A 44109-nucleotide genomic window follows, 5' to 3' on the forward strand; every position below is an offset into this window, starting at 1 on the left:
TGCCGGTGTCCGCCGGCGCGGGACGCAGGGTCAACGTGACCTTGCGTCCCGAGTGCAGGCCGATGCCAACGGTCTTTACCAGGGATTTGATGGTGCGCTGTTTGAGCATGACAGCCTCAACTATTATAAAAATCTATCGAGCAGCTTTTCTGATTAAGGGATTTTACCACCACCTCAGGGGCGCTGCAGCCGGGTTTTGTTTCCGGCTGTTAACATCCCCTTAACAAGTTGCGTATTATCCACGTTTACCCGGATGACTGTGTCAGCCACGCAACGCCGCCAGCACTGCTTCGGCGCTGCTGACGCGGAATTCGCCCGGTGCCTCGACGTCGAGCCGGGTGACGACGCCGTCGTCGATCACCATCGCGTAGCGCTTGGAGCGCACGCCCATGCCGCGCGCGCCCAGGTCCTGGTCCAGGCCCAGCGCGCGGGTCCACTCGGCGCTGCCGTCGGCCATCATGCGCACCGTGCCGCCAGTCTGCTGTTCACGGCCCCAGGCGCCCATCACGAAGGCGTCGTTGACCGACACGCACCAGACCTCGTCGACGCCGGCCTCGCGCAGCGCCGCGGCGTGCTGCACAAAGCCCGGCACATGCTTGGCCGAGCAGGTCGGCGTAAAAGCGCCGGGCAGGCCGAACACCACGATCTTGCGGCCGCGGACCAGGTCCGCCACCTTGAAGGCATTGGGGCCGAGCGCACAGCCGTTGCCTTCGGTCTCGAAGAATTCCTGCAGCGTGGCGTCGGGGACGCGGGAACCGACAGTGATCATGAGTCGTGGTCCTTCTGGGTTTTCTGAAGAATAGTCCGGATGCCGGGGCGCAGACGCCCGCACTCAGTCAGACGGGCAATCTCAAGATCATAGGCGCCTTGCCCGCATCGCCAAAGCCGGGTCACATCCGGTGACATCCGGCGCGGATCCGATACACCTTGCTACAAAGACGTCCGCGCGGCGCACCTCTTGGGTGCGCCGCGCGGACGCTGATACATCCCGACCGGGAAGGCGGGAAACCAGTCCGGGGAGGCGGCCAGCGGCACGCCAGTCCCGGCGGGATGCGGGTGAAGCTCAGTCCGGCGCAGGCGCGGCGCCGCCAGCAGCCCGGCGGTTCACGTCAGTCCATGCAAGGCACGCGCGGATGGGGAGCGCACGTGCATCGCGACAAGGCGACGCGTTCCGTCAGGCGGCCGGTGGAGGCACCGATGCCGCGCCAGGCAGGGCTCAGTCTGCCTGCTTGCGCAGGAAGGCCGGGATGTCGTACGTATCCACACCCTTTTCCTGCAGCGCCGCCACGTGAGCCGACGCCGACTCACGCGAGCTGCGCCACACTGCCGGCGTATCCAGGTTGCTGTAGTCCGGCGAGCTGTGCGTGGCCGCGGCGGCGGTCATGTTGGCCATCATCTGCACCGGCATGTTGTCCGTGCCGGTCTTGAGCAGGGTCATCGGCTGTTGCTTCTTGGCCGAGCGGCCCAGGCCCGTGGCCACCACCGTCACGCGCAGCGCATCGCTCATCGAGTCATCGTACACCGTACCGAAGATCACGGTCGCATCTTCCGCCGCGTAGCTGCGGATGGTGTTCATGACTTCCTTGGTTTCCGACAGCTTCAGCGAACGGCTGGCGGTGATGTTGACCAGCACGCCGCGCGCGCCGGACAGGTCAACGCCTTCCAGCAGCGGGCTGGCAACGGCCTGCTCGGCTGCCAGGCGGGCGCGGTCCACGCCCGACACGGTGGCCGTCCCCATCATGGCCTTGCCCTGCTCGCCCATCACCGTCTTCACGTCTTCGAAGTCGACGTTCACCAGGCCGTCAACGTTGATGATCTCGGCAATGCCGGCCACCGCGTTGTGCAGCACGTCGTCGGCGCACTGGAAGCACTTGTCCATCTCGGCGTCGTCGCCCATCACTTCGAACAGCTTCTCGTTGAGTACCACGATCAGCGAGTCGACGCTTGATTCCAGCTCGCTGGAACCGTGTTCGGCCACCTTGGCGCGGCGCGCGCCTTCGAAGTCGAACGGCTTGCTGACCACGCCCACGGTCAGGATGCCCATCTCCTTGGCCACTTGCGCGACGATCGGCGCGGCGCCCGTGCCGGTGCCGCCGCCCATGCCGGCAGTGATGAAGACCATGTGCGCGCCGCGCAGGGAGTCGGCGATCTGATCACGGGCCGATTCGGCGCAGTTGCGGCCGACTTCCGGCTTGGCGCCAGCGCCCAGGCCCGTATTGCCAAGTTGCAGCACGCGCGAAGCGCTCGAACGCTTGAGCGCCTGGGCATCGGTGTTCATGCAGATGAATTCGACGCCTTGCACGCCGCGGCTGATCATGTGCTGCACGGCGTTACCGCCCGCACCGCCCACGCCGACCACCTTGATGATGGTGCCGTCCTGCACTTCCGTTTCGATCATGTCAAAGTCCATCACTGCCTCCGAGAAAAATCAGTCCCCAGACGATGCAGCCTCCCCGCCGCAACCCCTGGTTTCTGAACAAGAAACCAATAAAAAGAAAACCAGAAAACTTCCACTCGGCACACAGGCCTGTCCGGTAGACCGCCCTGCCTGCGCGCCGTTGCATCGTCAGCGCGTCAATTTCCGCATTGATCAGAAATTGCCGACAAACCATTCCTTCATGCGGGTCCACACCTGCTTGACCGACCCGCTCTGCACCGCCACCTTGCGTCCGCGCATGCGTTGCACACGGCCTTCCAGCAGCAGGCCCATCACGGTCGCGTAGCGCGGGCTCTTCACCACCTCGTGCAGGTTGCCGCGGTACTCCGGCACACCCACGCGCACGGGCTTGAGGAAGATGTCCTCGCCCAGCTCGACCATGCCCGGCATCATCGCGGTACCACCGGTGATGACCACGCCGGACGACAACAGTTCTTCATAGCCCGACTCGCGCACCACCTGGTGCACCAGCGAGTACAGCTCTTCGATGCGCGGCTCGATCACCGCGGCCAGCGCCTGGCGGCTGAGCGTGCGCGTGCCACGGTCGCCCACGCCCGGCACTTCGATCATGTCGTCCGGGTCGGCGATCGCCTGCTTGGCGATGCCGTACTGGATCTTGATGTCCTCGGCATCTGGCGTCGGCGTGCGCAGCGCCATCGCGATGTCGTTGGTGATCTGGTCGCCGGCGATAGGGATCACGGCCGTATGGCGGATCGCGCCTTCGCTGAAGATGGCGATGTCGGTGGTGCCGCCGCCGATGTCGACCAGCACCACGCCCAGTTCCTTCTCGTCCTCGGTCAGCACCGCCAGGCTCGAAGCCAGCGGCTGCAGGATCAGGTCGTGCACTTCCAGGCCGCAGCGGCGCACGCACTTGACGATGTTCTGCGCGGCGCTGACCGCGCCGGTGACGATATGCACCTTCACTTCCAGGCGGATGCCGCTCATGCCGATGGGCTCGCGCACGTCCTCCTGGCCGTCGATGATGAATTCCTGCGTCAGGATGTGCAGGATCTGCTGGTCGGTCGGGATATTGACCGCCTTGGCGGTCTCGATCACGCGCGCCACATCGGTCTGCGTGACCTCCTTGTCCTTGATCGCCACCATGCCGCTGGAGTTGAAGCTGCGGATGTGGCTGCCGGCAATGCCGGTGAAGACCTCCGAAATCTTGCAGTCGGCCATCAGCTCGGCCTCTTCCAGCGCCTTCTGGATCGACTGCACGGTGGCCTCGATATTGACCACGACCCCTTTCTTCAGACCCTTGGACTCTGACTGGCCCATCCCGATCACCTCGTAGCTGCCGTCGGGGCGCAGTTCTGCGACCACCGCCGCCACCTTCGAGGTGCCGATATCGAGACCGACCAACAGGTCCTTGTATTCCTTGCTCATCGGGTTTTCTCCGCGTTCTTGCTCTTCAGTCGCGTCGGATTGTTGTTGGAAGTACCTGAAACCGCTGCTGCCGCCGGCGCCGGCTTGGCCGCCTTCGCTGCTTTCGCCGCCTTCTCCGCCCTGACCGCCGCTGCGATCTGCGCCTCGGTCAGGAAGCGGGCATTGGCGGCGCGGATGGCAAAGCCGTTGGGATAACGCAAGTCGGCATACTCGATCTGGCTGCCCCATTGCTGGGTGACCTGCGGCCAGGCCGCGACGAAGCGCCGGACCCGCTGGTCCATCGCCACGCGATCCTCATCGTTCTGCTCGCGGCCCAGTTCGACCTCCATGCCGTTGGACAGCTTCGCGCGCCACGCATAGCGGCCAGACAGGGCCACCGCCAGCGGCTCGGCCTTGAGCGGCTTGAACCACTGGCGCATGACCTCGAGCTTCTCGATCACATCGCCCTCGCTGTCCGGCGGCCCGTCCAGCGCCAGCAGCTGTGCGTCTTCTTCCGCCTCGGCGGTGTTGGCGACAAAGACCTCGCCATAGGTATTGATCAGGCGCCCGCTGTCGGGCGTGCCCCAGGTGCCCAGCGCCTCGTGTTCCTCGACCTCGACCGCCAGGCCGTTGGGCCATTCGCGCCGCACGCTGGCGCGCCGCACCCAGGGCACCGACTCGAATGCCTGCCGGGCCGCGTTCAGGTCCAGCGTGAAGAAATTGCCGGTCAGCTTGCCCAGCGCGCTGGCACGCACGCTGGGCGCGTTCACGTGGCGCAGGGCGCCGCCGTCCAGCGGGCCGATCTCCACATGGGTGATGGCGAACACCGGCCGCTGCGCCAGCCACAGCAGGCCTGCCGCGAGCGCCATCAGCACCACCAGCGCGTACAGCGCGGAGGCGATCAGGTTGAGCAGGCGTGCGTTATGCCACATGGTCCGGTACGGTCCTGTTCGGTTGCGTTATTCGGGTTTCCAATGCTCGTTGGGATGCAGGTCCAGCGTGGCCGCGGCCACCACCTGCATCACGAAGTCCTCGTAGCTGATGCCAACCGCGCGCGCCGCCATCGGCACCAGCGAATGGCCGGTCATGCCGGGCGAGGTATTCATCTCGAGCAGGAAAGGCTTGCCGTCGGCGCGCAGCATCAGGTCGGCACGCGCCCAGCCGCGGCAGCCCAGCACGCGGTAGGACTGCACCGCCAGCGCCCGGACCTCGCGTTCGACTTCGGGATCCAGGCCCGACGGGCACAAGTACTGGGTATCGTCAGTAAAGTACTTATTTTGATAGTCGTAGTTGGCTTCGGGCGCAACAATGCGGATCACCGGCAGCGCTTCGGCGCTGTCGCCCTCGCCCACGATCGGGCAGGTCAGTTCGGCGCCGTCGATAAAGGTCTCGGCAATGACGTCGTTGTCCAGCGCCGCGGCCTTCTCGAACGCCGCGCGCATCTGGTCGGCGGCAGTGACCTTGGTCAGGCCGATCGACGAGCCCTCGCGCGCCGGCTTGACGATCAGCGGCAGGCCCAGGTCGGCCGCCACGGCATCAAAATCAGTGTCCGCATGCAGCATGGCAAAGCGCGGCGTGGCCAGGCCATAGGTCATCCACAAGCGCTTGGTGGCCTGCTTGTCCATGGCCATGGCTGATGCCAGCACGCCGCTGCCGGTGTACGGCACGCCCAGCTGCTCGAGCAGGCCCTGGATGGTGCCATCCTCGCCATAGCGGCCATGCAGTGCGATAAAGACGCGGTCAAAGCCGGCAGCGGCCAGCTCGGCCACGCTCTGCAGGCCCGGGTCGAAGCCGTGCGCGTCCACGCCGCGCGACTGCAGCGCGGCCAGCACGCCGTTGCCAGACATCAGCGAGATCTCGCGTTCGGCCGAGCGTCCGCCCAGCAGCACGCCGACCTTGCCCAGCGACTTGGGATCGATATTGGGATGGGCGACGAAGCTCATGCCTGGCCTCCCTGCGTTGATTGCGTCGATTGCTGGTGCGACACCAGCTGCCCCGGCACGGCCCCGATCGAGCCCGCGCCCATCGTCACGACCACATCGCCCGGCCGGACGGCATCCAGGATGGCCTGCGGCATTTCTTCCATCTGCTCCACGAAAACAGGTTCGACCTTGCCGGCCACGCGCAGCGCGCGGGTCAGCGCACGGCCGTCGGCGGCCACGATCGGGGCTTCGCCGGCGGCGTAGACCTCGGACAGCAGCAGCGCATCGACGGTGCCCAGCACTTTGACGAAGTCCTCAAAGCAATCCCGCGTACGGGTAAAGCGGTGCGGCTGGAACGCCAGCACCAGGCGGCGCCCCGGGAACGCGCCGCGCGCGGCGGCCAGCGTGGCCGCCATCTCGACCGGGTGGTGGCCGTAGTCGTCCACCAGGGTGAAGGTGCCGGCGCCGTCGGGCGTGGCCACCTCGCCGTAGCGCTGGAAGCGCCGGCCCACGCCATGGAACTCGCGCAGTGCCTTGACGATGGCGGCATCGGGCACCTCCAGCTCGGTGGCAATGGCGATCGCCGCGAGCGCGTTCTGCACGTTGTGCAGGCCGGGCAGGTTCAGCACGATCTCGAGCGGCGGCTCGGTATGGCCGTTGAGCTGGCGCTGCACGGTGAAGTGCATCTGGCCGTCGACCGCGCGCGCGTCCACGGCGCGGATCTGGGCATCCTCGGCAAAGCCGTAGCGCACCACCGGCTTGGACACGAACGGCAGGATCTCGCGCACGTTGGGGTCGTCGACGCACAGCACCGCGATGCCGTAGAACGGCAGCCGCTGGGTGAATTCGATGAACGCCTGCTTGAGCCGGGCAAAGTCATGCCCGTAGGTGTCCATGTGGTCGGCATCGATATTGGTGATGACCTCGATGACCGGGAACAGGTTCAGGAACGATGCGTCCGACTCGTCGGCCTCGGCCACGATGAAGTCGCCCGTGCCCAGGCGCGCGTTGGCGCCGGCCGAGTTCAGGCGGCCGCCGATCACGAAGGTCGGGTCCAGCCCGCCTTCGGCCAGCACCGACGCCACCAGGCTGGTGGTGGTGGTCTTGCCGTGCGTGCCGGCGATGGCCACGCCCTGCTTCAGGCGCATCAGTTCGGCCAGCATCACTGCGCGCGGCACCACCGGGATGCGCTTGCTGCGGGCGGCCAGCACTTCGGGGTTGTCGCCGCTGACGGCGGTCGACACCACCACCGCGTTGGCGCCGGTCACGTTGGCCGCGTCATGCCCGTGCATGACCGTGGCGCCGAGCGATGCCAGGCGCCGCGTGGCGGCATTGTTGCCCACGTCCGAGCCCGAGACCTTGTATCCCAGGTTCAGCAGGACCTCGGCGATGCCGCTCATGCCGGCGCCGCCGATGCCCACGAAGTGGATGTTCTTGACGATATGCTTCATTCGATTGCTGCTTATATAGGCTTCAGTCCCTGGCCAGCTGACTGCAGATCTCGGCGACGCGCCGGGTTGCCTCAGGTTTGGCCAGTCCGCGCGCCAGGCGCGCCATGTCTTTCAGCTGCGGCCGGGTCAGGCTGGCGATGGTTTGCGCCAGCCCCTCGGCCGTCAGGTCTTTCTGCTGCACCAGCAGGGCCGCGCCCTGCTTCGACAAAAATTCCGCGTTGGTGGTCTGGTGGTCGTCCACCGCATGCGGGAACGGCACGAACATCGCCGCCACACCCGCGGCAGCCACTTCCGACACCGTCATCGCGCCAGCGCGGCAGATCACCAGGTCCGCATCGGCGTAAGCGCGCGCCATGTCGTCGATGAACGGCAGGGTCTGCGCGGGCACCTGCGCGGCCGCGTAGTTGGCGCGCAGCGTGTCGATCTGCTTCGCGCCCGCCTGATGCGTGACCACCGGGCGCTCGCCCCCGGGCAGCAGCGCGATGGCCTTGGGCACCACCTCGTTCAACGCCGCGGCGCCCAGGCTGCCGCCCACCACCAGGATCCGCAGCGGGCCGCTGCGCTGGTCATAGCGCGCTTCGGGCGCGTCCAGGTGCGCCAGTTCCTCGCGTACCGGGTTGCCGGTCCATTCGCCGCCGGGCAGCGTGTCCGGGAACGCGCACAGCACGCGGTCGGCCACCTTGGCCAGCACCTTGTTGGCCAGTCCGGCAATCGAGTTCTGCTCGTGCAGCACCAGCGGGCGCCCCAGCAGCGACGCCATCATGCCGGCCGGGAAGGTGATATAGCCGCCCATGCCCAGCACCACGCTCGGGCGCACCCGGCGCAGCGCGGCTATGCTCTGCCAGAACGCACGCAGCAGGTTCAGCGGCAGCAGGAACTTGGTCACCAGGCCTTTGCCGCGCAGCCCGCCGAACTGGATGAACTCCATCGGGATGTCGTGCTTGGGCACCAGCGTGGCTTCCATGCCGGTGCGGTTGCCCAGCCAGACCACTTTCCAGCCCTGCTCGCGCAGCGCGTGCGCGACCGCCAGCCCCGGGAACACATGCCCCCCGGTGCCGCCGGCCATCACGAGCAAGGTGCGCGGTCCGGTCATACCTTCCCTCCGCGCATCAATACTCGATTTTCATAATCAATGCGCAGCAGGATCGCCAGCGCCACGCAGTTCATCAAGATCCCCGAGCCGCCATAGCTCACCAGCGGCAGCGTCAGCCCCTTGGTCGGCAGCAGGCCCAGATTCACGCCCATATTGATAAAGGTCTGCCAGCCGATCCACACGCCGATGCCCTTGGCCACCAGGCCGGCAAAGGTGCGGTCCAGCTGCAGCGCGGTGCGGCCGATATTGAAGGCGCGCCGCACCAGCCAGTAGAACAGCACGATCACCACCAGCACGCCGACAAAGCCGAATTCCTCGCCGATCACCGCGAGGATGAAGTCGGTATGGGCCTCGGGCAGGTAGTGCAGCTTCTCGATGCTGCCGCCCAGCCCCACCCCGGTCCACTCGCCGCGGCCGAAAGCGATCAGCGAGTGCGTGAGCTGGTAGGCCTTGCCCAGCGCGTTGCTCTCTTCCCACGGGTTCAGGTAGGCGAAGATCCGCTCGCGCCGCCAGGGCGAAGCCGTGATCAGCAGCGCGAACGCGCCGATTGCCACGCCCACCAGCCCGGCAAACAGCTTGCCGTTGATGCCGCCCAGGAACAGGATGCCCATCGCCACCGCGGCGATTACCAGGAACGCGCCCATGTCGGGCTCGAGCAGCAGCAGCATGCCCACCACCACCACCGCCACGCCCATCGGCAAAAAGCCCTTGGACACGGTCTGCATCCACTCCTGCTTGCGCACGGTGTAGTTGGCCGCGTACAGCACCACCGCCAGCTTCATCAGCTCGGACGGCTGGAAGTTCATCACGCCCAGCGGAATCCAGCGCCGCGCGCCGTTCACGCCCTTCCCGACGAACGGCACCAGCACGATCACCAGCAGGATCAGCGCGAAGATAAAGAGCTTGGGCGCGTAGCGGTCCCACACCTTGACCGGGACCTGGAACGACGCCAGCCCGACCGACAGCCCGATCCCCAGCGCGAACGCATGGCGCATCAGGAAGTGGCTCTCGCGATAGTTGGCGTAGCGCGGCGAGTCCGGCAGCGCGATCGAGGCCGAATAGACCATCACCAGGCCGAGCGCGAGCAGCACGATCGACACCCACAGCATGGGCTGGTCGTACTCCATCATGCGCGAGCGGGTCGGCTTGACGCCCGACACGGCGTCGCGCAGGCCACCCCAGGCATTGCCGATGGTGGCGCCGATAAAGCCGCTGCGCTTGACCTGTGCTTCGCTCATGGCAGGATCCCCCGGGACAGCGCCAGTTCTTCCACCGCGCCGCGGAACACCTCGGCGCGATGCACGTAGTTGCGGAACATGTCGAGGCTGGCGCATGCCGGCGACAGCAGCACCACATCGCCGCTCTCGGCCAGTCCGGCAGCCTTGGTCACGGCCTCTTCCAGCGTGCCGGCGTCGACCAGGCTGGCACCGCTGCCCTGCAATGCATCGCGCAGTTCACCCGCGGCACGGCCGACCAGCACCACCGCGCGCGCGTACTGCGCCACCGGCGCGGCCAGCGGCGAGAAATCCTGGCCCTTGCCTTCGCCGCCGGCGATCAGCACCACGCGCTTGTCCAGCCCAGACAGCGCGGCCACGGTTGCGCCCACGTTGGTGCCCTTGCTGTCGTCGAAATACTCGACATCGTCGATGGTCGCAACCCACTCCACGCGGTGCGGCTCGCCGCGGTATTCGCGCAGGCCGTGCAGCAGTGCGTTCATCGGCAGGTCGATGGCGCGGCACAGCGCCAGCGCGGCCATCGCGTTGGTGGCGTTGTGCATGCCGCGGATATGCAGCGCGTCGGCCGGCATCAGGCGCTTGTGGCGCACCGGCACGGCTTCCCGGGCCACCTCGGCGGCCTTGCGGCGGCGCGGCTTGCCCTCCCCTTCCGCGTCCGGATCGGGTTCGGCCAGCACCAGCCAGGGCATGCCGCCCTCGCGCAGGATGCCGAAGCTGCCCGGCGTTTCCGGCAGGTCGGTGCCAAAGGTCAGCGGCGTGCTCCCGGGCCGCGCCATATCCATGGTCAGGCGGTCGTTGCGGTTGAGCACCTGCACGCACTCGCTGCCGGCCGGCCCGAAGATGCGCGCCTTGGACGCGGCATAGGCTTCCATCGAGCCATGCCAGTCCAGGTGGTCCTGGGTGACGTTGAGCACAGTCGCCGCGGCGGGCGCCAGCGTGTGCGTGGTTTCCAGCTGGAAGCTGGACAGCTCAAGCACCCACACCTCCGGCAGCGATGCCGAGGCGATGCAGGCCGACAGCTTGTCCAGCGCCGACGGGCTGATATTGCCCGCCACCGCCACGCTCTTGCCGGCGCGCTCCACCAGCCGGCCGGTCAGCGCGGTGGTGGTGGTCTTGCCGTTGGTGCCGGTGATCGCCAGGATCTTCGGCGCGTAGCCGGACTCGGCTTCCAGGTGGCGCAGCGCGCGCACGAACAGCTCGATCTCGCCCCACACGGGGATGCCGCGCGCCTGCGCCGCGGCCAGCAGCGCGCCAGTGGCGGCTTCCAGCGGCGACAGGCCCGGACTGATCGCCACCAGGCCGATGCCGTCGAGCAGGCTGTCGGCGAACGGGCCGCCGACGAATTCGGCCGAAGTCAGCTCGGCCTGCAGGAAGACAAGGTTGGCGGGCGCCTCGCGCGTGTCAGCCACGCGCACCGCGCAGCCGTTCAGGCCACACCAGCGCGCCATGGCCAGGCCCGACTCACCAAGGCCCAGTACCAGCACATGAGGTTTTTGCAGCTCGCCAAACACTTCGATTTCCTGCCTTTGTTTTCCTGTATCTATATAGAAAGCGCCGTCAGTCCCTGACCCGCGCAACCATTAACGCAACTTCAGCGTCGACAACCCGATCAGCACCAGCAGCATGGTGATGATCCAGAAGCGCACCGTGACCTGGGTTTCCTTCCAACCGCCCAGCTCGAAATGGTGGTGCAGCGGCGCCATCCGGAACAGCCGCCTGCCTTCGCCATAGCGGCGCTTGGTGATCTTGAACCACGTCACCTGCGCCATCACCGACAGTGTTTCCACCACGAAGATGCCGCCCATCACGAACAGCACGATCTCCTGGCGCACGATCACCGCCACCGTGCCGAGCGCGCCGCCCAGCGCCAGCGCGCCGACGTCGCCCATGAACACCTGCGCCGGGTGCGCATTGAACCAGAGGAAGGCCAGCCCCGCGCCGGCCAATGCCGAGCAGAAGATCAGCAGTTCGCCCGCGCCCGGGATATGCGGGAACAGCAGGTACTTGCTGTAGACCGAGTTGCCCATTACGTACGCAAACACGCCCAGCCCGCCGCCAACCAGCACCACCGGCATGATCACCAGGCCGTCCAGGCCGTCGGTCAGGTTGACGGCGTTGCTCGAGCCCACGATCACCAGGTAGGTCAGCACGATGAAGCCGGCCACGCCCAGCGGGTAGCTGATCTCCTTGAAGAAGGGCACGATCAGGTTGGACTTGTACGGCATGTCCAACGACAGCCCGCCCTCGACCCAGTTCAGGAACAGCTCCCACACCCGCACGTTGCTGCTTTCCGATACCGAAAACGCCAGGTAGACCGCGGCCACCAGGCCGATCAGCGTCTGCCAGAAAAATTTCTCGCGGCTCGACATGCCGCGCGGGTCGCGATACACCACCTTGCGGTAGTCGTCGACCCAGCCGATCGCGCCGTAGCCGAAGGTGACCAGCATCACCACCCAGATAAAACGGTTGCCCCAGTCGCACCACAGCAGCGTCGACACCGCGATCGAGACCAGCACCAGCACGCCGCCCATGGTCGGCGTGCCGGCCTTGACCAAGTGGGTCTGCGGGCCGATGGTGCGCACCGCCTGGCCGACCTTCAGCTCGGTCAGCTTGCGGATCACCCACGGACCGAACGCCAGCCCGATCAGAAGCGCGGTGAGGTTGGCCATCACCGCGCGGAAAGTCAGATAGTTGACGACCCGGAGGAAGCTGTAGTCGTTTTGCAGCCACTGGGCCAGAGCCAATAACATCGTGTTGTCTTATTTAATGTGCGGAAGTGTCTGCGACCAGCGCCGCGACCATCCGTTCCATGCGCATGAAGCGCGATCCCTTCACCAGCACGGCGCCCACTTGCGCCACCATGCCCCTGCTGTCTTCCTCCAGCGCCTTTGCCAGGGCTTCCGCGGTGCCGAAATGCCGGCCACCCGCGCCGAATGCCTGCACCGCATGCACGGCCAGTTCACCGGTCGCCCACAGCGTGCCAATGCCGCGTGCCTTGGCGTAGGCACCGATTTCTTGGTGGAATGCGGGGCCCTGGTCGCCCACTTCGCCCATGTCGCCCAGCACCAGCACACGCGGCGCGGCAAAGCCGGCCAGCACGTCGATGGCGGCGCGCATGGAGTCGGGGTTGGCGTTGTATGTGTCGTCGATGACTACCGTCCCACCCGGCGTGTACTTGACCTGCAGCCGGCCCTTGACCGCCTGGAACCCGGCCAGGCCCCGCTGGATCGCCGGCACGTGCACCCCCGCGGCCAGCGCGCAGGCGATGGCCGCCAGCGCGTTGCGCACGTTGTGCTCACCCAGCAGCGCCAGGCGCACGTCGAAGGCATGGCCAGGCGCGCGTACCTGCATCACCTGTGCGCCGTCGACCAGCGTCACGGTGGCGTGCACATCGGCGCGCTGCGAGGTGCCGAACGACAGCGCACGGCGCGCGCCCGCGGCATTGCGCCACACCGGCGCGTAGGCGCCGCCGCTTTCCGCGTCGAGCGGGTACACCGCCACGCCGTTGGCAGGCAGCGCCGCAATCGCGGCAGCGTGCTCGTGGGCGACGGCTTCCACGCTGACCATGAACTCCTGGTGCTCGCGCTGCGCGTTGGTGATCACCGCCACGGTGGGCTGGGCGATGCCGGCCAGGTAGACCGTCTCGCCCGGATGGTTCATGCCGAGCTCCAGCACCGCCAGCTTGTGCGTGGCGCGCAGGCGCAGCACCGTCAGCGGCAGGCCGATATCGTTGTTCAGGTTGCCGCCGGTGGCCAGGCGCTGCTCCTCGCCTACCGCCGCGGCGAAGATGGCCGCGATCATTTCCTTGACCGTGGTCTTGCCGTTGCTGCCGGTCACCGCCACCGCCGGCAGCGTGAACTGGCGGCGCCAGCCGGCGCCGAGCTCGCCCAGCGCAATGCGCGTGTCCGGCGCGACGATGGCCGGCACGCCGGCATCGACCTCGCGGCTGACCAGCACGGCGGCAGCGCCGCGCGCCACCACGTCGGCGATAAAGTCATGCGCGTCGAAGCGCTCGCCCTTGAGAGCGACGAACAGGTCGCCGGGCTCGACGCTGCGGCTGTCGCTATGCACGCGCGAAAACTCCACGGCGCCGTCGCCGCAAACGCGCGCGCCGGCGATCCAGCCGGCGGCTTGCTGCAAGTTGGTCATTGGGGTCTGGCTCATGCCGATACTCCACGGGTGGCAAGCGCCAGTCGTACATGTTCGCGATCGGAGAACGGGCGCTTGCGCCCCTGGATCTCCTGGGTGGCCTCATGGCCCTTGCCCGCCACCAGCACCACGTCGGCCGGTGCCGCGTGCCTGACGGCATAGAGGATGGCGGCGGCGCGGTCTTCGATCTGGCGCGCGCGCGCGCGCACGGCCATGCCGTCGGCAATGGCGTCCAGGATGTCCTGCGGGTCTTCGCTGCGCGGGTTGTCGCTGGTCAGGATGACCTCGTCGGCCTCGCGCTCGGCCACCGCGCCCATCAGCGGGCGCTTGATCGGGTCGCGGTCGCCACCGCAGCCGAACACGCACCACAGGCGGCCGTTGCGCGCCTGCGCCACCGGGCGCAGCGCGGCCAGCGTCTGCGCCAGCGCGTCCGGGGTATGGGCGTAGTCGACCACGGCCAGCGGCGCATCCGGGCCGCCGGCGGCACCGAACAACTCCATGCGCCCTTCGACCGGCGTCAGCGCGCGCAGCGCGGCGATGGCCGCGTCCCACGCCACGCCGTTGGCCAGCGCCGCACCCAGCACCGCCAGCAGGTTGCTGACGTTGAAGACGCCGATCATCGGTGTGGCCATCTCGGCGCTGCCGAAGCTGCCGTCGATATGGAAGGCGGTGCCGGTGGGCGTGGCGCGCACGTTGGTGGCGCGCAGCCACTCGCCGCGCGGGCGGCGCACCGTGGCCGCGCCGGGGCCGTCGATGCCGTATTCGATCACGTGCGGCGCGCCAATGGCGGCGGCGTCCGCCGCCAGCAGGCGCTGGCCCATGGCGTCGTCGCGGTTGACCACCGCGGTGCGCAGGCCGTCCCAGCGGAACAGGCTCTCCTTGGCGGCCTCGTACTCGGCCATCGAGCCGTGGTAGTCGAGGTGGTCCTGGGTCAGGTTGGTCAGCACCGCCACAGAGAAATGCGTGCCGGCCACGCGCTCCTGCTCCAGGCCGTGCGAGGACACCTCCATCGCCACCGCGCGCGCGCCGGCGTCGTGCAGGGACGCCAGGCTGGCCTGCAGCTGCACCGCGTCAGGCGTGGTGAAGCCGGTAGCCTGCAGCGCGCCCGGGAAGCCAGTGCCCAGCGTGCCGATGGTCGCGCAGGGCGTGCCGGCGGCCTGTAGCACCCGTGCCAGCCACTGGCTGCACGAGGTCTTGCCGTTGGTGCCGGTGATGCCGGTCACGGCCAGGCCGCGCACCGGGTTGCCATGCCAGCCGGCGGCGATCGGGCCGGCCAGCTGGTGCAGGCGGCTCACCGCGAGATGCGGCACGACGTCGCTGAAGGGCCAGTCGAAGCCGTCGGCCTCATAGACGATGGCCCCCGCGCCGGCGGCAATCGCCTGGGCGATATAGAGCCGGCCGTCGGTGGCCAGGCGCGCGTTGCCGAGCACGTAGGCGAAGAACACATCGCCACGCGCCAGGCGCCGGGTATCTCCGGTCAGCTGCGCGGCGGCGGCCACGTTGGTACGCAGCCAGGCCAGCGCATTGCTGGCCTGCGCGGTGACCTCGAGCGGGAGCAGTGGCTTGGCCGTCATTGGGTCGAACTCCACGGTTCGCTCTCCTGCACCTTGTCGCTGACCACCAGCTGGCGGATCGGCGAGTCGGGCTGCACATTCAGTGCGCGCAGCGTGCCGCCGGTGATGGCCGCGAACGCCGGGCCGGCCACCAGGCCGCCGTAGTGGCTGCCCGCGGTGGGTTCGTCCACGCTGACGGCCACGATGATGCGCGGATTCGACATCGGCGCCAGGCCGATGAACGAGGCGCGGTACTTGCTGCGGTTGTAGCCGCGGCCTTCATGCTTGTAGGCGGTGCCGGTCTTGCCGCCGACGCGGTAGCCCATCACCTGCGCCTCGGGCGCGGTGCCGCCGGGCGCGGTCACGGTTTCCATCATGGCGCGCACGTCGCGGGCCACCTGGGGCGACAGGATACGCTCGCCGGTGGCGGGGCCGCTGGTGCGGAACATCGACACCGGGATCAGCTCGCCGTCATGCGCGAAGATGGTGTAGGCATGCGCCATCTGGAACAGCGACACCGACAGGCCGTAGCCGTATGACATGGTGGCCTGCTCGATCGGGCGCCAGCTCTTGAACGGGCGCACGCGGCCGGCCACGGCGCCGGGGAAGCCGATCTTGGGCGCCTGGCCCAGCCCGATGCTGGTGTACATGTCCCACATCTCCTGCGGCTTCATCATCATCGCGATCTTGGTCGTGCCGATGTTGCTCGACTTCTGGATCACGCCGCTCACCGTCAGCGCCCCGTAGTTGTGGGTATCGCTGATGGTGGCGCCTTCGAAGTTGTACTTGCCGGTAGTGGTGATCACCGTGGACGGCGTCACGCGCTTGAGCTGCAGCGCCAGGCCGACCGTGATCGGCTTCATCATCGAGCCGGGCTCGAAGGTGTCGGTCAGCACACGGTTGCGCAGCTGCTCGCCGGACAGCCGGGTACGGTCGTTGGGGTTGTAGGTGGGCCAGTTGGCCAGCGCCAGCACTTCGCCGGTCTGGGCGTCGAGCACCACCGCGCTGGCGGCCTTGGCCTTGTGCTTTTCGACCACGGCCTTGAGCTCGTTGTAGGCCAGGTACTGGATCTTGGCGTCGATCGACAGCTGGATGTCCTCGCCGTCGCGCGGGGTCTTCAGCACGCCGACGTCCTCGACCACGCGGCCCAGGCGGTCCTTGATCACCTGGCGCGCGCCGGCCCGGCCGGCCAGGCCGGGCTCGCGCGCCAGCTCCACGCCTTCCTGGCCGCGGTCTTCCACGTTGGTGAAGCCGACGATGTGGGCCATCGCCTCGCCTTCCGGGTAGAAGCGCTTGTATTCGCGGGTCTGGTGGATGCCCTCGATCTTCAGCGCGGCGATCTTGTCGGCGACGTCAGGCAGCACCTGGCGCTTCAGGTAGACGAAGCCCTTGTCCTCGGACAGCTTCTTGCCAAGGTCTTTCTCGGACATGCCGAGCAACTTCGCCAGCTGGCGGATCTTGGCGGCCTCGACCTGGTTGGGCACGTCCTCGGGCACCGCCCAGACGGCCTTGACCGGCAGGCTGGTGGCCAGCACCAGGCCGTTGCGGTCCAGGATCTTGCCGCGCGTGGCCGGCAGCTCCAGCGTGCGCTGGAAGCGCTTCTTGCCCTCGGCCTCGTAGAACTGGTTGCCGGGGCCCTGGATCCAGGCCGCGCGCAGGGCCAGCGCGCCGAAGGCGGCGAACATCAGGAACACCACCAGCTTGGAGCGCCACATCGGCAGGCGCAGGCCCAGCACCGGGCTGGCCGAGAACTGCCCGCTGCGCGGGCGCGAGGCGGTGCCGTTGCGGTCACGGCGGGGCGGGTTGGGACGGGCCATGCTCATCGGCGCGCCTCCTCGGCACTGGCCGACGCCGCCTCGGCAGGCGGCGGCAGCACGATGCCGGACAGATACTGGGTCTTGCCGGGGTTGACCGGCGCCATCTTCAGCTGCGCGCGCGCCGCGTCGGCAATGCGCGCGCTCTTGCCCAGCGCGCTCTGCTGGTACTGCAGGCGCGACCAGTCGATATCGAGCTGCTTCTCTTCAGCCTGGGCCCGCTCCAGCGCGACGAACAGCGTGCGCGCCTGGTGCTGCGCGCTCACCAGCGACAGCGCGCACAGGATCAGCGCGGCCAGCAGGAAGAAGGTCAGGCGGTTCATGCGCGTGCGCCTCCGCCGGCAGTGGTCGCGGCAGGGGCCAGCTTCTCGGCCACGCGCATCACGGCCGAGCGCGCGCGCGGGTTGGCGGCCACCTCTTCAGGGCCCGGCTTGTAGCGGCCGAGCAGGCGCAGCGTCGGTTGCGGCAGGTCGGCCGCGCGCAGCGGCGCGCGCCGCAGCGCCGGGTCGGCATCCTGCTGGGGACGGGCGTGCGCCGCCATGAACCGCTTGACGATGCGGTCCTCCAGCGAGTGGAAGCTGATCACCACCAGGCGCCCTCCGACCTGCAGCAGTTCATACGCCGCCTTCAGCCCTCTTTCGAGGTCCTCAAGCTCTTGATTGACGTGAATCCGTAGAGCCTGAAAGGTGCGGGTCGCAGGGTCCTGACCCTTCTCGCGTGTCTTGACGGCTTTCGCCACGAGCGCGGCAAGGTCGGCAGTAGTGGCGATGGGTCCGCCATCGCCGGGTTCGCTCCGGCGAGCAACAATCGCCTTTGCAATCTGTACAGCAAACCGTTCTTCCCCATAGTCTCGTATCACCCTGGCAATGTCCTGCTCATCCGCCTGCGCCAGCCACTGCGCGGCAGTGATGCCGCGCGTGGTGTCCATGCGCATGTCCAGCGGGCCCTCGAAACGAAAGGAAAACCCCCTCGCCGCCTCGTCGATCTGGGGCGAGCTGATCCCCAGGTCGAGCAGCACGCCGGCGACGTGGCCGCGCCCCGACAGGCGCTCGGCCATGGCCGCAAAGCTCGCGTGCTCAATGGAGAAGCGGGCATCCTTGATGGTGCCCGCTTCTGCGATTGCTGCTGGGTCCTTGTCGAACGCAACCAGGGCCCCGTCTGGCCCCAGCCGGGCCAGCACCGCCCGGCTGTGCCCTCCCCTGCCGAAGGTGCCGTCGACGTAGACCCCGTCGGGCCGCCAGACCAAGGCTTCGACGGCCTCGTCCAGCAGCACGGTGCGATGGCGCAGGGCGGGGGTTGCCGGCGTTCCGGTTGGACTCATGACCTCGTCAGAAAGAGAAATTCTTCAATGCTTCGGGCATGCCCTGCGCCATCGCCTGCTGTTCCTTGGCGGCGTAGGTCGCGGCATCCCACACTTCGAAATGGCTGCCCATGCCGAGCAGCATGACTTCTTTGTCGAGCATGGCGGCACTGCGCAGCTCCGGGGCGATCAGCACCCGGCCCGCGCCGTCCATTTCCACGTCGGCGGCGTTGCCCAGGAAGATGCGCTTCCACCAGTGCGCATCCATCGGCAGCGCTGCAATGCGCGTGCGGAAGGTTTCCCACTCGGGCCGGGGAAACAGCAACAGGCAGCCATCCGGGTGCTTGGTCAGCGTCACCCGGCCCTCGGCCTGCTGTTGCAGCGCCTCGCGGTGCCGGGACGGAATGGACATCCGTCCCTTGGCATCCAGCGAGAGTGCCGATGCTCCCTGAAACAAGCTTGCTCCCGGTCCATGCCGGCCGGTTGTCGGCCAGCATGCGCGTGAATCCCTTCTGTTCCGACTATGGCGACATCATCCCACGGTCGGGGCCCAATTTCACACAAAAATACACTTCCTCACACTATTTCCCACTTTAGAGGAAGCGATATGGCGGGTCAAGGCTGGTTGCAGGGCAGCAAACGAGTTTTTTTGAATAAGAACAATGACTTAGCGCGCACACCTCACGCACCGAAAAAGTGAATCCTTAATGAAATGAAGATCTTAGGGAGGAAAGCCGAGAAACCACCTGAGAACCACTTGCGGAGGAACTGCCGGCGGCACGGGAAAGACCTGCCCGTCGCGCGAAGGAAGGATACAACAATTGCCCGCCAGCCCCGCCGGAATCAGGGCCGGCGGGGGGCAGGCAGGGCCGGCTCAGATCCGGTAGGCGGCGGTGGTCATCACGCGCGAGGCGCCGCGCATCAGCGCCCGCACCGGGGCAGGTAACGGGATCCCGCCGGCATCGCGCGCGGCGTTGCCGTGGCGGATCTCGTCGTCGCGCATCTGCTCGAGGATGGCACGCGAGCGGCCGTCGGCCTCGGGCAGGCGGTCCAGGTGCCCGCCCAGGTGGTGCTCGACCTGGCGCTCGGTCTCGGCGACGAAGCCCAGGCTGACGCGGTCGCCGGCGCGGCCGGCCATCCAGCCGATGGCGAAGGCGCCGGCGTACCACAGCGGGTTGAGCAGGCTCGGGCGCGAGCCCAGCTCGCGCAGGCGCTCGGCGCACCAGGCCAGGTGGTCTTCCTCTTCGCGCGCGGCGGCATCCATCTGCGCGCGCACCGCGCCGTCGCGCGCGGTGAGCTTCTGGGCCTGGTACAGGGCCTGCGCGCAGACCTCGCCGACATGGTTGATGCGCATCAGCCCGGCCACGTGGCGGCGTTCATCGGCGCTCATCTGTTCGGTGTCCGGCGCCAGCCGGTCAGCCGGGTTGGCGCGCGCGGTGCGCGTGGCGCCGGCAATGGCGCGCAATGCCACGTCGAATTCTTTGATCAGGGTGTCCATGTCGCAGAGGCAGTTGGTCTTCGTTCCCGGCAGTCCCTGCGATCGTGGGGTGCGCAGCTGCGGCTGCGGTACGCACAGGGGGCCATCGGGATTACCCGCATTGTAGCTTGCCTCTAATCGGCGCCAACCCGCATCCCGCCTTGCATTGATGCGCCCGGCTACTCAGAAACCCTGAGTTGTTAAAAGAAGACAAGGGGGATTGGCCTGAGTAGTGAATTAAGGGTTGTTTGTTACAGTACTTCGCAACTTCCCAGGAAGTTTGACGCACGGGGGATGGAGACCAACAGGAGGTTCTCCCGGGCCGTCACCAATAATTCTTACAGTGGAGATCAACGAGCATGAAGAAATCGCTTCTGGCGCTGGCAGCGCTTGGCGCATTTGCTGGGGCGGCGCAGGCCCAATCGAGCGTCACGCTCTACGGTGTGGTGGATGCCAACATCGAGTACGTGAGCAATATGTCGAGCGTCACGCCGTCGGCGGCCAACGGATTTGCGACCGGCCCGTCGGAGAACCTCTTCCGCATGTCGTCCGGCGGCCTGTCCGGTTCGCGTTGGGGCCTGCGTGGCGTGGAAGACCTGGGCAGCGGCCTGAAGGCACTGTTCGTGATGGAAAGCGGTTTCGGCCTGGACGACGGGCGCTCGCAGCAAGGCGGCCGCCTGTTCGGTCGTCAGGCTTATGTCGGCCTGGAAAGCGCCCAGGTGGGCCGCGTGACCTTCGGTCGCCAGTACACCTCGCTGTTTGACATGATGGCCAATTTTTCGCCGACCGGCTATGCCACCCAGTACGAGCCGGTGGTCGCTCAACTGGGCCTGAACTTCCGTTCGGACAACACCGCCAAGTACACCGGCAAGTTCGGCCCGGTGACCGCGGTCGCGCACTGGTCGTTCGGTAACGGCGTTGCCGGCGGTGGCGAAGTCGCCGGCCAGTTCCGCCGCGACACCGGCTACGGTGCCGGCGTGTCGTGGTCAGCCGGCCCGTTCGGCATCAGCGGCGCCTATGACCAGTACAACCCGACCCTGAACGCCGCCGGCGGCACCGGCGAATTCAAGAAAGCCGCGGTCGCTGCCAGCTATGCCTTCGGTCCGGCCAAGCTGATGGCTGGCTATCGCTGGGGCATGAGCAAGCATGTGAACGACAATACGATCCTGAAGGACAACTACTACTGGGTCGGTGCCAACTACCAGGTCACGCCGGCACTGGGCCTGACGCTCGCGTACTACTACGACGACGTCAAGAACTTCAACCCGGCCGCCGCCACCGTCAACACCACCAACAACATCAAGAACCCCTGGCAGATTTCGTTCGTGGCCGACTACAACCTGTCCAAGCGCACCGACGTGTACCTGACCACGGCCTTCTCGAAGAACGCCGGCCTGAACTTCGACACCTCGGCGATCAGCTTCGCCAATGGTTACTTCCTGGGTACCGGCGAAGACAAGATGATTGGCGCCGCCATCGGCATCCGCCACAAGTTCTGATCGCCAGTCGCAAGGCTGAGCTTGAAAGGCACCTTCGGGTGCCTTTTTTCATTGGCGCGGCGCTGCAGCCCCATAGGGCATCACCTCATCGGCGCCACTGCGGGCGCCGACTAGAATGCACTGACCATAGCCCCCCAGGTACCGAGAGCGGGCCACACCAGGAGACCACCCATGCAACCCACTCGCCGGCGCGTCGTTGCGCTGCTGCTGTCCGCCAGCCTTGCCGCGCTCGCCAGCCAGTCGGCGCTGGCCGCAGACCCGTACCCGGCCAAGCCGATCCGGCTGGTGGTGCCCTTTGCCGCCGGCGGCACCACCGACATCCTGGCCCGCGCCGTGGCCGCAGAGCTGGCCAGGCTGCCGGGCTGGAACGTGGTGGTCGACAACAAACCCGGTGCCGGCGGCAATATCGGCGCGGACATCGTCGCCAAGGCCGCTCCGGACGGCTACACGCTGCTGATGGGCACCGTGGGCACCCATGGCATCAACCAGTCGCTGTACGGCAAGCTGCCGTTCGATCCGATCAAGGACTTCGCCCCGATCACCGAGGTGGCGGCCGTGCCCAACGTGCTGGTGCTGAACCCGGTGTTTGCGCAGCAGAACAAGATCGACAGCGTCAAGGACCTGATCACTTACGCGCGCGCCAATCCCGGCAAGATCAACATGGCCTCCAGTGGCAACGGCACCTCGATCCACCTGGCCGGGGAGTTGTTCAAGACGCAGACCCGGACCTTCATGGTCCACTTCCCGTACAAGGGCAGCGGGCCGGCGCTGACGGACCTGGCCGGGGGCACCATGCAGGTGATGTTCGACAACCTGCCGTCGTCGATGGCGCTGATCAAGAGCGGCAAGCTCAAGGCGCTGGCGGTGACCAGCGCCAGGCCCTCGCCGGCGCTGCCGGGCGTGCCAACCATTGCCCAGGCTGCGGGCCTGCCTCAGTATGAAGCCAGCTCCTGGTTCGGCATGCTGGCGCCGGCCGGCACGCCGCCGGACGTCATCCACCGCATCCAGCAGGAAGTGGCCAAGGCGCTGAACGCCCCGGCCGTGCGCGAACGCCTGCAGGCGCAGGGCGCCGAGCCTGTCGGCAACACGCCGGAGCAGTTCGCCGCGTTCATCCGCGCCGAGACCGCCAAGTGGGCCAAGGTGGTCAAGGATTCCGGCGCCAAGGTGGATTGACGCCGATTTGATCGCCGGCAGGGCGGCGGCGCGTATCGCGCATATACTTGAGGCATCAAATGTCGGCTGCCCGCCCCGTGGGCGGCCCCTGGCGGCCGCGGCCGCACACCTGCGCACCGATGCACTGAAGATGCCAAACCCATCCCCTGCCGCCGGCGCCGACAGCGCGCCGGTCGACCTTGAAACCCGTGCCGACCAGACCGAGCACGAAGCCCTGCGGCTGTGGTTGCGGCTGTTGACCTGCACCACCCTGATCGAGGGCGATATCCGTTCGCGGCTGCGCCAGGATTTTGCCTGCACGCTGCCGCGCTTCGACCTGATGGCACAGCTCGACCGCCATCCGGAAGGCCTGAAGATGGGCGAGCTGTCGCGCCGCATGATGGTGACCGGCGGCAACGTCACCGGCATCACCGACCAGCTGCAGCAGGAAGGCCTGGTCTCACGCGAGGCCCTGCCCACTGACCGCCGTGCCTACCTGATCCGCCTGACCCCGGCCGGGCGCGCCGCGTTCTCGCGCATGGCGCGCGCGCATGAGGACTGGATCGGGCAACTGTTCTCGGGCCTGGCCGAGACCGACCGGCGCGCCCTGTTCCGACTGCTTGGCCGGCTCAAGACCGGCCTGATCTCGCCATGAAGACCCGGCCCTATCTTGTCCTGTGCGGCCTGCTGCCGGTGCTGGCTGCCTGCAGCAGCACGCCGCAGCCGCCGCAGGTCACGCCGGTGAACGCCACCATCAAGCTTGGCCGCGTCACCGAGAAGACGTTCCTGACCCGCCTGGACGTGGCCCAGGTGCCCCCGTACTACGGCGGCGGCACCAGCGTCGGCGTGGGTGCCGCGGGTGGCGGCGGGGGTGGCGGCGTGGGCGTGGGCTTTGCCTTCGACCTGAGCCGGCTGTTCAACAAGCCCGCGCCGGTGCAGCAGGTGGACCTGTTCCAGTACAAGGTGCGAACCATGGACGGCACGATCGTGTCGGCCAACGCGCCGGCGGCGCCGGGGCTGGAGCCAGGCGCGTGCGTGCGGGTGATCTACCCCGACGGCAGCCAGGAAGCCCGCCTGGCGCCATCGAACGAGTGCTGAGCCGCCGCGGCGCAGCCTGAAAGCACAACGGCCTCCACTCGGGAGGCCGTTGTCGTTGGCAGCGGCTGCCGCTCAGGCGGCCTTGCGGCTGTCGCGCAGTTCGCGGCGCAGGATCTTGCCGACGTTGGTCTTGGGCAGTTCGGTGCGGAACTCGACGTACTTGGGCCGCTTGTAGCCGGTCAGGCGCTCCTTGCAGAACTCGATCACATCGGCCTCGGTCAGCCCCGGATCCTTCTTCACCACGAACAGCTTGACGACCTCGCCCGAGTGCGTGTCGGGCACGCCCACGGCCGCCACTTCCAGCACGCCCGGGCACTCGGCCACCACGCCTTCGACCTCGTTCGGATACACGTTGAAGCCCGACACCAGGATCATGTCCTTCTTGCGGTCGACGATCTTGGTGTAGCCACGCTCGTCCATCACGCCGATGTCGCCGGTCTTGAAGAAGCCGTCCGGGGTCATGACCTTGGCGGTCTCGTCCGGGCGGTTCCAGTAGCCGGCCATCACCTGCGGGCCGCGGATGCAGATTTCGCCCGGCTGGCCGAGCGGCACGTCCTTGCCGTCATCGTCGCGGATCACCACTTCGGTCGACGGCAGCGGCATGCCGATGGTGCCGGAGAATGCGTCGGTGTCGGTCGGGTTGCAGGTGGCCGAGGGCGAAGTCTCGGACAGGCCGTAGCCTTCGATGATCGGGCAGCCGGTCTTGGCCAGCCACTGCTTGGCCACCGCCTCCTGCACCGCCATGCCGCCGCCGTTGGCCACGCGCAGGCCGGAGAAATCGACCTTGCTGATTTCCGGATTGTTGATCAGTGCGTTGTACAGCGTGTTGACGGCCGGGAACATGTTGAACTTGTACTTCTGCAGTTCCTTGATGAAGCCCGGGATGTCGCGCGGATTCGGGATCAGCACGCTGGTGCCGCCGCTGCGCATGCCCAGCAGGCAGCAGACCGTCAGCGCGAAGATGTGGTACAGCGGCAGCGCGGTGATGGTGATGGGCTGGTCGATGTGTGCGCCCTTGTTCAGCGCCGGCTGCATCCACGCCTCGGACTGCAGCACGTTGGCCACCACGTTACGGTGCAGCAGCACCGCACCCTTGGAGATGCCGGTAGTGCCGCCCGTGTACTGCAGGAAGGCGATGTCATCCGGCCCCGTGGTGGCCGGCTGCAGCGTCAGCTTGCGGCCTTCGGCCAGCACGCTGTTGAAGCGCACGCAGGTGGGCAGCTCCCATGCCGGCACCATCTTCTTGACGTTGCGCACCACGAAATTGACGATCGCTCCCTTCAGCCCGCCCAGCATGTCACCCATGCTGGCCACCACCACGTGCTTGACCGGGGTCTTGGCCAGCACCTGCTGCAGCGTGGAGGCAAAGTTCTCCAGGATCACGATGGCCTCGGCGCCGCTGTCCTTGAGCTGGTGCTCGAGCTCGCGCGGGGTGTAGAGCGGGTTGACGTTGACCACCACGAAGCCCGCGCGCAGCACCGCCGCCAGCACCACCGGGTACTGCAGCACGTTCGGCATCATGATCGCCACGCGTGCGCCGGGACGCAGCCCGCGCGACTGCAGCCAGGCGGCAAAGTGCGTCGAGAGCTGGTCCAGTTCGCCGTAGGTGATGGCCTTGTCCATGCAGATGAAGGCCTTGCGGTCGGCATAGGTGCGGAAAGATGCCTCGAGCAGCGCGGCAAGCGAGCGGAACTGGCTGGCATCGATCTCGGCGGGAACGCCGGCCGGGTAGTGTTTCAGCCAAATTCTTTCCATAGCACCGTCTCCTGATTTCTGAATGGTCGTTCGATTTTGCCGAGATGCTAAACGTGCTCCCCGGTTAAAACAACAACTTAGACGAAGTCCTCGGGGCCACCGGACAGGCCTTGGTGCCCCTGACGGGCATTATGCGCCACCGATCGGGCGCAAGTAGGGGGATAACCCCTAGTGAGGCAAATCCGCACTCAGCCGCCGCTGGGCAGCGCCAGTTTCATCATGCTGGCGGCAAGCTCCTGCGCCAGCGTCTCCGGGTCCATGCGGCCGGGTTCATGCCAGGTGTAGAGGAACCCCACCACGCTGCCGATCGCATGGGCCGTCACGCGTGCGTCGCCGAAGGCGAACACGCCATCGCGCTTGCCCTCTTCCAGCAGCGCATAGAGGTCGCGATAGAAGTCTCGCGCCATGCTGTCGAGCCACGCCACGGTGTCGGGGCGCAGGTACTGGTTGTCGCGAAAGCTCAGCGTGGCCGGCACATGGCAGGCGACGCAGCGCCGCGCCATCTCGAGCAGGCAGGCCTGCAGGCGCTCGCGCACCGGCAGCGCGGGGTCCGCGGTCTCGCGGATCACGGGCAGGCAGGTCTGGGCCGACTCGCGGCACAGGATGTCGAAGATCTCGTACTTGTCAGTAAAGTAGTAGTAGACCGCCGGCTTGGTCACGCCCAGCGCGCGGCACAGGTCGTTCATGGTCATGCCGGGATAGCCCTTGCTGTAGAAGAGCTGCGCGGCGGTATCGAGAATCTGGCGGCGGCGGGCCTCCTGGCGCTCGGCGATATGCGGGCGGGCCGGCTGCGGCTCTGGCGGTGTGCTCAACGGCGGGTTCAGCGGTGCGGATCTGGGTGCAATCGACATGATGCAATTCTCGCATGGCGGGCTCGCTACGCCAGTCCGGTCGAGCCCTTGCTTGACGCCACGGCCTGCGGCGCCAAAGGGGAAAGGAAAAACGGCCAATTGACGCCAATACCCGATCACCCCAGAATCTTACCCAACGGTAAATAAATGTACCAACGAGTACATACCCGCACTGCGCCCACAACACACGCCATCAACGCTCCCGCCCATGACGAACCACAAGCTCCTGATCGCCAATCGCGGCGAAATCGCCATCCGGATCGCGCGGGCCGCCGCGGCCATGGGCATCCCCAGCGTGGCGCTGTACAGCGAAGACGACTGCGACGCGCTGCACGTGCGCAAGGCCGACGCGGCCGTGGCGCTGCCCGGCACTGGTCCGCGCGCCTACCTAGACATTGCCGCCGTGGTGGACGCTGCGCGGCGGGCGGGCTGCGGCATGGTGCACCCTGGCTACGGCTTCCTGTCCGAGAACGCCGACTTTGCGCAGGCCTGCCTGGACGCCGGGCTGGTCTTCGCCGGCCCTGCGCCCGACGTGCTGCGCCTGTTCGGCGACAAGGCCCGCGCCCGCGCGCTGGCGCGCGAGCATGGCGTGCCGGTCGTGCCCGGCACCGCCGGCCCGACCTCGCCGGAGCAGGCGCGGGCCTTCTTCGCCAGCCTCGACGGGCAAGCGGGCATGATGATCAAGGCGCTCGCCGGCGGCGGCGGGCGCGGCATGCGCGCCGTGCATCGCGCTGCCGGGATCGACGAGGCCTACGCACGCTGCGTCTCGGAAGCTACCGCGGCGTTTGGCAATGGTGCGGTCTACGTGGAGCGCATCGTCGCCGCGCCGCGCCATATCGAGATCCAGGTGGTCGCCGACGCCGAGGGCCGCGTGCTGACGCTGGGCGAGCGCGAATGCAGCCTGCAGCGCCGCCACCAGAAGCTGGTGGAGATCGCCCCCAGCCCGTCATTGGATGACGCACTGCGCGCAAGGCTGGCCGATGCCGCCGCCACACTGGCGCGCGCCGCCGCCTATCGCGGCATCGGCACGTTCGAATTCCTGGTGGAAGACAGCGGCAATGGCGGCCCATCGTTCTGGTTCATGGAGGCCAACCCGCGCCTGCAGGTCGAGCACACGGTGACCGAGATGGTGACCGGCGTCGACCTCGTGCAAACCCAGCTGGCCATCGCCGCCGGCGCGCGCCTGGCCGACCTGGGCCTGGAGCAGGCACCCGCGCCGCGCGGCATCGCGGTGCAGTTGCGCATCAATGCCGAGCACCTCGACGCGCAGGGCCAGCTGCGCCCGGCCAGCGGCACGCTGACGGCGTTCGAGCCGCCCAACGGGCCAGGCGTGCGCGTGGACAGCGCGGGCTTTGCCGGCATGACGGCGAATCCGCGCTTTGATTCGCTGCTGGCCAAGCTGATCGTGCACGAACCCGGCGGCAACTTTGCGCGTGCGCTCGCGATCGCCTACCGCGCGCTGTGCGAGTTCCGCATCGAAGGCATCGACACCAACCGCCGCTTGCTGCAGGATCTGCTGCAGCTGGACGACATACGCCGCAATGCCGTGCACACGCAGTACCTGGACCAGGCGCTGGCCGCGCTTGCCGCCGCCGACGCCGACCACCCGGTGCTGCACGCGCCGCCCGGCCTGGCCGACAGCGCCCCGGCCGATGAGCACAATGCGCTGGCCGATGTCCCTGACGACGCCATTGCCGTGCCGGCGCCCATGGACGGCGCGCTCGCCGCCATCCACGTGCGCGAAGGCGATACGGTCAGGCGCGGCCAGCCGCTGGCCATCATCGAAGCGATGAAGATGGAGCATCCGCTGGAGGCGCCCGCCGCCGGCACCGTGCTGCGCGTGCTGGCCGTCGCGGGTGCCACGCTGCGCGCCGGCGCCGCGGTGATCGTGCTGGCGCCCGGCGGCGATGCCGGCCATGCCGCCGAGACCGCCGCGGCGGCCGACCTCGACCATGTGCGCGCGGACCTGCGCGAGACGCTGGAGCGCCACGCCCTCGGCCACGACGCCGCACGCGCCCAGGCCGTCGCCAGGCGCCACGCCCAGGGCGGCCGAACGGCGCGCGAGAACATCGCCCGGCTGTGCGACGACGGCTCCTTCATCGAGTACGGCGCGCTCGCCATCGCCGCGCAACGGCAGCGCCGCAGTGTCGAAGACCTGGTCAGCGCCACGCCCGCCGACGGCATCGTCACCGGTATCGGGTCCGTCAACGCGTCGCGCTTTCCCGGTGCCGATACGCGCTGCATGGTGCTGGCCTACGACTACACCGTGCTGGCCGGCACGCAGGGCTTCTACGGCCACAAGAAGCTGGACCGCATGCTGGCGCTGGCGCGCCAGTGGCAGGTGCCGGTGGTGCTGTTTGCCGAGGGCGGCGGCGGGCGGCCCGGCGATACCGACATGCCGGTGGTGGCCGGGCTGGACTGCACCTCGTTCATCCAGTTCGCGCGGCTGTCGGGCCAGGTGCCGCTGGTGGGCATCGTGTCGGGCCGCTGCTTTGCCGGCAACGCCGCGCTGCTGGGCTGCGCCGACGTCATCATCGCCACGCGCAGCGCCACCATCGGCATGGGCGGGCCGGCCATGATCGAAGGCGGCGGGCTGGGCGTGTTCGCGCCCGAGGAAGTGGGCCCGGTCAGCGTGCAGGGGCCCAACGGCGTGATCGACGTGCTGGTCGATGACGAAGCGGCCGCGGTCGATGCCGCGCAACGCTACCTGTCCTACTTCCAGGGCGACGTGCATGACTGGCAGGCGGAAGACCCGCGCCACCTGCGCCACGCCATCCCCGAGAACCGCCTACGCAGCTACGACATGCGCGCGGTGATCGCCGCCATGGCGGACAGCGGCTCGGTGCTGGAGCTGCGCGCGGCGTTCGGCACCGGCATCATCACCGCGCTGATCCGCATCGAAGGCCGCGCCTTCGGCTGCATCGCCAACAACCCGCGCCACCTCGGGGGCGCCATCGACAGCGCCGCCGCCGACAAGGCCGCGCGCTTCATGCAGCTGTGCGACGCGCACGGGCTGCCGATGGTGTCGCTGTGCGACACCCCGGGCTTCATGGTCGGGCCGCAGGCCGAGAAGACCGCCACGGTGCGGCACGTGTCGCGCCTCTTTGTCACCGCTGGCGCGCTGCGCGTGCCGTTCTTCACGGTGGTGCTGCGCAAGGGCTACGGACTGGGCGCGCAGGCCATGGCCGGCGGCAGCTTTGCCGCGCCCTTCTTCACCGCGGCCTGGCCCAGCGGCGAGTTCGGCGCGATGGGCATCGAGGGCTCGATCCGGCTGGGCTTCCGCAAGGAACTGGAGGCCGTGGCCGACCCCGACGAGCGCGCGGCGCTGTTCGCGCGCATGGTCGACGGAGCCTACCAGCGCGGCCGCGCGCTCAACATGGCCAGCCACCTGGAGATCGACGCGGTGATCGACCCTGCCGACACGCGGCGCTGGCTGCTGCGCGGGCTGGCCTCGGTGCCGCCGGGGAGCCTCGGCCGCCAGGCCAACGCACCGAGACGGTTCATCGATACCTGGTAAGCGACGCGGCAGCTTAGTTGGCCGCGGTCTTTCCGCCCGCGGTCAGCGTGCCGGCGCGCGTGGCCGGCGGCGCCAGCCGCTGCAGCGCGGCCTCGCGCTCGGCGGCGGGCAGCGCGCCGATACGGGCAGCCTCGTCATAGAAGCGCTGCCAGTCGCCGTTGCACTGCGCCAGCAACGCGGTGAAGGCCGGCACCCACTGCTGGTAAGTGGCCACCGCGGCCAGGTGGGCGTTGGTCAGCGGCTGGTCGAACCAGCGGTCATAACCGCTGAATCCGCCCCACTCCGTGCGCAGCCGCGCGTACTGGGCGCGCAGGTCGGCAAAGATCTTTGCCTTGCTCTCGCGCTTGGCGCCGTCATCGAGCGGGGTCTGGTACAGCGCCACCAGCCGGTCGCGCGTGCCCAGCAACAGCGCGCGGAACTGCTGGCGCCGGGCATCGTACTGCCGATAGCTGGCGCGCGCGTCCTCCGACGCATCCTCGGCCAGCCAGCGCTCCACGCCCGCGGCTTCCACCGCGGTGGCAAAGGACTCGTTGAAGGCGGTGTCGTTGCGCACGTACACCACCTGGTGCGCGAGCTCGTGGAAGATCAGCCGCGCCAGTTCGCCCTCGGGCAGGTAGACGAAGGTATTGAGCAGCGGGTCGTCGAAATAGCCCAGCGTCGAATAGGCGGGGATGCCGGCAACGTAGGTCTCGAGCCCGTCGCGGCGCAGGCCCCGCGCATACTGCTCGGCATCGGACTGGGCGTAGTAGCCGCGGTAGCTGATGCAGCCGACGATGGGGAAGCACCACTTGCGCAGGTCCATCGACAGCTCGGGCGTGGCGAACACGCTCCACACCACATAGGGCCGGTGCAGGTTGGCGTAGCGGCGGTAGCTGCCGTTCTCGGGCAGCTTCAGTTCGCGCGAGGCGAAGTCACGCATGCGGCCGGCCAGCGCCAGCCGCTGCGCCAGGCGCCCATCGTTGGCGTCGCGCGCGTTGGCGATGGCGTCGGTCAGCGGCTGTGCCTGGGCCATCACGCCCAGATGGCCGCCGATCGACTGCGCGTAGTAGCCGACGGCCTCGCACCCGGTCGTCACCAGGACCACCGCGGTGAGGCCGGTCGCCGCCAGGAGTGCCGCCCAGCGCCAGCGGCCACGCTGCGGCGTCATGCCGGCAGGACTGCCCCTTCCGTGCAGGCCTCGACCTGCACCAGGCAGTCATAGAACACCGGCGCGCGGCCCAGGTCGGTCAGGCGCTGGCTGGTCAGCTCGTTGGCGTTCTTGCCGTCCGAGGCCAGCTTCTTCCACCAGATCGACAGGCCCACCACCAGCCCGCGCCGGGCGCGGTCGGTGACGCGGGCGCGCGCCACCATGCTGCCGCGGTCGTTGAAGACGCGCACCATGGCGCCGTGCACGATGCCGCGCTCAGCGGCGTCGGCCGGGTGGATGTCCAGGTGCGGCTCGCCCTCGGTGGCGCGCAGGCTGTCGACGTTGACGAAGGAGCTGTTGAGGAAGTTGCGCGCCGGCGGCGAGATCATCGCCAGCGGATAGCGCGCCGCCAGTTCGGGCGCGGTCAGCGGCGCCTCGTACTGCGGCACGTAGTCAGGCAGCGGGTCGAGGCCGTCGCGCGCCATCGGCTCAGAATAGAACTGGCACTTGCCCGATGCGGTCGGGAAGCCACCCTCGGCGAACGGCGCCGCCGGCAGCGCCAGCTTCTGCCAGCCCTGCTCCTTCAATGATTCCCAGCTGATGCCGGCCGCGCGCGCATCGCCCGGAATGATGGCCTGCGCGGCGATGGCCTCGTCGCTGTCGGCAAAGCACGCCTGGGTGAAGCCCAGGCGCTGGGCCAGCCGGCGGAAGATCTCAGTATTGGGCAGGGCCTCGCCCATCGGCGCGATGGCGGCGTTGTTGGCCAGGAAATAGGTGTGGCCGTAGGCCTTGTGCACGTCGGTGTGCTCAAGCTGCGTGGTCGCCGGCAGCAGGATGTCGGCATAGTCGGCGGTGTCGGTGCGGAAGTGCTCCAGCACCACCGTGAACAGGTCCTCGCGCGCGAAGCCCGCGGCGACCTTGCCGGATTCCGGCGCCACCGCGACCGGGTTGCTGTTGTACACCACCACGGCCTCGATGCGCGGCGCGCCGGGCGCGGGCTCGGCCAGCAGCGCGTCGCCGATGGTGCTCATGTTGACGATGCGCGGCAGCGTCTGCGGCCAGCCAGGCAGCAGGTCGGGGCGCTGCAGCGCGGCTTCGTTGATCGGGAAGAAGCCCGAGGTCGACAGCTGCAGCCCGCCCGCGGGCTGGCGCCAGGCGCCCACCAGCGACGGCAGGCACGCCACCGCGCGCACCGCCTGGCCGCCGCCGTGCACACGCTGCATGCCGTAGTTCAGGCGGATTGCCACCGGCTGGCGCTCGCGCACCGCCAGCTGGCCGTAGAGGCCGGCCAGCCATTCGATGTCCTCGGCCGGGATGCCGCAGATCTCGGCCGCGCGTGCCGGGGTGTAGGCCTGCGCGCGCTCGCGCAGCGCCTCGAAGCCGACGGTGTGGCGTTCGATGTAGTCGTGGTCGAGCAGGTCGTCGCGGATCAGCACATGGATCAGCGCCAGCGCCAGCGCGCCGTCGGTGCCGGGCATCGGCGCGATATGGCGGTGGCACTTCTCGGCGCTCAGCGAGCGGTACGGGTCGATTGCCACCAGCGTGGCGCCGCGCCGCTTGGCTTCCTGCGCGCGGGTCCAGAAATGCAGGTTGGAGGCAATCGGGTTGCCGCCCCAGATGATCACCAGCCTGGCATCGACCACGTGCTCCATGTCCATGCCCACGCTGGCGCCATAGGTGTAGCGCAGCGCGGTGGCGCCGGCGCTGGCGCAGATGGTGCGGTCCAGCCGCGACGCGCCCAGCTTGTTGAAGAAGCGCGCGGCCATGCTCTCGCCCTGCACCAGCCCCATGGTGCCGGCGTAGCTGTACGGCACGATCGCCTGCGGATCGCGCGCCGCGATCGCCTGCAGGCGGGTGGCGATGGTGTCGAGCGCCTCGTCCCAGGAGATCGGCGCGAACTTGCCTTCGCCCTTCCTGCCGATGCGCTTCATCGGTGTCAGCAGCCGGTCCGGGTGGTAGGTGCGCTCGGTGTAGCGCGACACCTTGGTGCACAGCACGCCCTGCGTGCCGGGATGGTCGGGATCGCCCGCTACCTTGACGGCACGGCCGTCCTCGACGGTGACGAGCAAGGCACAAGTGTCGGGGCAGTCATGCGGGCAGGCGGCGCGGACGATGCGGGAAGCCATGGGGTCTCCGGGCGGGGTGTGTTGTTTTTTCGTTCGGTCGTACGGAACTGGAGATGCCGGCGCAGGCGCGCTGGTAGCGGCGCCCGAGCCGCGCCGGCGGGCGGCGCTTTCCCGGCCGTGCGGGGGGATGGCGGGGAGTATCTCGATCCGATTGTATTCGATTATGATGTGCCGGCGCGCTGCCGGCACAGACCGGTACGCGCACCATGCCGCACGACGTGAGCAATTCGCCGGCGAGAGACCGGCCGACGCGGCAAACGGGTAACCGAACCACATTTCGCGGGGGGTTTATGTCGTTCCGATCCGGGGTCAATGGCCGGCTTGCCGGCCTGCTGGTGGCGTGCGCCATCGGCACGGGTGGCGCATCCTGCGCTGCCTTCGCAGCCAACACGGCGGGCACCCCCGCCACATCCGAAAACGGCGTCACCGCCGACACCATCCTGCTGGGCCAGTCCGCCGCGCTGACCGGCCCGACCGCCGTGCTCGGCAAGCAGATGAACTCGGGCGCACGGCTGTATTTCGACCATATCAACCAGCAGGGCGGCATCCACGGCCGCAAGATCCGGCTGGAGGCGCTGGACGACTACTACGAGCCCGAGCCCGCCGCCAGGAACACCAGGAAGCTGATCGAGGAAGACCGCGTCTTCGCCCTCTTCGGCTATGTCGGCACGCCCACCAGCCAGGCCGCGCTGCCGCTGGCAATCCAGGCCCGGGTGCCGTTCTTCGGCCCGTACACCGGGGCGCAGTCGCTGCGCGAGCCGCGCAGCCGCTACGTCTTCCATGTGCGCGCCGGCTACAACGAGGAAACCGCGGCCATCCTGCGCCAGATCCAGACCACCGGGCTCAAGCGCGTGGCCGTGGTCTACAACGAGGACGCCTACGGCAAGGCCGGGCTGGATGGCCTGGAGCGCGCGCTCAAGGCCGCGCCCGACAGCGGCGTACAGATCGTCGCGCGCGAGCCCGTGGTCCGCAACACCACGGAAATCGGCGACGCCATCCAGGGTTCGATAAAGGCCAGGCCCGACGCCGTGGTGATGATCAGCGCCTACCGCACCGCCGGCGCCTTCGTGAAGGAAGCGCTGCGCCGCGGCTACAACGGCCAGTTCTACAACGTCTCCTTCGTCGGCACGCAGGCGCTGGCCAACGAGGTCGGCGCGCAGGGCAGCGGCGTGATCATCTCGCAGGTGATGCCGCACCCGGGCAACGCCACGCTGCCGATCGTGCGGGAGTACCTGCGCCTGCTGCAGGCCGCCGGCAAGCCCAGCGAATTCGACTACGCCAGCATCGAAGGCTTTATCTCCGCCAAGACGTTCACCGAGGGCCTGCGCCGCGCGGGCAAGGACCTGACGCGCGAGAAGCTGGTGACCGCGCTGGAGTCAATGCGCAGCTATGACCTCGGCGGGTTTATCATCAACTTCACGCCGGAGAACCACGTGGGTTCGAAGTTTGTGGAGATGACGATCATCAATTCGAAGGGGCAGGTGATCCGCTGAGATTCAAGGTTTTCTCCTCCCTCGCGCAGGGAGGAGAAAACCAGGCCCTACTCCATGTCGTTCAGGTGACACGCCGAGAACCGCATCGGCGCAATCTCCTTCAGCAGCGGCTGCTCTTCCCGGCAACGCGGCATCGCATGCGGGCAGCGCGGGTGGAAGTGGCAGCCCGGCGGCGGGTTCAGCGGCGACGGGATCTCGCCGCGGATCGCCACATAGGTCTTGCGGGCCACCTCCAGCTTGGGCGCCTCGGCCAGCAGGGCCTGGGTATAGGGATGGTTGGGCGCGGCGAACACGTCTTCGGTCGGCGCGGATTCCACCACCCGCCCCAGGTACATGATCACCACGCGGTCGCTGATGTGCTTGACCACGCCCAGGTCATGGCTGATGAACAGGTAGGTCAGGTTCAGGTCTTCACGCAGGCGCATGAACAGGTTCAGCACCTGGGCCTGGATCGACACGTCCAGCGCCGCCACCGACTCGTCGCACACCAGGAACTCGGGCTTGACCGCCAGCGCCCGGGCAATGCCGATGCGCGCGCGCTGCCCGCCGGAGAACTGGTGCGGAAAGCGCCGCAGCACGGTCGGGTCCATGCCCACGCGCACCAGCATGTCTTCCACATAGCCCTTCTGCGCGCCGCGCTCGACCATGCCGTGCACCACCGGCGCCTCGCCCACGATATCCAGCACGCGCAGCCGCGGATTGAGCGAGGCGTACGGGTCCTGGAAGATCATCTGGATCGCCAGTTGCTTCTCGCGGCGCTTGTCGGGTGGCAGGTGGTCCAGGTTGATGCCGCGCCACAGGCGCTCGCCCTCGGTCAGCGAGTGCAGGCCCACGGCCATGCGCCCGAGCGTGGACTTGCCGCAGCCGGACTCGCCGACCAGGCCCACCACTTCGCCGGCGCGGATGCTCAGGTCGACACGGTCGACCGCGTGCACCACCTCGTCATGCGCATGGGCGCCGAACAGGTTGGCGATGCGCGCGGCGGTGTCGAGCGACTTGACGAAGCGCTTGGACACGCCGCGCAGCTCCAGGATCGGCGCGCTCGGCGTGCCCCCCTCTTCCGCTGCAGGATTCGTCATCGGTCGGGATTGCAGTTCAGTTGCGCTCATGCTGCCTCCTGGTTGGCCAGCACCGGATGGAAGCAGCGCAGGCGGCGGCCGTCGGCGGCGGTCTCCAGCGGCGGCTCGGTCTTGCAGGCAGCGGTGGCGTAGGGACAGCGTTCGCGGAACGCGCAGCCGCCCGGCAGGTTCAGCAGCGACGGCGTCATGCCCGGGATCTGCCGCAGCGGCGTGCCGCGCGGATTGCGCGACGGCGCCGAGCTGATCAGCCCGTGGGTGTAGGGGTGCTCGGGGTGCTCCAGCACCTGGCGCACGTCGCCGGCCTCGACGATCTTGCCGGCGTACATCACGCACACGGTATCGGCCAGTCCCGCCACCACCGACAGGTCGTGCGTGATCCAGATCAACGCCGTGCCCGATTCGCGGCACAGGGTCTGCATCTCGTACAGGATCTGGCCCTGGATGGTGACGTCCAGCGCGGTGGTGGGCTCGTCGGCAATGATCAGGTCGGGCTTGTTCAGCAGCGCGATCGCGATCGCCACGCGCTGGCGCATGCCGCCCGAGAACTGGTGCGGATAGGCCTGCAGGCGCTCGTCCGGCGACGGGATGCCGACCCGCGCCAGCGCATTGCGCGCGCGTTCGCGCGCCACCGCCTTGCCTACCTTCTCATGGGCCAGCACCGCCTCGATCATCTGCGTGTCGATGCGCAGGACCGGGTTCAGCGTCATCATCGGGTCCTGGAAGATCATCGCGATGCGGTTGCCGCGCACGTCGCGCTGCTGCGCCGGCGTGAGCGCGCGCAGGTCGCGGGTGATGCCGTCGCGGCTGGTCAGCGCGATGCGGCCGTCGACGATCTTCCCGGGCGGATCGATCAGGCCCATGATCGAATACCCGGTCATGGACTTGCCCGAGCCGGACTCGCCCACCAGCCCCATGATCTCGCCGCGGCCCACGGTGAAGGACACGTCGTCGACGGCCTTGGCGATGCCGCCGCGCGTGTGGAATTGCGTCTTCAGGTGTTCAACCACCAATGTCGGTTGTGCCATGTACCGCTCCTGGTTATTGCGTCTGCAGGCGCGGGTTGAGGACGTCGCGCAACTGGTCGGCCACCAGGTTCATCGCCACGATGGTGACCACCAGCGCAATGCCCGGGAAGAAGCTGATCCAGTACTTGCCCGACAGCATGTACTGCTGGCCGTTGGAGATCAGCGAGCCCAGCGAGGGCTCCGTGACCGGCACGCCCAGCCCGAGGAAGGACAGCGTCGCTTCCAGCGTGATCGCCGAGGCCACCTGCAGCGCCGCGATCACGATCAGCGGCGGCAGGCAGTTGGGCAGCAGGTGGCGGAACATGATGCGCATCGGCGGCAGGCCCAGGCAGGTGGCGGCCTCGATATATTCCTTGCGGCGCTCCACCAGTGCGGCGCTGCGCGTGGTGCGGGCGTAGTAGGCCCACTGTACCGCCACCAGCGCGATCACGATATTGCCCAGGCCCGGGCGCAGGAAGGCTAGCAGGATCAGCGCCAGCAGGATCGGCGGGAACGACAGCTGCAGGTCGGCCACGCGCATGATGAAGGCCTCGGTGCGACCGCCCAGGAAGCCGGCCAGCAGGCCGAGCGTGGCGCCCAGCAGCAGCGCGATCACGGTGCTGACCACGCCCACGCCGATGCTGATGCGCAGGCCGTACATCACCGCCGACAGGATGTCGCGGCCCTGCTCGTCCGAACCCAGCAGGAAGGTCATGCCGGTGCCGGCCTGCTCGCCCGGCGCCAGGCGCGCGTCGAGCACGTCCAGCGTGGCCAGGTCATAGGGGTTCTGCGGCGCCAGCCACGGCGCGAAGATGGCGATCAGGATGATGACGACCAGCGTGGCCAGTCCGGCCACAGCAATCTTGCTGGAGAAGAACTCCGCGGCAAAGCGCCGCCACGGCGATTGTTCGCGCGCCGCGGCGAGCGGCGGGGTCTTGTCCTCTTGTTCTACAGATACGGCACTCATGGCTCAGCCCTTGTTGTCGGCAATGCGCACGCGCGGATCGAGCATGCTGTAGATGATGTCCACCACCAGGTTGATCAGGATGAACAGCGTCACGATCACCATCAGGTAGGCGACGATCACCGGCCGGTCCAGCAGCTGGATCGAGTCGATGATGAGCTTGCCCATGCCGGGCCAGGCGAAGATGGTCTCGGTCACGATCGCAAATGCGATGATCGAGCCGAACTGCAGCGCGATCACCGTGACGATCGGGATCAGGATGTTCTTCAGCACATGCACGCCGACAATGCGCGTGTTCGACAGGCCCTTGGCGCGCGCGAACTTGACGTAGTCCTGCATCATCGCCTCCTGCGTGCCGGCGCGCGTGAGCCGGATCACCATGGCGATATTCAGGAGCGACAGCGTCACCGCCGGCAGGACCAGGTGGCGGATGCCGTCGGCAGTCAGGAAGCTGAGCGGGATGCCGAGCACGCGCACGGTCTCGCCGCGCCCGTTGGAGGGCAGCCAGCCGAGCTGCACCGCGAACACCATGATCAGCATCAGCCCGACCCAGAAGGTGGGCAGCGAGAAGCCCAGGATCGACACCGCCATGATCGACTTGCCGGCAATGCCCTTGGGCCGCAGCCCGGCCCACAGGCCCAGCGGAATGCCCAGCACGATCGCCAGCAGGATCGCGCAAATGGCCAGCTCCATGGTGGCGGGCATGCGCTCGAAGATCAGCTTGAGTGCCGGCGTGCCGTGCGCGAACGAGGTGCCCAGGTTGCCTTGCAGCGCATTCTGCAGGAACACCCAGTACTGCTCCCACAGCGGCTTGTCCAGGCCCAGCGCCGCGATGGTGCGCTTGATGTCCTCCTGGTCGGCCTGCGGGTTGATCAGGATGTCGACGGGATTGCCGATGGCAAAGACGCCGAGGAAAACCAGCAGCGACATGACGAAGAGCACAACCACGCTCTGCATCAGGCGCCGGATGATAAAGACCAGCATGTTCGAACCACTTTCCTTTCGCGCGCGAATGCACGCCACGCCCGGGCCGCGCCGTGGCGCTTCCCGGGTGTGGCGCGGCAGCCATGCGCGGCACCGCAAACTCGGCCAGCAGACCATCCGCGGGCCGAGGCTCCTGTCTGGGTTGACCGGAGCTTACTGGGGCTTGAAGTTATGCGCGTAGGTGCGCTCGTCGGTACGCGGCACGTAGACGATGCCCTTTTGTGTGGCCCAGGTGGTCACCTGCTGGTGGATCGGGACGATACCGCCATCGTTGATCGCGATTGCGGTGGCCTCCTGCAGCAGCTTGGAGCGCTCGTTGTCATCCACGGTGGACAGCGCCTTCTCCAGCACCACGTCCATCTTGGGGTTGCAGTACTCGCCCCAGTTGGTGGTGCCGAAGCCCTTCTTGCTGTCCTCGCACGCCAGCAGCGCGCGCAGCGGCGAGCTGACCTCACCGGTCTGCGCGCCCCAGCCCAGCAGCCCGAACGACCACTCGTGCTTGATGCCCTTGGACGAGTATGTCGCCATCGGCATGCCTTCGACCTTGGTGGCGATGCCGATGCGGGTCAGGTTCTGCGCAATCGTCTGCGCGATCTTCTCGTCGTTGACGTAGCGGTTGTTGGGCGTATGCAGCGTCACGCCGAAGCCGTTCGGGAAGCCGGCGTCGGCCAGCAGCTTCTTGGCGGCCTCGGGGTCGTACTTGACCGTCTTCAGGTTGGGGTTATAGCCGAACAGCGTCGGCGGCACCAGGTTGTTGGTCGGCTCGGACAGGCCTTCCATCAGGCGGTCCTTGATGCCCTGCCGGTTGATCGCCATGCTGATGGCATTGCGCACGCGCGCGTCCTTCAGCGGGTTCTTGTCCAGCGGTGCGCCTTCCTTGGTGGTGACGTAGGGCGACTTGTCGCGCTTGGCATCGAAATACAGGTAGATCACGCGGTGCGAGATCTTGGAGAAGAACGACAGCTTGGGATCCTGGCGCACCTTGGGCAGGTCAGGCGTGGGCACGTTCTCGATGGCCTGCACGTCGCCCGACAGCAGCGCCGCCAGGCGCGTCGCCGGATTGGGGATGAAGCGCAGGGTAACCTTGTCCCAGGCCGGCTTGGCGCCCCAGTAGTCGTTATTGCGCACCAGCTCGACCCGGTCGTCGCGGGCATAGCTGACGAACTTGAACGGCCCGGTGCCGACCATGCCCTTGCCCTGCGCGAAGTCATCCGAGCTCAGCCCCTGCGTCGCCTTCTTCTGCACGATGAAGATCGACGTGAGGTCGTTCAGCATCAGCGGATAAGGCTGGTTGGTGGTCAGCTGGATGGTGTGCTTGTCGATGATCTTCTTGTTGACGATCGCCTTGGTGTAGACATCGAACTTGCCCGGGCTGTTCTGGATGGTGGCCGGACGGTCCAGCGACCAGATTACGTCTTCGGCGGTCAGTTCGGAGCCGTCGTGGAACTTCACGCCCTTGCGGATCTTGAATTCCCAGGTGAGGTTGTTGACCAGCTTCCACGACTCGGCCAGGCCCGGGATGATGCGGCTGTCCGGATCCATCTTGGTCAGCGAGTCGAAGATATGCTCGGAGACGTTGATGTTGGAGAACAGGTTGTAGAAGTGCGGATCCATCGAGGTTGGCGGCGAACTCATGGCCAGTTTGAGGTCCGCGGCCTGGGCGGTGCCGGCGAGCGCCAGGCCAAGGGCCCCGGCTACCGCCACCACACCAATTGCCTTCTTGAAAGTGCGAAGGGACATCGCGCAATTCTCCCTGTAGGAAGTGAAGCAGACGTTTTAGGATCGGCAATGCGCCGCGCCGCGGGTCACGCGGCGGCGCTGCGTTTTGGTGCGGTTTGGGGTGCGGTTGCGCATCACAAAGCGACGAAATTGCCGGCCGGGCACTTCAAGCATGAACTGTTCCAGCAGTGCGCATGTCGCGGCAATGCGGGGAAACCCACCCGCGCTGGCATATTGCACTGCGCCAACCTGGCAAGCGCGCAGGAAATCGCCGCATTTTGGCGCTTTGCGGAGAGGCATCGTATGATCGGGGTATCCAACGCTAACGCCCCTAACGTCCAGGGCAGCCAGGCATCATGAAGCTCATCCCCGAAATCCTGCAGGCACAAGCCGAAATCCGCGCGATCCGGCGCGACATCCACGCCCACCCGGAACTCTGCTTCGAAGAACAGCGCACTGCCGACGTGGTCGCGCAGAACCTGGAATCGTGGGGCATCGAAGTGCATCGCGGCCTGGGCACCACCGGCCTGGTGGGCGTGATCCGCAACGGCAACAGCCCGCGCACCATCGGCCTGCGCGCCGACATGGACGCGCTGCCGCTGCAGGAAGCGAACACCTTTGATCACCGCTCGCAGCACACCGGCAAGATGCACGCCTGCGGCCACGACGGCCACACCGCCATGCTGCTCGGCGCGGCGCGCTACCTGGCGCAGCACAAGCCCTTCGACGGCACCGTGCACCTGGTCTTCCAGCCAGCCGAGGAAGGCGGCGGCGGCGCCCGCGAAATGATCAAGGACGGGCTGTTCGAGCGCTTTCCGTGCGACGCGGTGTTCGGCGTGCACAACTGGCCGGGCATGCCGGTCGGAGCGTTCGGCACGCGCGCGGGCCCGCTGATGGCATCGAGCAACGAATTCCGCATTGTGGTGCGCGGCAAGGGTGCGCATGCGGCCATGCCCAACAACGGCAACGACCCGGTCTTCACCGCTGCGCAGATCGTGTCGGCGCTGCAGGGCATCATCACGCGCAACAAGCGCCCGATCGATACCGCGGTGATCTCGGTCACGCAGTTCCACGCAGGCGACGCCACCAATATCGTGCCGGACCAGGCCTGGATCGGCGGCACGGTGCGCACGTTCACGGTGCCGGTGCTGGACCTGATCGAACGGCGCATGGAAGAAGTGGCGCGCGCGGTGGCGGCGGCATTCGACTGCACCATCGAATACGAATTCCACCGCAACTATCCGCCGACCATCAACAGCGAGGCCGAGACCGGCTTTGCGGCCGCGGTCGCCGCGGAACTGGTCGGTGCGGACAACGTCGACAGCAATGTCGAGCCCACCATGGGCGCCGAGGATTTCTCGTTCATGCTGCAGCACAAGCCGGGCTGCTACCTGTTCCTGGGCAACGGCGACGGCGGCCATCGCGACGCCGGCCATGGCATCGGGCCCTGCATGCTGCACAACCCGAGCTACGATTTCAACGACGAACTGCTGCCGGTGGGCTCGACGTTCTTCGTGCGGCTGGTGGAAAAGTGGCTGGCGCCTGCGTGACGTTACGCACCTGAGCACAGCACAACGATAAAAAAACTGGGGAGCATCCGCGATGGGCCGCCTGGCGCTGGATCGCGAGACAGCGCGCAGCTTCGCGCGCGTGGCGCTGGACAATATCCTGCGCCGCTATCCGTACAAGCTGGACCACATGATGGCCAGCGCCGGTGACCTGGCCGAACCGTCGGCCAGGCATCCGGTCTTTTGCGGCAGCTACGACTGGCACTCCAGCGTGCACATGCACTGGTTGCTGGTGCGGCTGCTGGCGCTGTCGCCGGACCAGGAGGAGGCGCCCCGCATCCGCGCAACGCTGGACGCCCAGCTGCGTCCAGAGCACATTGCGGTCGAACTGGCCTACTTCCAGCAGCCCCTTTCGCGCACCTTCGAACGCCCCTATGGCTGGGGCTGGATGCTGAAACTGCAGGCGGAGTTGCTGGCGCTGGCGCGGCAGGACGCCCAGGCAGCCACCTGGGCCGAGGCATGCGCGCCGCTGGCATCGCACCTGTCACGGCAACTGGCGGATTTCCTGGATGCAGCGGTATTCCCGGTGCGCACCGGCACCCATTACAACAGCGCCTTCGCCCTGGTCATGGCCATGGCCTATGCGCGCACACACCAGGACTTCACCTTGCGGCGCGCCATCGTGCGGCGCGCCCACCGCTGGTTCGGACATGATCAGAAATACCCGGCGCGATATGAGCCCGGCGGCGATGAATTCCTGTCCGGCGGGCTGACCGAAGCCGTGCTGATGCACGCCGTGATGGACGGCTGCGCGTTTTCAGAATGGTGGGAGTTGTTCGTGCCGGGGCAGGCGGAACTGGCTAATTGGCTGACGCCGGTCGAAGTGACCAATCGCAGCGACCCCAAGACCTCGCACCTGGACGGGCTCAACCTTTCGCGCGCCTGGTGCTGGCGCATGCTGGAGCCCGCCCTGCCCGAGCCGCTGCGGCCGCTGGCCATCCGGGCATGGTCCGATCATCTCGAGGCATCGCTGCCGCAGGCGGTCGAGGGCGAGTATGTGTCCACGCACTGGCTGGCCTCGTTCGCGGTGCTCGCGCTGGCCGAGCCTATCGGCGGCTGAAGGCGCCGCCGGGGCGCTTCAGTCCAGCGCGATGTCGCCGTACCAGGACTCGGCCTTGCTCTTGGTGTTGTCGGTATCGGTCATGATGCCCACGGCGATGACCGGGCCGGGGTCGGTCCCGAAGGCCTTGCGGTAGTCGGCGCGCAGGTCGCGCTCATGGCAACGCCACTCATTGGCGTGCTTCATGCCGCTATCCACCACGATCATGCGTACCCGGTCGGTGTGCGGGTTCTTCACCAATGAGCCTTCCGCGCGCCGTCCGCCCCAGATGTACATCAGCGTGGCGTAGGGCATTTCGCGGCCGGTGGTCAGCCGCGCCATCTCGTACATCAGCTGGTCTTTCAAGGGCAGCGCACCCTTGTCGCCATCGAAGGCGACGAACAGGCGCAACGGCGAATCCTCGCGCGGGCCGTGGCTGTTGTCGGCGTTGCGGATAATGCCGCTGGTCTTCCAGGTCCAGCGCAGCATGCCGGCATCGCGATCGCGCAGCGGGACATACAGGCCGGAGGCCGAACTCTCGGCCTTCGCATGGACGACCACGCGCTGGTCGACCTCTGCCATCGAATAACGGGTGGGCGTCTTGTTGCGGTTGATGGTCCAAGGCTGCCAGCCGACCGGCAACTGGTCGCGATGCGGTGACACCGAGAACAACGGCAGCGTGACCAGGGTCGGCGGCGGCGCGGCATCGGCGACTTCGCCGTCATCACCCGCCTCGGCTTCCGCCGCACTGGTGTTGGCGGCAGCCAGCGGGTCGGGCGACGATATGGCAGTCACCGCCGGATCCGTCTGCGCTGCCTCGTACGCGGCCATGCGCCTGGCGAATGCCTGGCAATCGATCGCGGAAGTGCCGGCCACAGCGGCCGTGTCACCCGGAGGAACCGCGGAAACAGGGGGAGTAGATGCGCATCCTGCCAGCAGCAGCGCGCCGGCGGCGCCAGTCAAAACCAGCCGAAACACCTTGGCCGTCATGTAACCCCTCGGAACCCGAATCCGGACCTGCTCTGTTGGCAAGGGTCCGGCTATTGCTCACTACTTGCTGCAAACACGCGTTGCAACCGCCTTCGTGCCGCATGTGGGCACTTGGGTGTCGACCATAGCAGAAGGCGGACAGTCCCGGAATGCTCGGCGACCCGCGATGCGGCATGAAAACAACGAGGACATGCGTGCCTGCGCCGACCCCCGGGCGTTTGTGCCGCGCCAAAGCAAAAACCCCCAGCCTTTTGGGGCTGGGGGTTCTGCAAAATAAGAGCCTGGCGATGACCTACTTTCACACGGGAATCCGCACTATCATCGGCGCGGAGCTGTTTCACGGACCTGT

38 protein-coding genes (1 of these 38 only partly in view) are annotated in these 44109 nt (G+C 67.6%); 10 read left to right on the forward strand and 28 right to left on the reverse strand.

Features of this window, described 5'->3' with window-relative positions:
- From lpxC to coq7, 18 genes are all read right to left on the reverse strand, one after another.
- Positions 1-109, reverse strand: the start of a protein-coding gene (gene lpxC / locus AC1Q6V_RS31370; protein WP_010814762.1) for a UDP-3-O-acyl-N-acetylglucosamine deacetylase. It extends 809 nt beyond the left edge of the window; the window shows 109 of its 918 coding nt (coding positions 1-109); it begins with the start codon at positions 107-109; its stop codon lies beyond the left edge, outside the window.
- A 153-nt stretch (positions 110-262) separates the two neighbouring features.
- Positions 263-769, reverse strand: a complete 507-nt coding sequence (locus AC1Q6V_RS31375; protein ID WP_010814763.1) for a peroxiredoxin — start codon at positions 767-769, stop codon at positions 263-265.
- A gap of 447 nt (positions 770-1216) precedes the next feature.
- Positions 1217-2410, reverse strand: coding sequence for a cell division protein FtsZ (gene ftsZ / locus AC1Q6V_RS31380; protein ID WP_010814764.1), 1194 nt, complete (start codon positions 2408-2410; stop codon positions 1217-1219).
- Between the two features lie 180 nt (positions 2411-2590).
- Positions 2591-3823, reverse strand: coding sequence for a cell division protein FtsA (ftsA, locus tag AC1Q6V_RS31385; protein WP_010814765.1), 1233 nt, complete (start codon positions 3821-3823; stop codon positions 2591-2593).
- Positions 3820-4734 carry a cell division protein FtsQ/DivIB gene (locus tag AC1Q6V_RS31390; protein WP_010814766.1) on the reverse strand — a complete coding sequence of 305 codons (915 nt, stop codon included), beginning with the start codon at positions 4732-4734 and terminating at the stop codon, positions 3820-3822. The genes ftsA and AC1Q6V_RS31390 overlap by 4 nt, the downstream gene beginning before the upstream one ends.
- Before the next feature lie 27 nt (positions 4735-4761).
- Entirely contained in the window at positions 4762-5745 is a 984-nt protein-coding gene (locus AC1Q6V_RS31395; RefSeq protein ID WP_011616088.1) for a D-alanine--D-alanine ligase, read from the reverse strand.
- Complete coding sequence (murC, locus tag AC1Q6V_RS31400) at positions 5742-7175, reverse strand: UDP-N-acetylmuramate--L-alanine ligase (protein WP_010814768.1); 1434 nt, start codon at positions 7173-7175, stop codon at positions 5742-5744. The genes AC1Q6V_RS31395 and murC overlap by 4 nt, the downstream gene beginning before the upstream one ends.
- A gap of 22 nt (positions 7176-7197) precedes the next feature.
- The gene (murG, locus tag AC1Q6V_RS31405) at positions 7198-8268 is read right to left on the reverse strand and encodes an undecaprenyldiphospho-muramoylpentapeptide beta-N-acetylglucosaminyltransferase (protein WP_010814769.1); all 1071 of its coding nucleotides are present in this window, start codon (positions 8266-8268) and stop codon (positions 7198-7200) included.
- Positions 8265-9506: a putative lipid II flippase FtsW gene (ftsW, locus tag AC1Q6V_RS31410; RefSeq protein ID WP_010814770.1), complete on the reverse strand. Its 1242-nt coding sequence runs from the start codon at positions 9504-9506 to the stop codon at positions 8265-8267. The genes murG and ftsW overlap by 4 nt, the downstream gene beginning before the upstream one ends.
- Positions 9503-11014 carry a UDP-N-acetylmuramoyl-L-alanine--D-glutamate ligase gene (gene murD, locus AC1Q6V_RS31415; RefSeq protein ID WP_454750448.1) on the reverse strand — a complete coding sequence of 504 codons (1512 nt, stop codon included), beginning with the start codon at positions 11012-11014 and terminating at the stop codon, positions 9503-9505. The genes ftsW and murD overlap by 4 nt, the downstream gene beginning before the upstream one ends.
- A 69-nt stretch (positions 11015-11083) precedes the next feature.
- Complete coding sequence (mraY, locus tag AC1Q6V_RS31420; RefSeq protein ID WP_010814772.1) at positions 11084-12253, reverse strand: phospho-N-acetylmuramoyl-pentapeptide-transferase; 1170 nt, start codon at positions 12251-12253, stop codon at positions 11084-11086.
- 13 nt (positions 12254-12266) lie between these two features.
- Positions 12267-13667, reverse strand: coding sequence for a UDP-N-acetylmuramoyl-tripeptide--D-alanyl-D-alanine ligase (locus tag AC1Q6V_RS31425; RefSeq protein ID WP_037025057.1), 1401 nt, complete (start codon positions 13665-13667; stop codon positions 12267-12269).
- Positions 13664-15226, reverse strand: coding sequence for a UDP-N-acetylmuramoyl-L-alanyl-D-glutamate--2,6-diaminopimelate ligase (locus AC1Q6V_RS31430; RefSeq protein ID WP_058698450.1), 1563 nt, complete (start codon positions 15224-15226; stop codon positions 13664-13666). Before AC1Q6V_RS31430 ends, AC1Q6V_RS31425 begins: the two co-directional genes overlap by 4 nt.
- A complete protein-coding gene (locus tag AC1Q6V_RS31435; RefSeq protein WP_010814775.1) occupies positions 15223-17028 on the reverse strand; it encodes a peptidoglycan D,D-transpeptidase FtsI family protein in 1806 nt (601 codons plus the stop codon). The genes AC1Q6V_RS31430 and AC1Q6V_RS31435 overlap by 4 nt, the downstream gene beginning before the upstream one ends.
- Complete coding sequence (ftsL, locus tag AC1Q6V_RS31440) at positions 17025-17342, reverse strand: cell division protein FtsL (RefSeq protein ID WP_010814776.1); 318 nt, start codon at positions 17340-17342, stop codon at positions 17025-17027. Before ftsL ends, AC1Q6V_RS31435 begins: the two co-directional genes overlap by 4 nt.
- Positions 17339-18340 (reverse strand): 16S rRNA (cytosine(1402)-N(4))-methyltransferase RsmH, encoded by a 1002-nt coding sequence (rsmH, locus tag AC1Q6V_RS31445; RefSeq protein WP_454750447.1) that lies wholly within the window; start codon positions 18338-18340, stop codon positions 17339-17341. Before rsmH ends, ftsL begins: the two co-directional genes overlap by 4 nt.
- Positions 18341-18347: 7 nt before the next feature.
- Entirely contained in the window at positions 18348-18776 is a 429-nt protein-coding gene (gene mraZ / locus AC1Q6V_RS31450; protein WP_010814778.1) for a division/cell wall cluster transcriptional repressor MraZ, read from the reverse strand.
- A gap of 417 nt (positions 18777-19193) precedes the next feature.
- Positions 19194-19817 carry a 2-polyprenyl-3-methyl-6-methoxy-1,4-benzoquinone monooxygenase gene (gene coq7, locus AC1Q6V_RS31455; protein ID WP_010814779.1) on the reverse strand — a complete coding sequence of 208 codons (624 nt, stop codon included), beginning with the start codon at positions 19815-19817 and terminating at the stop codon, positions 19194-19196.
- A 338-nt stretch (positions 19818-20155) separates the two neighbouring features.
- Here coq7 and AC1Q6V_RS31460 point away from each other — a divergent pair, with 338 nt between their 5' ends.
- The 4 genes from AC1Q6V_RS31460 to AC1Q6V_RS31475 all read left to right on the forward strand — a co-directional run bounded on the left by AC1Q6V_RS31460 (position 20156) and on the right by AC1Q6V_RS31475 (position 23545).
- A complete protein-coding gene (locus AC1Q6V_RS31460) occupies positions 20156-21295 on the forward strand; it encodes a porin (RefSeq protein WP_010814780.1) in 1140 nt (379 codons plus the stop codon).
- Between the two features lie 171 nt (positions 21296-21466).
- Positions 21467-22468: a tripartite tricarboxylate transporter substrate binding protein gene (locus AC1Q6V_RS31465; RefSeq protein ID WP_010814781.1), complete on the forward strand. Its 1002-nt coding sequence runs from the start codon at positions 21467-21469 to the stop codon at positions 22466-22468.
- Positions 22469-22598: 130 nt separating this feature from the next.
- The gene (locus AC1Q6V_RS31470; RefSeq protein ID WP_010814782.1) at positions 22599-23102 is read left to right on the forward strand and encodes a MarR family winged helix-turn-helix transcriptional regulator; all 504 of its coding nucleotides are present in this window, start codon (positions 22599-22601) and stop codon (positions 23100-23102) included.
- Positions 23099-23545 carry a hypothetical protein gene (locus AC1Q6V_RS31475; RefSeq protein ID WP_010814783.1) on the forward strand — a complete coding sequence of 149 codons (447 nt, stop codon included), beginning with the start codon at positions 23099-23101 and terminating at the stop codon, positions 23543-23545. Before AC1Q6V_RS31470 ends, AC1Q6V_RS31475 begins: the two co-directional genes overlap by 4 nt.
- 72 nt (positions 23546-23617) lie before the next feature.
- Here AC1Q6V_RS31475 and AC1Q6V_RS31480 read toward each other — a convergent pair whose 3' ends face one another.
- The gene (locus tag AC1Q6V_RS31480) at positions 23618-25300 is read right to left on the reverse strand and encodes a long-chain fatty acid--CoA ligase (RefSeq protein ID WP_010814784.1); all 1683 of its coding nucleotides are present in this window, start codon (positions 25298-25300) and stop codon (positions 23618-23620) included.
- A 188-nt stretch (positions 25301-25488) separates the two neighbouring features.
- Positions 25489-26151 (reverse strand): TetR/AcrR family transcriptional regulator, encoded by a 663-nt coding sequence (locus AC1Q6V_RS31485; RefSeq protein WP_010814785.1) that lies wholly within the window; start codon positions 26149-26151, stop codon positions 25489-25491.
- Positions 26152-26359: 208 nt separating this feature from the next.
- On the opposite strand from AC1Q6V_RS31485, the gene AC1Q6V_RS31490 reads away from it, so the two are divergent.
- Entirely contained in the window at positions 26360-29668 is a 3309-nt protein-coding gene (locus AC1Q6V_RS31490; protein WP_454750446.1) for an acetyl-CoA carboxylase family protein, read from the forward strand.
- Positions 29669-29681: 13 nt separating this feature from the next.
- Here AC1Q6V_RS31490 and AC1Q6V_RS31495 read toward each other — a convergent pair whose 3' ends face one another.
- Positions 29682-30815, reverse strand: coding sequence for an aminopeptidase (locus AC1Q6V_RS31495; protein WP_439668286.1), 1134 nt, complete (start codon positions 30813-30815; stop codon positions 29682-29684).
- The gene (locus AC1Q6V_RS31500; protein WP_454750445.1) at positions 30812-32920 is read right to left on the reverse strand and encodes a molybdopterin-containing oxidoreductase family protein; all 2109 of its coding nucleotides are present in this window, start codon (positions 32918-32920) and stop codon (positions 30812-30814) included. The genes AC1Q6V_RS31495 and AC1Q6V_RS31500 overlap by 4 nt, the downstream gene beginning before the upstream one ends.
- 290 nt (positions 32921-33210) lie before the next feature.
- On the opposite strand from AC1Q6V_RS31500, the gene AC1Q6V_RS31505 reads away from it, so the two are divergent.
- Positions 33211-34413, forward strand: coding sequence for an ABC transporter substrate-binding protein (locus AC1Q6V_RS31505; RefSeq protein ID WP_010814789.1), 1203 nt, complete (start codon positions 33211-33213; stop codon positions 34411-34413).
- A gap of 47 nt (positions 34414-34460) precedes the next feature.
- Here the strand turns inward: AC1Q6V_RS31505 and AC1Q6V_RS31510 are convergent, their stop codons facing one another.
- The 5 genes from AC1Q6V_RS31510 to AC1Q6V_RS31530 form a co-directional block, all read right to left on the reverse strand.
- Complete coding sequence (locus AC1Q6V_RS31510; protein WP_167686585.1) at positions 34461-35492, reverse strand: ABC transporter ATP-binding protein; 1032 nt, start codon at positions 35490-35492, stop codon at positions 34461-34463.
- A gap of 26 nt (positions 35493-35518) precedes the next feature.
- The gene (locus AC1Q6V_RS31515; RefSeq protein ID WP_010814791.1) at positions 35519-36517 is read right to left on the reverse strand and encodes an ABC transporter ATP-binding protein; all 999 of its coding nucleotides are present in this window, start codon (positions 36515-36517) and stop codon (positions 35519-35521) included.
- Positions 36518-36530: 13 nt separating this feature from the next.
- Positions 36531-37463: an ABC transporter permease gene (locus AC1Q6V_RS31520; RefSeq protein ID WP_010814792.1), complete on the reverse strand. Its 933-nt coding sequence runs from the start codon at positions 37461-37463 to the stop codon at positions 36531-36533.
- Between the two features lie 3 nt (positions 37464-37466).
- Positions 37467-38444 (reverse strand): ABC transporter permease, encoded by a 978-nt coding sequence (locus AC1Q6V_RS31525; RefSeq protein WP_010814793.1) that lies wholly within the window; start codon positions 38442-38444, stop codon positions 37467-37469.
- Between the two features lie 153 nt (positions 38445-38597).
- Positions 38598-40184 (reverse strand): ABC transporter substrate-binding protein, encoded by a 1587-nt coding sequence (locus AC1Q6V_RS31530; protein ID WP_010814794.1) that lies wholly within the window; start codon positions 40182-40184, stop codon positions 38598-38600.
- A gap of 48 nt (positions 40185-40232) precedes the next feature.
- Between AC1Q6V_RS31530 and AC1Q6V_RS31535 the strand changes: the two genes are divergently transcribed.
- From AC1Q6V_RS31535 to AC1Q6V_RS31545, 3 genes are read left to right on the forward strand one after another with little or no spacing between them, the layout of a single operon-like run.
- The gene (locus tag AC1Q6V_RS31535) at positions 40233-40523 is read left to right on the forward strand and encodes a hypothetical protein (RefSeq protein ID WP_136227796.1); all 291 of its coding nucleotides are present in this window, start codon (positions 40233-40235) and stop codon (positions 40521-40523) included.
- Positions 40520-41713 (forward strand): M20 aminoacylase family protein, encoded by a 1194-nt coding sequence (locus AC1Q6V_RS31540; RefSeq protein ID WP_011616099.1) that lies wholly within the window; start codon positions 40520-40522, stop codon positions 41711-41713. The genes AC1Q6V_RS31535 and AC1Q6V_RS31540 overlap by 4 nt, the downstream gene beginning before the upstream one ends.
- Positions 41714-41765: 52 nt before the next feature.
- On the forward strand, positions 41766-42791 hold the full coding sequence (locus AC1Q6V_RS31545; RefSeq protein WP_010814796.1) for a DUF2891 domain-containing protein: 1026 nt from the start codon (positions 41766-41768) through the stop codon (positions 42789-42791).
- An 18-nt stretch (positions 42792-42809) separates the two neighbouring features.
- On the opposite strand, the gene AC1Q6V_RS31550 is transcribed toward AC1Q6V_RS31545, so the two are convergent.
- Entirely contained in the window at positions 42810-43760 is a 951-nt protein-coding gene (locus AC1Q6V_RS31550; protein ID WP_454750444.1) for a DUF3047 domain-containing protein, read from the reverse strand.
- Positions 43761-43909: 149 nt separating this feature from the next.
- Between AC1Q6V_RS31550 and AC1Q6V_RS31555 the strand changes: the two genes are divergently transcribed.
- Positions 43910-44109: hypothetical protein (locus tag AC1Q6V_RS31555; RefSeq protein WP_492363706.1), on the forward strand; the 200-nt coding region annotated here is incomplete at its 3' end.

The sequence above is a fragment of the Cupriavidus sp. GW823-FHT07B10 genome, from assembly GCF_058794355.1.

Coding starts and splice junctions, on each gene's coding strand:
- AC1Q6V_RS31375 (WP_010814763.1), bottom strand. CDS start 769: ATGATCACTGTCGGTTCCCGCGTCCCCGACGCCACGCTGCAGGAATTC.
- ftsZ (WP_010814764.1), bottom strand. CDS start 2,410: ATGGACTTTGACATGATCGAAACGGAAGTGCAGGACGGCACCATCATC.
- ftsA (WP_010814765.1), bottom strand. CDS start 3,823: ATGAGCAAGGAATACAAGGACCTGTTGGTCGGTCTCGATATCGGCACC.
- AC1Q6V_RS31390 (WP_010814766.1), bottom strand. CDS start 4,734: ATGTGGCATAACGCACGCCTGCTCAACCTGATCGCCTCCGCGCTGTAC.
- AC1Q6V_RS31395 (WP_011616088.1), bottom strand. CDS start 5,745: ATGAGCTTCGTCGCCCATCCCAATATCGATCCCAAGTCGCTGGGCAAG.
- murC (WP_010814768.1), bottom strand. CDS start 7,175: ATGAAGCATATCGTCAAGAACATCCACTTCGTGGGCATCGGCGGCGCC.
- murG (WP_010814769.1), bottom strand. CDS start 8,268: ATGACCGGACCGCGCACCTTGCTCGTGATGGCCGGCGGCACCGGGGGG.
- ftsW (WP_010814770.1), bottom strand. CDS start 9,506: ATGAGCGAAGCACAGGTCAAGCGCAGCGGCTTTATCGGCGCCACCATC.
- mraY (WP_010814772.1), bottom strand. CDS start 12,253: ATGTTATTGGCTCTGGCCCAGTGGCTGCAAAACGACTACAGCTTCCTC.
- AC1Q6V_RS31425 (WP_037025057.1), bottom strand. CDS start 13,667: ATGAGCCAGACCCCAATGACCAACTTGCAGCAAGCCGCCGGCTGGATC.
- AC1Q6V_RS31430 (WP_058698450.1), bottom strand. CDS start 15,226: ATGACGGCCAAGCCACTGCTCCCGCTCGAGGTCACCGCGCAGGCCAGC.
- AC1Q6V_RS31435 (WP_010814775.1), bottom strand. CDS start 17,028: ATGAGCATGGCCCGTCCCAACCCGCCCCGCCGTGACCGCAACGGCACC.
- ftsL (WP_010814776.1), bottom strand. CDS start 17,342: ATGAACCGCCTGACCTTCTTCCTGCTGGCCGCGCTGATCCTGTGCGCG.
- rsmH (WP_454750447.1), bottom strand. CDS start 18,340: ATGAGTCCAACCGGAACGCCGGCAACCCCCGCCCTGCGCCATCGCACC.
- coq7 (WP_010814779.1), bottom strand. CDS start 19,817: ATGGACACCCTGATCAAAGAATTCGACGTGGCATTGCGCGCCATTGCC.
- AC1Q6V_RS31460 (WP_010814780.1), top strand. CDS start 20,156: ATGAAGAAATCGCTTCTGGCGCTGGCAGCGCTTGGCGCATTTGCTGGG.
- AC1Q6V_RS31465 (WP_010814781.1), top strand. CDS start 21,467: ATGCAACCCACTCGCCGGCGCGTCGTTGCGCTGCTGCTGTCCGCCAGC.
- AC1Q6V_RS31470 (WP_010814782.1), top strand. CDS start 22,599: ATGCCAAACCCATCCCCTGCCGCCGGCGCCGACAGCGCGCCGGTCGAC.
- AC1Q6V_RS31475 (WP_010814783.1), top strand. CDS start 23,099: ATGAAGACCCGGCCCTATCTTGTCCTGTGCGGCCTGCTGCCGGTGCTG.
- AC1Q6V_RS31480 (WP_010814784.1), bottom strand. CDS start 25,300: ATGGAAAGAATTTGGCTGAAACACTACCCGGCCGGCGTTCCCGCCGAG.
- AC1Q6V_RS31485 (WP_010814785.1), bottom strand. CDS start 26,151: ATGTCGATTGCACCCAGATCCGCACCGCTGAACCCGCCGTTGAGCACA.
- AC1Q6V_RS31490 (WP_454750446.1), top strand. CDS start 26,360: ATGACGAACCACAAGCTCCTGATCGCCAATCGCGGCGAAATCGCCATC.
- AC1Q6V_RS31495 (WP_439668286.1), bottom strand. CDS start 30,815: ATGACGCCGCAGCGTGGCCGCTGGCGCTGGGCGGCACTCCTGGCGGCG.
- AC1Q6V_RS31500 (WP_454750445.1), bottom strand. CDS start 32,920: ATGGCTTCCCGCATCGTCCGCGCCGCCTGCCCGCATGACTGCCCCGAC.
- AC1Q6V_RS31505 (WP_010814789.1), top strand. CDS start 33,211: ATGTCGTTCCGATCCGGGGTCAATGGCCGGCTTGCCGGCCTGCTGGTG.
- AC1Q6V_RS31510 (WP_167686585.1), bottom strand. CDS start 35,492: ATGACGAATCCTGCAGCGGAAGAGGGGGGCACGCCGAGCGCGCCGATC.
- AC1Q6V_RS31515 (WP_010814791.1), bottom strand. CDS start 36,517: ATGGCACAACCGACATTGGTGGTTGAACACCTGAAGACGCAATTCCAC.
- AC1Q6V_RS31520 (WP_010814792.1), bottom strand. CDS start 37,463: ATGAGTGCCGTATCTGTAGAACAAGAGGACAAGACCCCGCCGCTCGCC.
- AC1Q6V_RS31525 (WP_010814793.1), bottom strand. CDS start 38,444: ATGCTGGTCTTTATCATCCGGCGCCTGATGCAGAGCGTGGTTGTGCTC.
- AC1Q6V_RS31530 (WP_010814794.1), bottom strand. CDS start 40,184: ATGTCCCTTCGCACTTTCAAGAAGGCAATTGGTGTGGTGGCGGTAGCC.
- AC1Q6V_RS31535 (WP_136227796.1), top strand. CDS start 40,233: ATGCGCCGCGCCGCGGGTCACGCGGCGGCGCTGCGTTTTGGTGCGGTT.
- AC1Q6V_RS31540 (WP_011616099.1), top strand. CDS start 40,520: ATGAAGCTCATCCCCGAAATCCTGCAGGCACAAGCCGAAATCCGCGCG.
- AC1Q6V_RS31545 (WP_010814796.1), top strand. CDS start 41,766: ATGGGCCGCCTGGCGCTGGATCGCGAGACAGCGCGCAGCTTCGCGCGC.
- AC1Q6V_RS31550 (WP_454750444.1), bottom strand. CDS start 43,760: ATGACGGCCAAGGTGTTTCGGCTGGTTTTGACTGGCGCCGCCGGCGCG.